Consider the following 55,300-nt stretch of genomic DNA (forward strand, 5'->3'; position numbering starts at 1 on the left):
CCCCCTGGCAGGCGGCCGTCGCGTCGCGGACGTGGTCGCCACGGTCGTGCTGCTGGTGCTGTTGGCAGCGGAGTCGGTGGTCGCCGGTGGCGGGATCGTGTTCCTGTCGCTGGCGTTCAGCTCGTGCGGCGCTCCCGGCAACTCCTGCGACGAGACGCTCGGCGGTGCGGTCGTCTACGTCGGGCCGGTGCTCGTCGCCCTCGTGCTCGTCGCGGCGCTCGTGGTGTGCGTGCTGCGACTGGTTCGCCGGCGGCTCTCGTGGCCGTTCGCCCTCGTCGGCATCGCGGCCGTCGTGGCGGTGTTCTTCGGCGCGATCCTGCTCGTCGACAGCGCGATCACCCACGGCATCTGAGGGTCGTTCCTCCACAGGGCGGCCCTGCGTGGCGGTCGTCCACAGATGAGCGTCTGGTCGCCGAGCGGTGCGGTGGTCTCGGCGACGCTGAGGGCATGCCAGACACCGACATGCTCGACCGCCTCATCCGCACCCCTGCCCGCACTGACGACGACGTGGTGGACCTCGTGACCGCCCTCGTCGAACGCCCGATCACCCGGCAGTGCTGGGTGCTCTTCCTCGACGAACGGGCCGTGCCGGTGTCGTTCGTCATGCCGATCTCCGACCTGCCGTGGCAACCCGACGAACACGTCGAGGACTTCGCCGCGCTGGTCGGGGACGTCCTCGTGCAGGTCGGCGCGGCCGAGGTCGTGCTGGTCTGGGAGCGCCCGGGGGAGTCACGGCTGTTCCCGGTCGACTGGGAGTGGGTCGACGCGTGCGCCTGCGCGTTCGAGGAGCACCACGTCCGGCTCCGTGCGCAGGTGGCGGTGCACACCGGCGGGGTCGCGATCGTGTCGCTCGACGACGTCGAGCCGGTCGAGCCGGTGGACGACGGTCCGCTCCCGCTCGCCTCGTGACGTGCGGGTCAGCCCTGGGGTGCGATGTCGGGGACGGTCTCCCCGGTGAGGCCCTCGACGACGGACTTCGCCTCGGGCCAGAACTTCGCGTAGTGGTCGGGGTCCGAGTTGATCTGGACGGCATGTGCCATCTGGGTCGGGGTCATGGTCTTCCACCCGGGGATCTTCACGAGCTTCGTGTAGAACATCGACGCGGCGGTGTACGGGTCCATCCGCTGCTCGTACGTGCCCCAGGCGCCGTTGTCCCGCTGCTGGAAGAGCCCGCGGCTGTCGGGTCCGGCGGCGTCCCCGTGGTCGAGGTTCACCAGGCTCGACTCCCCGATGGCGGTCATCACGCCGACCGCCTGGGTGTGCGGTCCGATGCCCATGGCCTGTGCGGCGCTGATGACGTACGCGGCGTTGACCAGGCGGTCCTGGCAGAACCCGCCGACGGGGCCCGCGGGGACGACGATGCCGCCGATCGTCCTCGTCGCGACGTCCGGGCAGGTCGGGGTCGGGTCCGCGACGACACCCTTGGCGGCACCCGTCAGCGAGTTCACCGCGATGACGATGACCACCACGACGCCGATGCCGATCGCGACGACGCCCGCGCCGAACACCGACGCGAGGGTGATGCCGACGCGGCGCATGGCGGGTCCTCTCGAGCGGGGCGGGTCAGGCGGAGCACGAAGAGGCTACGTGCGCCGCCTGGGAACCGCACCCGCCCGATCGGGGGTGTCGCAGGACCGGCTCGGTCGTTCGTGGGTCAGACGTCGCGGTGGTCGTGGTCGTGCGTCTGCGCCGGCTCGTTCGGGCGCTGGACCTTCGTCGGTTCGGTGACGAGGCCGGTGGGCGCCTTCTCGGTCTGCTTCCGCCCGTGGGTGAACCACGTCACGATCCACAGCAGGATGCCGAGCGCGAGCAGCGCACCCGCGATCTGGTACTGCTGCGGGTCGCGCCCGGACGAGAAGGGCAGCACGAGCCACAGGCAGGTGACGACACCGATGATCGGCACGATGACACCCGCCCGGAAGTGCTTGTGGTCGACCTTGTCCCGGCGCAGCACCAGCACCGACGCGTTCACGACCGCGAACACCGACAGCAGCAGGAGCGAGGTGGTGCCGCCGAGCACGACGACGATGGGGGAGTCGGGGTCGAGCGAGACCCACCCGATCAGCAGCAGCGAGATGAGCGTCGTGAAGACGATCGCGGTGGACGGGGTGCGGCGGGCCAGCGAGACCTTGCCGAGGAAGCCGGGCAGGACGCCCTGCTTGCTCATGCCGTACAGCAGTCGCGACGCCATCATCATGTTGATCAGCGCGGTGTTGGCCACGGCGAACATCGAGATGAACGGCAGCAGATCGGCGATCGGGAAGTCCGGCGCGGCCGTCTGCACGACGGTGACGAGCGGCGTCTCGTTGCCGGCGAGCTCACCGATCGGCACGACCGCCACGGCGCAGATGGACACGAGCACGTAGATCACGGCCGTGATGCCGAGGCCGGTGAGCATGACCTTCGGGAAGATGCGGGAGGGGTCCTTCGTCTCCTCGGCCATGTTCACCGAGTCCTCGAACCCGACCATGGCGAAGAAGGCCAGCGACGTGGCGGTCGACACCGAGAGCAGGAGCGACTTGTCCTCCGGCGTGTCGAACATGACCACGCGCGAGAAGTCGGCGTTGCCGCCGGCGATCGCCCAGAAGCCGATGAGGATCACCATCACGAGACCGGACAGCTCGACCAGGGTGAGGACGACGTTCGTCTTCACGCTCTCGCTGACGCCCCGGAAGTTGATCGCCATCACCGCGAGCATGAAGCCCATCGCAATGAGCATCACGACCGCGTTCGGCAGCTCCAACCCGAAGCCGGCGCCGAGGTTCGCCGCGAACGCCCGCGAGGCCGTCGACGCCGAGGTGATCCCCGAGCACATCACGATGAACGTCACGATGAAGGTGACGAAGTGGATGCCGAACGCCTTGTGGACGTACAACGCCGCACCGGCCGTCTGCGGGTACTTCGTGACGAGCTCGAGGTACGAGAACGCCGTCAGCAGCGCCACGGCGAACGCGATGAGGAAGGGGAGCCACGCTGCTCCGCCGACCTCTGCCGCGACCTGACCCGTGAGCGCGTAGACGCCCGTGCCGAGGATGTCCCCGACGATGAAGAGCAGGAGGAGTTTGGGACCGATGACCCGCCGGAGCTCTGGCTGCTCCTGTTGCGGGCGCTCTGTGTTGGTGGTGGCCATGCGTCAGCCTGTTCCGCTTCGGGTCATCCTGTCCAGTCTCACAGGCAAATCGCCGCAGATCGCAACATGCTCGTGCTCCGTCGGACACGTGCCACCGCCCCTGGGCGCTCTCGGGTGGCGACGGCTACGCTCCCAGCCATGCACGACGAGACGAACACGACCGAGGAACCCGTGGAGTTCGCCGACTTCAACGCGAAGCTCCTCGTGCTCGACGTGCTCTGCTACGACCTCGACGTCCTCCAGCCCTACGCCGGGGACGACGACGAGAGCGACGAGGACCTCGACGTCGAAGGGCAGGACGACCGTGCGCGCGAGTACTACGACGACCTCGACCTCCTGCCGTCGCAGCTGTCGCTCGTGACGGAGCTGACGGTCGACTCGGACCTCGAGGTCCTGCAGGACGTGCACCCGGGGTGGGACGGCTCGGACGACCGGTACGACCCGCAGAACTGGGACGACGTCCTCGACCTGCCGGCCCTCGGCGCCGTGTACGCCGCGGCACCGCTGCCCGCGTACGTGGTCGAGCGGCTCGCCGCGAAGGGCGTCGAGGTCCGCTCCGCCTGAGCCGCGCCGCGCCCCCGCGAGCCGAGACTCGGCTGCGCGGACACCTTCGTGCGGGATCGTCCGCGAAACTGTCCGCCCAGCCGAGTCTCGCCGCGCGCGCCGCGCTCGCCTGCGCGGCGCGAGCGCGCCGAGCGGCCGCGCAGCGCCGGGCGCCCGCGCCCGCGCCGCGCCGCGCCCGCGCCGCGCCGCGCCCGCGCCGCGCCGCCGCGCTGCGCCTGCCCGCGCCGCGCGGTCAGCGGCGGAGCGCCAGCACCTGCTCCGTGAACTGCGCGGCCCCACCCTGCGCCGGGTGCCGCACCGCCACGGCGTCGATCCCCGCCAGCGCCAACGCGCCCTGCGCCTTCCGACCCACGGCGACGACACGTACGTCATCCCCGCCCGGACCCGCCCGCATCGCATCGAGCAGCGCGAGCGCGACAGGAGCCCCCTCCCGGACCTCGGCCGGCCGCGGCGTCCGGTTCGTCAGCCGGTCCGGGGCCGCGAACGGGTGGTGCGGGAAGATCGCCCACGTCACGGGAGCGCACCGTGCCAGGACGCCAGGGCAGCCTGCACGACACGGGAGGAGGCCTCCCACGGGGCGGTCGGCTCCGGCGGGACGAGGTAGACCAGCCCGAGCTCCCGCATGCTCGTGAACGGCACGCCGGTGTTCGTCATGCCGCGCCACCCCGGGGCCTCGGCGACGAGCACCGTGTCCGCCCGGGCCCCGACGGTCGAGAGGTACCGCTCGAGGTTCGCCCGACGCAGCCGCCCGGCAGCGGTCGACACGTCGTACAGCGCCTCGCTGTCGTCCGTGACCGGCACGGCGTCGAGCGCTGCCCAGAACGCGTCGAACCGCCCGCCCCCGGTCACGCGCGTCCCAGCACCCGGCGGTACACGTCCTCGAGCCCGGCGGCCGAACGCTCCCAGCTGAGGCGCTCCGCGTGCTCCCGGCCGGCCGCGGCCAGCGACGCCGCGTACGACGCGTCCGTCAGGATCCGCTCCGTCTCCGCAGCCCAGACGGCCGGGTCGCGGGACTCGAGCACGACCCCGGTCTCGCCGTCGACCACGGCCTCCCGCAGCCCTCCGGCAGCGGCGGCCACGACGGGCACCCCGGACGCCGAGCCCTCGAGCGCGACGAGGCCGTACGTCTCCGAGTGCGACGGGACCAGCACGGCTGCCGCGCCGCGGAACAGGAACGCCAGGTCGGCCCGCGACTGCGGACCGACGAACGTCACGCGGTCGGCGATCCCGAGGCGGGCCGCGAGCCGACGCAGTTCGTCCACGTAGTCACCCGCCTCGCTCGAGGCGTCCCCGGCGATGACGAGGGTGGGTCGCGCCTCCTGGCTGATGCCGGCGATCGCTTCGATCGCGAGGTCCAGCCCCTTCAACGGCTGCACCCGCGCCGCGGCGACCACGTACGGGACGTCCGCGCGGCGGGCGCCGGCGGCGGACGGACGGAACACCGACCCGTCGACGCCCGGTGGGACGATCCAGATCCGCCCGGTCTCGCCGCCGAGCCGCGTGCGGACGGTGTCCGCCTCGGCCGAGGACACGACGACGACCGCGTCGGATTCGTGCGCGAGCATGCGCTCGCCGGCCATCCGCCCGTCGGACTCCGGACGCTCGCCCTCGGACAGCGGCGTGTCGCTGTCGGCGGCGATCGAGTGGAAGGACTGCACGTGGGGGATGCCCCGCTCACGGGCCACGGGCAGTGCGGCCGCGCCGGAGAACCAGTGGTGCGAGTGGAGCACGTCGAACGGGCCGAGGTGCTCGAGCTCGCGGCGGAACGGCTCGATGAACGCGTCGTGCTCGCCCTTCGGCACCGGCTCGGCCGGCCCTGCCGACAGGAACCGCAGGCAGACGCCCGGGACGAGCGACACCGAGTCCGGTTGCGTCGGCGACGAGCGGCGCGTGATGATGTCGACGTGGTGGCCGCGGTCCGCGAGGGCCTCGGCCTGGTGGCGGACGACGACGTTCATGCCGCCGACCTCGCCGGAGCCGGGTTCGTCGCCGGGGGAGGTGTGCAGCGACACCAACCCGATGCGCAGGGGTTCGGTGGTGGTGCTCACCGCGCAAGCCTATCCGCGCGTCTGGAATCCCCGACGGTCCCGGCGTAGGATTGGAACATGGCAAAGCGAACTCGAACCGTCAGCGGAGCGGAGCGTGCCAAGCGCACGCGTGCCGTCGCTGCGGTCGTGCACTCGGGACGCCTCGAAGGCTTCAAAGACAATCCCGAGTGGATCCAGAACATGGAGCGGTTCGCCAACGGGGAGATCAGCCGCGAGGAACTCCGGGCCATCGCCCATCGCCGGTGAGCCCTCGCCCTGTCGGCGGCTACCATGATGAGCAGTACGTCCTCCGGAACAAGCTCGGTGCGACGACCCGCGAAGAACTCGCGGCGCTCGAAGTCCCCGAGGTCCAAGACCGGGAGCTCGACCTCCTGCTCGGTGAAGTGGACGGACTGTCGGGCCTCCGTCCCTCGCTGCGGGTCCGGTGCATCCACGCGTTCCTCTTCCAGGACGTCTACGAGTGGGCCGGCGAGTACCGCCTGGACGGCATCGCGAAGCACCCGGACGAGCCGTTCCTCCCTCCCGAGCTGATCCCGTCGAGGATGGAGCAGTTCGACGACGTTCTCGGCGACGCGCACGGCATGCGCGCGGATCCTCGGGAGTTCCTGACCCAACAGTTCGCGGTGCTGAACGCCATCCACCCCTTCATGGAGGGCAACGGCCGGACCCAGCGCGAGTTCTGGCGGCAGTTCGCCGAGGAGTACGGCATCGTCCTCGACTGGAGGAACGCGACCACGGCGGAGAACCACCACGCGGCACGCCGGTCCATGCTCGGCGACCTGGGGCCTCTGCGCACGCTGATCGCGAAGGTGATCGTGTCCGACGACTCGTCGGCGACGGACTAGACCGAGCCCGACACGTCCGGCACACCGGATGAAGGCGCCGGCCGCTGCGACGGGCGCGCGGGCGCCACCACGACGGGCCGACGCCCCGCCTCGTCCACGGCGTCGGACGGGAGGCACGGATCGCCTCCCAGGATCTGCACGCGGTCGTCGCCGTGCCGCTCCCAGAACGCGGCCGTCCAGGCGCAGAGGGCCCCGTCGAGCAGGTCCTCCCGGTGCTTGTGCGTCGGCCCGTGGATCCCGGAGGGCTCGGCGAGCGCCCGGGTGAGCGGATGCGTGTCGAGCCGGAGCGGAGGGTTCAGTGGCGTCTCGCGCAGCCGACGCACGAGCTCGTCGAACGCCTCCGCCCGTCGTGCCCGGGCCGTCGCCGGCGGGACGTGCAGGTCGAGACGCTTGTACCGCGGCCGCTTGACGTCGTAGCCGAGCTCCTCGACCCCGACGAGGGTCGTGTACGGGTAGCACTCGAACACCGCCGGACCGGTGCGCTCCCGCATCGCCGCGGTCGACGACACGTACCCGACGCCCAGGGCCGTCAGCCGCTCGAGCAGTCGGGCCCCGGCGCTCGCCGCGGACGCGAGGTTCGTCGGGTTCGCCGCGACCTTCCACCGGCCGTAGCGCTGGCCCACCTGCCGCTCGGCTTCGCGGATGCCGGTCGGGTTCGTCACGACGAGTGAGGCGTCCACGGCGATGAGGGAGCGCTCGCCGAGGTGCCCGGCGATCCAGTCGGTGACGGCGTCGACGCCCCGGGCCCAGCCGGCGTCGGTGACCGTTCCGTCGGTGTCCATCGCGACGAGTCCGGTCTCGTTCGGTGCGCGGGTCGCGGTGCCGAGTCCCCATGCCAGGTCCACCCCGAGGTACGCGTTCACCCGTCCATCGTGCACCCGGCGGCATGGTGTCCCCGCAGCGCGGCGATCCCGTTCTGGGGGTACGGGTGGCGTGTCCCCTTCCCGCAAACTCGGACGTCGGATCGATCGGAGAGGGACTCGAGATGCGTTGGGGAACGATGACGACCAAGGCGAAGGCCACCCTGGTGGTGGCGATCGCTGCAGTCGTGTGGGTGGGCGGGGTGGGTTCCGCCGGAGCGCTGGTGAGCGCGGCGGTGTCGAACGCGCCCGCTGCCGGTCCGTCTGCGACGGCCGAGGCGCAGCGCTTCGTGCAGACGCCCGCGCCGAGCCGCACGACCGAGCCGACCCGGACGCCGACCGCCACCCCGACGCCGGAGACCGTCGTCACCGAGGTCTCCGAACGGACGGACGTCCCGTTCGCGCGGACGACAGTCGAGGACGCGACGCTGCCGAAGGGCGAGTCGCACGTCACGACCGCAGGGGTCATGGGCGCGAAGACCACCGTCTACCGGGTCACGACGGTCGACGGTGTCGAAACGAAGCGGGAGCAGGTTCGCGAAGCACTGAACCGGGCTCCCGTCACCGAGGTCACGACAGTCGGCACGTACGTCGCGCCCGCCCCTGTGACCGCTCCGGTGCCTGCCCAGCAGGCTCCGGCCGCACCAGCACCGTCGACCCAACAGCAGGGCCTGATCACGCCGGGCGCATTGTGCGCCGACGCGCAGAACGGCGCTGTGGCCCAGGCGGCGAACGGGCGGTCGTACCAGTGCGGCGGCAAGGGGCCGGACGCGAACGGCCGCCTGCACTGGAACACGATGTAGCCGGACCTGGCGCGCCCTACCAGCGGCCCGTGTACGGTCCGCTGCATGGCGAGCGAAGCGACGACGCTGACGGTCCCGGGGCCGGACGGCGACCGGGAGGTCCGGATCAGCAGCCCCTCGCGCGTGCTCTGGCCCGAGCCCGGCATCACGAAGCTCGACCTGGCGGAGTACCTCGTCGCCGTCGGTGACGCGTTCGTCCGGGCGAACGGCGACCGCCCGATCTCGCTGCAGCGGTTCCCGGGTGGCGTCGACGGCGAGCAGTTCTTCTCGAAGAACCCGCCGAAGGGCGCGCCCGAGTACGTCCGCGCGGTCACCGTCACGTACCCGAGCGGCCGGCAGCACCCGCAGCTCGTGGTGAACGAGCCGGCCGTCGCGGTGTGGGCGGCGCAGATGAACACCGTCGTGTTCCACCCGTGGGCCTCGCGCGCCGGGGACCCCGACCACCCGGATCAGCTCCGCATCGACCTCGACCCGCAGCCCGGCACCGACTTCCACGACACCGTCCCCGTGGCGCACGAGCTCCGGAAGGTGCTCGACGAGGTCGGGCTGACGGCGTGGATCAAGACGAGCGGGAACCGTGGGCTGCACGTCTTCGCGCCGATCCTGCCCGAGTACGAGTTCCTCGACGTCCGGCACGCGGTGATCGCCGCCGCGCGCGAACTCGAGCGACGGATGCCGGACCGGGTGACGACGGCGTGGTGGAAGGAGGAGCGCGGGGAGCGTGTCTTCGTCGACTTCAACCAGGCGAACCGCGACCGGACGATGGCCGGTGCCTACAGTCCCCGTGCCCTCGCGCACGCGGCCGTGTCGACGCCGATCGCGTGGGACGAACTCGACGACGCCGATCCCACGGCGTTCACGATCCGGTCGGTGCCCGAACGGCTGCGGACCACGGGCGACCCGTGGCAGGCCATGCACGACGAGCCCGCGAGCATCACACCGCTCCTGGCGTGGTGGGAGCGCGACCTGGGCAACGGCGAGGGCGAGCTGCCCTTCCCGCCGGACTTCCCGAAGATGCCGGGGGAGCCGCCGCGCGTGCAGCCGTCACGCGCGAAGAATGCCTGAACGGGTCAGACGGCGGCGCAGTCCTCGGCGCGGCCCTCGGGCTCGGCGACGCGCGTGGTGTGTGTCGGGAGCGAGACGCTCGCCGTGTGCAGGCGCGTCAGTCGGGACCAGGTCCCGCGGTGGGCGTCGCTGATGCCGTCGATGATCATGTCCCGCTCCCGTCTGCTCGATGCGGATGCATCCGCATGGAAGAAGTTACCTAGTTAGCCTAACTACATCAATCGCCGAGCGTCAATCGGACAGCAGCACGGCGTCGAGGTCGTACGCCGCCGGGACCTCGAGCTGGTCGAAGCCGCACGAGGCGGCCTCGCGGTCGGGACGCCACCGCTCGAACTGGACCGTGTGCCGGAACCGGTCGCCCTCCATCTGGTCGTACCGCACCTCCAGGACCAGCGACGGCGTCAGCCGGACGAACGACGTGTCGCGACCCGACGAGAACCGCGAGCGTTCCCCGTCACCGGTGACGGGCCTCCCGTCCGCATCCCGGAGGACCACCCGGTCGAGCTCGTCCACCAACTCGACCCGTCGCTTGTCCGAGAAGGCGGACACGCCGCCCACCTGCCGGAGCTCGCCGTCGTCGCCGTACAAGCCGACGAGCAGCGAGCCGACGCCGGTCCCGCTCTTGTGCACGCGGTACCCGATCGCGACGACGTCGGCCGTCCGGTGGTGCTTGACCTTGAGCATGGTGCGCTTGTTCGGCTCGTACGGCTTCGCCCGGGGCTTCGCGACGACACCGTCGAGCCCGGCGCCCTCGAACGTGGTCAGCCACTCGCGGGCGAGGTCGACGTCGAGTGTGGTCCGCGTGACGAACAGCGGGTCGGACATGTCCTGCGACAGCGCGTCCAGGCGCGACCGACGCTCGTCGAACGGCAGGTCCAGGAGCTCCGTGCCGTCCACCGCGAGCAGGTCGAACGCCACGAACTGCGCGGGGGTCTCGGCGCTGAGCTTCGCGATCCGCGAGGCCGCGGGGTGGATCCGCTGCGACAGCGCCTCCCAGTCGAGCCGTTCCGCGCCGGCGTCCCCGGAGCGCAGGATCACCTCGCCGTCGAGGACCACCGGGTGCTCGCGGCCACCGAACTGTGTGCGGAAGGCCTCGACGAGTTCGGGGAAGTAGCGGGTGAGGGGCTTCGCTCCGCGGCTGCCGATCTCCACGTCGTCGCCGTCGATGGTCACGATGCCGCGGAACCCGTCCCACTTCGGCTCGTACCGGAGTCCTCCGCGCACGCTGTCGGGTTCGGGGACGGTGGGGACGGCCTTGGCGAGCATCGGTGCGATCTCCATGGGTCCTGTCTACTCGGGCGGCCGCGTCCGTCCGGCAGGTGTCGGTCCGTCGTCCGGTGGCCGTGGCCCTGGAGGCGCGGCTCGGCCCGGTCGCGACGGGCACCTCAGTAAGGTGGTCGCGTGACGACCGTGCCCCCGCCGGCAGCGCCGGCACCGGAACCGATCAGCCCCGTGCAGGCCGCCGCGCTCCGCGACGGCCTCCTGCCGCCCGTGGAGGAGGTCCGGTCGGGCATCTGGACCCTCGCCGTGCCGTTCCGCTTCGGGGTGCCCGACGCGACGCTCGTGTACGTCGTCGAGGGCTCCGACGGCTCGCTCGCGCTGATCGACCCCGGGTGGACCGCCGACGACGGTCTCGACGTGCTCCGCGACGCCCTCGCTGCGATCGGGCGGTCGCTCGACGACGTCGGATCGGTCGTCGTGACCCACCTGCACGCGGACCACCTCGGTGCCGCGGCGGCGATCCGACGGGCCACCGGCGCCCGGGTCGCCATGCACCGGCTCGAGGTCGAGGCGCTGCACCGGGAGCGGGCGGACGCCGCGGCGAACGACGCCGACATCGCGACGTGGGGACTGCCGGAGCACCTGCGCGCCGGCGTGGTCGAGGCCTGGGGGAGCGGACGACGGATCGGGCTCGGTCGGACGGCGGAGCCCTTCGCGGACCTCCTGCTCGAGGACGGCGACGTGCTGCCGGTCGCCGGTCGGACGATCCGGACGCTGTGGACCCCTGGGCACACCGCCGGGCACTGCTGCTTCGTCGACGCGGAGGACGGCCTGCTGTTCACCGGCGACCACGTCCTGCCCCGCATCAACTCCGGGATCGGGCTCGGCGGCCGAACCGCCACGAACCCGCTCGGCGACTACCTGGCCTCGCTCGGACGGCTCGACGGGTACCCCGACCTCGAGGTCTGCCCCGGCCACGAGTACCGCTTCCGTGACGTCGTCGGTCGTGCCCGCACCCTGGCGCGGCACCGCGAGGAACGGTCGCGGCACGTCGCCGACGCGCTCGACGCTCTGTCCTCGCCGACGCTCTACGAGGTGGCGTCCCGGGTGCCGTTCAGCGGGGGCATCGAGTCGATGACGGGGTTCCTGCTCGCCAGCGCGCTGACGCAGACGGCGTTCCACGCGGCGCTGCTCGGTCGCGCGGACGAGGTCCGCCCCGCCTGACCCGGCCGGTCGCGGCGGCCTCGGCGCGGTGGTTCGCACCGCCGTCGCACAACGCAAGTGCATCCGCGCCGTGGATCGCCGCGGCGCGGATGCACTTCGGTTGTGCGGGCCGCCGGGGCCGCCGGCGGAGGGCGTCAGCCGAGCGTCGCGGCGAGGCGCTCCAGCGTCGTCTTCGCGTCGGCGAACTCGGCGGCGGCGTGGTCGGCGAGCGGCGCGAGGTCGGGCAGCCGGTCCGCCAGGGTCGCACTCACGGTGATCGGGTACGGCTTCATGCCGAGCGCGGTCCCGAGGATGAGCTGCAGGACCGGTGAGCCGTGGTCCCAGCCCTCCGTCGGCGTCCCGGCGTCGTACGTGGCACCCCGGCTGACGACGGTGACGACCGGACGCCCGGCGAGCGGCTGCACGGCACCGGCGAGGACACCCGGCACGTGGATGCGGTCGATCCACGCCTTGAGCGTCGACGGCACCGTGTAGTTGTACAGCGGCGCGCCGACCACGACGACGTCGGCGCCGAGGAGTTCGTCGATCACCTCCTGCCGGAGCGCGTCGGCCTCGGGGGCCACGACCTCGTCGTCCGTGCGGTCGGCGGTGGCCCAGTGCAGCGCCGAGGTCTCGAGGTGGGGGAGCTGGTCGACGTGCAGGTCGCGGCGGACGACCGTGTACTCCGGGCCACGTGCGCGCCAGGCGTCCGCGAAGGCCGCGGTGAGGGCGCGGGAGCGGGAGTGCGCGAGGTCGGCCGAGGAGTCGATGTGCAGGAGCGTGGGCATGGTCCCCACGCTACCGACCGACACCCGCCGCATGACGGGAACGGCCCCGCCGCGCCGGTGAGGGGCGAGGCGGGGCCGAGGTGGGCCTCCCGTCAGTCACGCGGGCACGCGACTGGCGGGAGGCGTCTGGCGTCAGCGCTGGGCGTGACGGCGGCGCAGCGTGCGCACACCGATCAGACCGGCGCCGGCGAGGACGAGCCCGAGGGCCCAGGGGAGGGCACCCGTCGCGTCGGAACCGGTGTAGGCGAGCTGGCCCTTCGCGGTGGTGGGCGTGACGACGGCCACCGTCGGGGTGGTCGGACGCACGTCGACCGCGAACGAGAGCGGCTGCAGCGCGCCGCTCGCGACCGTGAGGGTGTGGATCGACGCGTGCGGGAACGTGACGCCGAAGACGCCCTGCCCCTCGGCGCCGTTCTCCTCGTAGGGCGCGACCACGTCGGTGGCGACGTCCGAGGTCACCGTCGGGACGAACGTCGGGTTGCCCTCGTCGTCGAAGTCCGACGCGTCGTTGCCGAATCGGTCGACGGGCGAGCCGGACACGATGAGCGTGCCGCCCTGCGCCACGGTGGGACGGCCGGTCGGCGTGAGGGTGAGCTCCTCGGGGAAGCCGTCCTCGTCGGTCGACAGGTCGACGGTGTAGATCGAGCCGTCGGGCTGGATGAGCCAGATGCGCTTGTCCCGCGCGGTGATCGACTTCTCGTCGGTCGTGAACGCGGTGATGCCGAACGCGGCGGCGTGGTCGACGGTCAGCTCGACGTACTGCGTGGTCGAGACGTCACCGCTCGTGGCCGTGACGGCGAAGTCGTAGAACGACGCGAGGGTGGCGGTGCCGCTCAGCTCGCCCGTGGTCGGGTCGAACGTGACGCCCTCGGGGAGCTGGTCGTCGACGGTGAAGTCGTCGTCCTCCTCGAAGCCGTACCCGATGGCGATGGAGTCGGCCTGGGACTTCGACTCGACGATCGAGTCGGCGGAGTCCTCCTCGTCGCCGTAGTACCAGTCCAGCTTGTACGTCGGCGCCGGGTACCCCTGGGCGCGGAACGTGTACGAGAACGGGTCACCAGCGGTGGCCTCGAGGGGCAGCACGTCGACGTCCGCCTCGGTGCCCTCGGTGATGGGCTTGCCGTCTGCGTCGACGAACACCGGGTCCTGCGTGATGACCGCGGAGGGGTCCGAGGTCACGGTCTCCTTGCCGCCGCCCGGCAGGTCGCCGGTCACGGTCACGACGAGCTGCTTGCCCGCCTCGGTCTGGTCGACCGTGAAGGTCTTGGTCTTGGCGATCGTCGTCGGCGTCGGGCCGGCGTCGGCCTCGGTCCAGACGTACTTGAACGAGCCGTCCTCGTCGAACCCGGTCGTGTCCGCCGTGAGCTGCGAGCCCACCTTGGTGTCGCCGGAGACGGTGACGGCGGGGTCGGCGGCCAGTGGCGTGACCGGTGCGTCCGTCGACGCGGCCGACGGCGTCTGGTTCCGTGCGGGAGCGGACGGTGCGGTGGTGCTCGTCGGCGTGCTCGTCGGCGTGCTCGTCGGCGCGTCCGTCGCGGTGTCGGTCGGCGCGTCCGTCGGTGCCGGGTCGGTCGGCGCGTCCGTCGGCGTGGTGTCCGTCGGCGCGTCGGTCGGCGTCGGGTCGGCCGGCGCGGTCTGCGTCGGGACCGACGTGTCGGCGCCCTCGGCGTGTGCTGCCGTCGCGGTCGCGATGCCGAGACCGGTCGTCAGCGCGATGAGCGCGGCGGTGGTCCCGAGCGCGCAGGCGCGTCGGACGGTGGAAGTGCTGCGGCGCACGTGTTCCCCCAGGTGTTCAGGTCCGGTCGGGTGCCGGATCGTAAGAATCTGCCGAGAATCCTCGGCCTGATCGGATCGTAGGGGTACGCGCGCGTGATCGGGAGCACCGAGCACGAAATGTGACCTGGGTTGGGGGTGCGTGCGGGAAACCGCGGGTGGCGTGCTGCTCAGCGCGCCACCCGCGGCTCCCCGTCGTCGACTCAGTGCGCGGCGTGTGCCACCGAGACCGTGAACGACGTGTGCGCGTGCTCCTGGGTCACGGTGAGGCGGTGCGACCACGCACCGCTGATCGTGATCGTGTCCTGGGCGCCGGTCCGGGTGACGTGGTCCGACGTGACGTTGCTCGTGACCGTGGACACGTCGCCGCCCTCGTCGGGAGCCTTGATGACGTTGCCCTCGGCGTCGACCGCGACCCCGGTGACGATGAGCTGCTCGAGCCGGACCGCCGGGACGGTCTTGACGACCGTCGCCTTGCTCGTGGGGGTCAGCCGCTGCCGGATGACACCGTTCGGCGCGATGTACCAGATCGGCGCGGTCGTGTTCGGCTGCGAGACGTACGTCCGCACGCCGACTGCCGCCCCCGGGCGCACGGTGAGCTGCACGTACGCGTGGGCCTCGACGCCGTTGCGGAGGGCGACGACCTGGAAGTCCCAGATACCGCTCTCGACCCCCGTGCCGGACAGGACGCCGGTGTTCGTGTTCACCGAGAAGTGGTCGGACGCGCGCGGCGAGTCCGGCGTCAGCCCGGCCGGCTCGTCCATCGCGTAGGCGACCGACCCCGCCTTCGCGTTGGTGGTGAAGGTGTACGCGAACGCCTTCCCCGCGGTCGCGGTCAGCGCGATCGGGTGGGCGGCGGACGAGCTCTGCGTGAAGGCGAGCGGCGCGGGCGTCGTCGCGGCGTGCTGGCTCGTGACCGCAGTGCTGGCGGATGCGGCGTCGACGCCGAGGACGGCGGTCGAACCGGCTGCGGCGACGGCGACCGCGACGGCGGTGACGAGGGCCGCGCGACGGCGCGACGAAGTGGTGGTGTTCATGAGATCCCCTGGTCGTTCTGTGCAGGGCGGCGATCCGCTCCTGTCAGCGACGACGGTACGACCGCAGGCGTCCCCGGGGCATTCCGGTTCACTCAGGCGGGCCGACGATGACGGGAGGCGCGGTGCCATCTGGCACCGCGCCTCCCGTCCATCAGGTGGTCGCGGCTCAGGCGCGACGGCGACGCAGCCGGTGCACCAGCAGACCGCCGCCGGCGGCGAGCAGTCCGAGCGCCCAGGCGAGGGGACCCGAGGTCTCCGCGCCGGTGTAGGCGAGACGGCCGGAGCCGGTGTTCGTGGTGGCTCCCGCCGTCGCCGCGGTCGGGGTGACGTCGAACCGGATGTCCTGCGTGCGGTTCTGGTACGCGACGGTCACGATGTGCGGCGAGGCGTGCTCGAACGTGACCCAGGTCGCGGCGGTGCTCGGGTCGTAGGTGATCCGGTCACTCGCGACGTCGCTCGTGATGGTCAGGTCGTCGTGGTCGGCGACCGCGTTCCCGTAGGCGTCCACCGGCACCGCGAGCACGAGCATGCGCTGCCCCTGTCGTGCGGGGACCGCGTCGACGACCTCGGAACCGCCGTTCGGGGTGATGTGCGTGATCGTGTCGCCGTCGACCGACCAGGTCTCCGACTCCGGGTCCCGGTCGGACGGCAGGACCGCGACGACGAGCTTCGCGAAGGCCGCGGGCGAGACGGTGACCTCGACGTTCGCGACGGCCTCCTGCCCGCCGCTCGTCGCGACGACCTGGAAGCGGAACGACGTCGCCGCCGTGCCGGTCCCGGTCAGCACGCCCGTGGTCGGGTCGATGGCGAGGTCGAGCCCGTTCCGGGCGTACGTGTCGTCGAAGGGCTCGCCCTGGACCCCGCGGAGCTCGTAGCGGAGGTCCGACGGGTCGGTCGCTCCCGACACGTCGAACGTCCGCGTGAACTGCTCGCCCGCGGTCGGGGCGATGGCGATCGGGGCGTCGGCGGACGACGGGTCGACGAACGCGAACGGCTCGTCGGTGACCACGACCGTGAAGGACGTGGACACGCCGCCCTCGGAGACCGTCACCGTGCGGGTACCCGCCTCGGTGAAGGTCACGAGGTTCGCACCCGCCGGGTCCCACACCGCACGGTCGGACGCCACGGTGCTCGTGACGGTCGACCGGGGGTAGTCGTCGTCCTGGTCGCTCCCGGTCACGCGGTTGCCGTAGGCGTCGACCGCGAGACCAGCCAGGGAGAGGGTCGTCCCGGTCGCGGCGGGGACGTCGGAGACGACGCGGACTCGTCCCTTGCCGACCGCTTCCTCCCAGATCGTGCCGTCCGGCTCGACCTGCCACAGGCCGGAGGACTGCTGCGCGGAGACCGAGAAGGTGACGCCGACCGGGGCGCCGGGCTTCACCGTGAGCTCGACGTACTCGACGGCGGTCTCGGAGCCGCTCGTGGCGATGACCTGGAACGTGTAGGTCCGCAGGGCGTACCGAGGCGACCCGGACAGCGTGCCGGTGGTCCCGTCGAACGAGAAGTCGCTGTTGAAGTCGCCCTGGCCGATCACCGGGCTGCCGTTCGCGCCGCGCACCTTGTACGTCACGGTGCCCGACCCGCCCGTCGCGGTGAACGTCCGGGACACGGTGTCGCCCACCGTCGCGGTGAGGACCAGCGGGGCGTCGGCGCTCGTGCCCTCGGGGAAGGCGAGGGCCGCGGCGGCGGACTGGTCCGGAGCCTCCTCGGCCGGCGCGCTCGCCGCGGGTGCGATGGCGGGAGCGGACGGCTCCGGTGCTGCTGTCGGGTCCGTGGTCGGGTCGGACGTCGGGGCCGGCTCGGGCGACTCGGCGGGGTCGTCGGTGACCACGGGGGGAGTCGTCCCCGTCTCGTCGGCGGTGGCCGACGTCGGGTCGCTCGCCGCGCCTCCCGAGCCGTCGGACGTGCCGGTCGTGACGGTGGTGGCGGGCGTGAGCGGTGTCGGAGCCTCGTCGGCCATCGCGCTCGTCGCGCCGATGCCGAACGCCGAGGAGGCGGTGACGATGGCGACGGCTGCGCCGATGGCGGCGCCGCGTCGGACACTGGCGGTGCAGGACTGCTTCATGGGATCCCCCTGGATGCTGTGCGGGGCACCGGGAGGTGCCCTCATCCTGGAGGTGTCGCGGCGCCGACGATCCTGACGACCCGGTACGTCTCGGTCCGGTAACGACGACGGAGCGACCGGTCGGCCGCCCTCGGGTCGGTCGCGCTCGGGTCGGTCGCCGACCGTCAGTCGCCGACGGTCGGTCGCCGACGGTCAGTCGCCGACGGTCGCGGCAGCGCGCTCAAGGGCCGAGCGGAGGGCGCGGACCGCCGGCGACGAGGACCCGGCCGCTCGGACCACCGTGAAGATCGTCCGCCGCGGGTGCTCCGGCAGCTCCACCAACCGGCACGTCGTCGTCCGCCCCGTCCACATGAGGTCCGGCATGAGGCTCGCGGCGTTGCCGGACTCGACGAGCCGGATCTGCGTCTGCAGGTCGGCGGTCTCGTACCGCACGTCGGGCTCGAAGCCCCAGCGACGGCAGACCTGCTCGGCGAAGTGCCGCGACGCGGTCCCTCGAGGCTCCATCACCCACGGCAGCGCCGCGGCGTCCTCGATCGACGACACCGGCGCGAGGGCCGTCTCGACCGGGGGCAGCGCGAGCCGGACGGCGTCGGTCGTGAGGTCCTCGCGCTGCAGTCCGGGAAGCCGCGGTGCCGCGTGCGCCGGGTACTGCTCGGCGATGACCATGTCGAAGTCCCGGATCCACGTCTCGTGCAGTGCGGTCTCCGGCTCGCGCTGCACCATCTCGATGCGGACGTCCGGGTGCTCGGTCGCCATCGCGTGCAGGGCGTTCGGCATCAGGGCGAGCGCCGCGGACTGGAACACCGCCACCCGGATCCGACCCTGCACGGTCGGCATGGTCTCCTCGACCTCGGACTGCGCCCGCTCGAGGACGTCGAGCACGTGCCCCGCGGCCTGGACGAGCACCTCGGCCTGCGGGGTGAGCTGGAGCCGCCGTCCGGCCTTGCGGAGCAGGGGGACGCCGGCCTCGCGTTCCAGGGCGGAGAGCTGCTGCGAGACGGCCGACGGCGTGAAGTTCACGGCCTCGGCCACGGCGGCGATCGTGCCACGGATCGAGAGCTCCCGGAGGAGGACCAGGCGGCGGACGTCGAGCATGCCGACACTTTAGTGTCGCTGATGGGTATCCGTCACGAAACGTTGCTTCCGCTTCAGCATGGCGGGCTCCACACTGATGCCATGACGACCCTGCACGAGCACCCCGCCACCGACCACGACGCCCTCGCGGACCAGTCCGTCGCGCTCGTGCGACAGTGGCTCGCCGAAGCCGAGACCTACCCGGTCGACGGCTCGGCGAAGCAGCTCGCCGGAGTGCTCGCCGACCCCGCCGGCCTCGACTTCGCCGTCGGCTTCGTCGACGGCGTCGTCCGCCCCGAGGACCTCGGCGTCGCCGCACGCAAGCTCCGCGCGATCGCGCCCGGAGCGCCCGGCTTCCTGCCCGCCGCACTCCGCGGGCTCGTCCGACTCGGCGGCGGGATGGCACCGGCACTGCCCGGCGTCGTCGTCCCGATCGCCCGCCGCGTGCTCCGCGACATGGTCGGCCACCTCATCGTCGACGCGACCGACGCCAAGCTCGGGCCGGCCATCGCGAAGATCAAGCGCGACGGCGTCCGGCTCAACGTCAACCTGCTCGGCGAGGCCGTCCTCGGCGAGGGCGAAGCAGCCCGCCGACTCGAGGGCACGCACAAGCTCCTCGCCCGTGACGACGTCGACTACGTGTCGATCAAGGTCTCCTCCACCGTGCACCCGCACTCCCCGTGGGCGTTCGACCACGCGGTCGAGGACATCATCGAGAAGCTCCGGCCGCTGTTCCGCCGTGCGGCGTCGGCGTCCCCGGCGAAGTTCATCAACCTCGACATGGAGGAGTACAAGGACCTCGACCTCACCATCGCTGTCTTCACGAAGCTCCTCGACGAGCCGGAGTTCCTCGGCCTCGAAGCCGGCATCGTGCTCCAGGCGTACCTGCCCGACGCGCTCGCCGCGATGGAGCACCTGCAGGAGTGGTCCGCCGCTCGCCGTGCCCGCGGCGGAGCCGGCATCAAGGTCCGCCTCGTCAAGGGCGCCAACCTGCCGATGGAGCAGGTCGAGGCCTCGGTGCACGGCTGGCCGCTCGCCACCTGGCACACCAAGCAGGACTCCGACACCAACTACAAGCGCGTGCTCGACTGGGCGCTGACGCCGTCGCGCATCGAGAACGTCCGCATCGGGGTCGCCGGCCACAACCTCTTCGACGTCGCGCACGCCTGGCTGCTCGCCGGGGAGCGCGGGGTCCGGGACGGCATCGAGTTCGAGATGCTGCTCGGCATGGCGCAGGGGCAGGCGTCTGCGGTCAAGAACACCGTCGGATCGCTCCTGCTCTACACGCCCGTCGTGCACCCGCAGGAGTTCGACGTCGCGATCGCCTACCTGATCCGCCGCCTCGAGGAAGGCGCGTCGCAGGAGAACTTCATGTCCGCGGTGTTCTCCCTGGTGTCCTCGCCCGCGCTGTTCGCCCGCGAGGAGGAGCGCTTCCGCACGTCGCTCGCCCCCCTCGCACTGCCCGGTGGGCTCGATGCCCCCACACCCCACCGCGTCGCCGACCGCTACGCAGCCGTCGATCGCCCCGGCCCGGGACACTTCGAGAACACGCCGGACAGCGACCCGTCGGTCGCCGCGGTGCGGTCCTGGGGTGCGGCCATCACGGACCGGGTCGCGTCGTCGACGCTCGGCGTCCGTGCCGTCCAGGAGGCGCGGGTCGACTCCGCCACGGCGCTCGACACCGCGCTCGGTCGCGTCCGGGACGCCGGTGCCGTCTGGGGGACCTGGTCCGGTGCCGCGCGTGGCGCGGTGCTCCACGCCGTCGGCGACGCACTCGAGGCGAACCGCGCAGCCCTGGTCGAGGTGATGGCGTCGGAGACCGGCAAGACCATCGACCAGGCCGACCCCGAGGTGTCCGAGGCGATCGACTTCGCCCACTTCTACGGTTCGCTCGCGTCCGAGCTCGACGATGTCGACGGCGCGTCCTTCACCCCGGCCGCCCTCACGCTCGTCGCGCCGCCGTGGAACTTCCCGGTCGCGATCCCCGCCGGGTCCACCCTCGCCGCGCTCGCCGCCGGGTCCGCCGTCGTGCTGAAGCCCGCGCCGCCCGCCGAGCGCTCCGGTGCCGTGCTCGCGTCGATCATCGAGACCGCGCTCGACGCCATGGGCGCACCGGCCGACGTGCTCGCATTCCTGCAGGTGTCCGAGAAGGACCTCGGGCAGCAGCTCGTCGCGTCGCCGCTCGTCGACCGGGTGATCCTCACCGGGGCGTACGAGACCGCTTCGCTGTTCCGATCCTTCCGGCCGGACCTGCCGCTGCTCGCCGAGACCTCGGGCAAGAACGCGATCATCGTCACCCCGTCCGCCGACCTCGACCTGGCCGTGAAGGACGTCGTCGCCTCGGCCTTCGGGCACGCGGGGCAGAAGTGCTCGGCCGCGTCCCTCGTCGTGCTCGTCGGCTCGGTCGCCACCTCGCGACGCTTCCGCTCGCAGCTCATCGACGCGGTGTCGTCGCTGACCGTCGGCTACCCGACCGACCCCACCACGCAGATGGGGCCGGTCATCGAACCCGCCGCCGGCAAGCTCCTGGACGGCCTGACGACGCTCGGCGCGGGGGAGTCGTGGGCGGTGCAGCCCGCGAAGCTCGATGACTCCGGCACGCTCTGGAGCCCCGGCGTCCGTGACGGTGTCCGCCGCGGGTCGGCGTTCCACCGCACGGAGTACTTCGGGCCGATCCTCGGCATCATGACCGCGCGCACGCTCGACGAGGCGATCGACATCGTCAACGAGGTCGACTACGGCCTCACCTCGGGCCTGCACTCCCTCGACCGCGCCGAGATCGGCACCTGGCTCGGGCGCATCGAGGCGGGCAACCTCTACGTCAACCGTGGCATCACGGGCGCGATCGTCCGACGCCAGCCGTTCGGCGGGTGGAAGAAGTCCGCCGTCGGTGCCGGGACAAAGGCCGGTGGGCTGAACTACCTGCTCGGGCTCGGGTCGTGGGCGCCCGCTCCCGCCGTGTCCGGTTCGTCTCCGTCGTCTGGGGTCGCCGCGTTCGTCCGTGCTGCGGGGGTGGCGTCGCCGTCGCTCGACCGGGCCGTGGCGTCCGACGAGCAGGCGTGGGCGTCGCTGTTCGGCACGGCGACCGACGTGTCCGCGCTGACGGCGGAACGGAACATCGCGCGGTACCTGCCGTACCCGGCGGTGCGGGTGCGTCTGGCTGCCTCGGCCTCCGATGACGGGGTCGCCGATCTGGTCCGCGTCGTCGCGGCGTCCGTCCGCGCCGGCACCACGATCGACGTCTCGACAGCGTCGACCCTGCCGGCCGGTGTTGCATCGGCCGTCCGGGCGCTGCCGAACGTCCGGTCGCTGACGCAGTCGCACTCCGACGCGGCGTTCGCCTCGGCGGTGGCGAGTGGTCCGTCCGGGCGCGTGCGGCTCATCGGTGGCGACACGTCGGCGCTGTACACGGCGATCGGTGGGCGGCCGGACGTGGCCGTGTACGGCGAGCCGGTGACCGAGGCCGGGCGCCTCGAGGTCCTGCCGTTCGTGCGGGAGCAGGCGGTGTCGATCACGGCGCACCGCTTCGGCACCCCGAACCACCTGACCGACGACCTGATCTAGCGCGGCGGCCGCCGCGCTCGGTCGTCGTGCGGGCGATCTCGCTTCGAACCACGAATCCGACATCGAACCAGGGCACTGGCCTGGTTCGACGTCGGGTTCGTGGTTCGACGCGGCGCGCTGTCCGGTCGCCGTGCCGCGGTGCGTCGCGCGCCGCGCGCTGCGTCGGCCCGGCGGCGCGTCGACTGCGGCGCACAACCAAAGCGCTCCCGAACCACGCGAACCCGTGGTTCGGGAGCGCTTTGGTTGTTCGGGGACGATCCGCGCCGGGCGGCGTCAGGCGGTCACGGGCCCCGGTGCAGGAGCAGCTCGATCAGAGTCAGGCCGGGGCCGACGATGAAGAGGCAGCCGATCACCCGGATGAAGCCCGGCGTGATGATCGAGGCCGCCCACCGGTCGCCCTGCAGCTGTTCCAGCTTCCGGCCCCAGCGGGCGAACTGCTTCGGGAACACGAGCAGCACGACGCCGTACGCCATGAGGACGATCGAGATCCAGAACCACGAGCCCACGCGTCGAGCCTACGGCTGTCCGGTCGCCGCACGGTCGGGGCGTCCGGTCAGGTGGGGCGCGTTGCGTCGGGGTGGTGCCGGACCCTGCCGGCCCCCTTCCCTGAGGAGCACTCCCCGTGACCGAACCGTTCGCCCGACCCACCGCACTCGCCCACGTCCGCGTGACCGTGACCGACATCCACCGCAGCAAGGCCTTCTACCAGCAGCTGCTCGGCACCGACCCGGCGATCGACTTCAGCGACCAGGTCGACGAGCCGGGCGTCCGCGAGGACCGGGAGCGCTTCTACGGCGGCAGCGTCTTCCGTCTCGGCGACCAGGTGTTCGGGCTCCGTCCAGTGGCGCCGGCGGGGCAGCGGTTCGACTCGGAGACTGTCGGCCTCGACCACGTGAGTTTCGTCGTCGGGTCGGTGGAGGAACTCCACGAGGCGGCCGCGCGACTCGACGCGGCCGGGGTGGAGCACGGCGAGGTGACCGACCTCGGTGACGCGGGCATGGTCATCCTGTCGGTGCAGGACCCCGACGACATCAACCTCGAGCTGTCGGCGCTGAAGGGCTGACGCGAGCTATCCTCGACGCATGCGCATCGTGCGGGTCATCGGCCGGGGGATCGGCTTCGTGCTGTCGACGGTCGTGAAGGTGATCGGGACGCGCAACGGTCACGATCCGGCCGGAGACGACCTCGCGATCCGGCTGAACAACCCCCGCCGCGAGGACTACCGCCCCTGAGGCTCGTTCGCCGCCATGGTCATCGTGGCGGTGACGAGCTCACGGAGGGACTCCGGCAGGGGGATCGGCCGACGGGCGCCCTCGCGGTCGATGATGACGTGCGCGAACTCCCCGGTCGCGAGCAGCGCGCCGTCGGACTGCCGGAACAGGCCGAACTCCCACGACAGGCTCGTGTTCCCGAGGTGCTTCGACCGCATCCCGACCTCGATGACGTCGGGCCACACCGCCGACTCGACGAACCGGCAGCTCGACGACACGAGCACCGCGATCCACTCGGACGCGAACGGGTCGAGGCCGGCTTCCTCGCGGAACCAGTAGGTGGCCGCGTTGTCCATCGCGCTGTAGTAGATCGTGTTGTTCACGTGCCCGAACATGTCGTTGTCGTTCCACCGGGTGGGGTAGAGCCGGACGAAGGGGTAGTCGGCGATGGTCATCGGGCTCCTGTCATGGTCGGTCGGAGGACGTACTCGAACGTCGCTCGGGCGCGCTCGGGGTCCGGAGTCTCGCCGGAGATGAGGTCGGCGTACGTGAAGGACTCCGAGATCCGGACGAGCAGCCGTGCCAGCTCCTCGGCGGAGAGTGGCGTCGGGTCGAACGCACCGGCGACGCGTTGCTCCTCGACGAGGGCGGTGACCCGGCCGACGAAGCGGCTCTGCACGTCGCTCTCGGAGGTGGTCAGCAGCCGGAGCGCCCGTGCTGGTTCGCGGGTGAGGAACGACCGGAAGTAGGGCGCGTCGATCAGGTCCGCCGTGAACCGGTCGAGGACGTCGACGATGCGCGCCGCTCCGGCGGGAGCAGCCGCTGCGGCGGCGGCGTCGAACGTCGGCACGGCGAGGGACCAGAGGATCTCGGACAGCAAGCGGTCACGGTTGCCCACCCACCGGAACAGCGACGTGCGGTCCACGCCGAGCGAGGTGGCGAGGGCACCCATGTCGATGCGTGAGCCGGCGATGAAGGTGTGTCGCGCCTCCCGGAACGCGCGCAGCGCAGAATCCGATGTGTACACGCGCGCCTCCCTTGCAACGTTTCCCAGAATGATGCACGATCAGTGTATGTCACTGACGACGGCCATCCCCGCGCTCCTCGAGTCCGACTTCTACCGGTTCCAGGAGGGGTTGACCGACCAGGAGCGCGAGTCACTCGGACGGCTGCGCACGTACCTCGAGTCCGACGTGCGCCCGATCGCGGACGAGTACTGGGCGCGCGCCGAGTTCCCGATGCAGGTGATCAAGCCGCTGTCCGAGCTCGGCATGTACGGGCCGGGCATCCCGCTCGTCCGGCAGTTCGAGAACTCGGCTGTGTACCGCGGGTGGGCGGCGCTCGAGCTCGGGCGTGTGGATGCCAGCGTCGCGACGTTCATCGGGGTGCAGTCCGGCCTGGCGATGAACTCGATCGCGGTGGCCGGCAGCGACGAGCAGCAGCAGGAGTGGTTGCCGCGGATGGCCTCCGGCGAGCTCGTCGGGGCGTTCGGGCTGACCGAGCCGCTGTCCGGCAGCGACTCGGCTCGGGGGCTCCGTACGACGGCCCGGCGCGAGGGCGACGCGTGGGTGCTCGACGGCGAGAAGCGCTGGATCGGCAACGCGACCTTCGCGGACGTCGTCGTGATCTGGGCGAAGGACGTCGCCGACGGTCAGGTGAAGGGCTTCCTCGTCACGACGGACACGCCGGGGTTCACGGCGACGAAGATCGAGGACAAGATCGCACTCCGCGGGGTGCAGAACGCCGACATCGTCATGACCGGCGTCCGGGTGCCGGAGTCGCGACGGCTGCAGCACGCCGACTCGTTCCGCGCGACCGCCGAAGTGCTCCGCCTGACCCGCACCGAGGTGGCGTGGCAGGCGATCGGCATCGCGGTCGGCGCCTACGAGGCCGCGCTCGACTACGCCCGTTCCCGCGTGCAGTTCGGCAAGCCGATCGCAGCGCACCAGATGGTGCAGGACCTGCTCGTGAAGTCCCTCGCGAACATCACCGCGTCGATCGCACTGTGCACGCAGGCGTCGGCGATGCAGGACGCCGGCACCGGGGCAGACGAGCACTCGGCGATGGCGAAGGCGTTCGCGACGGCGAAGATGCGCGAGACCGTGGGGTGGTGCCGCGAGGTGCAGGGCGGCAACGGGATCGTGCTCGAGAAGGGTGTCGCCCGGTTCTTCGCGGACGCCGAGGCGATCTACTCGTACGAGGGGACGCGCGAGGTGAACACGCTCATCGTGGGGCGGGCGATCACGGGGCAGGCTGCGTTCGTCTGAGGGGCGGGCCGGGCTGGGCCGCTGCGGAAGCGTTCGGGTGCCGCTGCGGAACGACACGATCGTTGTCGTGCGACAGCGGACGTGTCGCTGGTTGCGTGTGCAACGGTTGCGGGCGCGCGGGTGCGACATCGCCGAGGTCGTACGACAGCGGACGTGTCGCTGGTTGCGTGTGCAACGGTTGCGGGCGCGCGGGGGCGACATCGCCGACGTCGTACGACAGCGACGATGTCGTTCCGGCTCGGCGCCCTCCCACTGACGCCGCGCGCCAGTGCCCCGCTACCCGAGCAACTCCGGCCGACGCCATTCTCCCCCGAGCACGTGCTGCTCGAGGAACGCGAACACCGTCTCGTACCAGACCACCGAGTGCTGCGGCTTGAGCACCCAGTGGTTCTCGTCCGGGAAGTACAGGAACCGGTGCGGCATCGTCCCGTCGGCCGCCGCGTGGTGCTCGGCCAACTCGGACCAGAGACGCAGCCCCTCGCCGATCGGCACCCGGTAGTCCTTGTCGCCGTGGATCACGAGCATCGGTGACGTGATGTCCGCGACGAACCGGTGCGGGTCGTTCTCGTGCAGCCCGGTCTCGTCGAAGATCGACTGCCAGTACTGGGACATGTCCGTCGTGCCGTTGAACTGGTCGAGCGCCCACAGGCTCGCGTGCGTGACGATCGCCCGGAACCGGTCGGTGTGCCCGGCGACCCAGTTCGCCATGTAGCCGCCGAAGGACCCGCCCATCGCAGCCGTCCGGGTCTCGTCGACGTCGTCACGGGCGACGACCGCGTCGGTGATCGCCATGAGGTCGGTGAACGGCGCCTGCCCCCACGCGTTCCAGCCGCGGTTGATGAAGTCGAGTCCGTACCCGGTCGACAGTGCCGGGTCCGGCAGCAGCACGGCGTACCCGCGGGCCGCCGCGAGCTGCGGGTTCCACCGCCAGGACCACTGGTTCCACGAGTTGAGCGGACCGCCGTGGATCCAGAGCAGCAGCGGATGCGGGGCGGTGCCGGCATCGTCGTTCGGCAGGATGAGCCAGCCGCGGACGCGGGAGCCGTCGGCCGCGGTCGTCTCGACCTCTTCGAGGTGGCCGGGCACCTCGGGCAGCGGCGCCGGGGTCGCCAGGGTCGTCACGGTGCCGTCGGCCTCGATCCGGACGGGGTGCAGCGGCGCGGCCCAGGAGGCACGGAGCGCCACCACGGTCCCGCTCGCCGCCGCCACGCGCAGGCTCGAGTACGCCCAGTCGTCGTGGGTGAGCTGCTCGACGGCGCCGCCGTCGAGCGGGAGCCGGAACACGGGCGCGCGACCGTCGTGGTCCGCCGTCGCCAGGAGCGCACCGTCGTCGCGCGCGAACACGAGCTCGTTCGGCCAACGATCCCACTCGACCGCGATCCGCCGTGCGTCGGACAGTGCGGACCCGTCGAGCCGGGCGACCCAGATCTCCTGCTCGGTCGCACCGCGGGGTGTGAACCGCTCGGTCCGGACCCATGCCAGCGTCCGGCCCTCGTGGCTGATCGTCGGCATCTCGTGGTCGACATCGGGGTCGTCGAGCAGCACGGTGCGCGTGCCCGTCGCGACGTCGAACGCGACGATCGTCGAACGGGACCCGCGGGCTTCCTGCACGCCGACCGTGGCGACGACGACCGAGCCGTCCGGCGTGACGACCCCGTCGACGTGTTCGAGTGAGCGCCCCGGAGCGGGGGTGAGGTCGGTGAGCACGGGGAGGTGCGTCGGGTAGGACGGCCCGGCCTCGTCATCGGAAGGATCGGCGGCGGTCGCTGACGGTGTGGTCGCCTGCTCCTGCAGCGTCCGGAGGTCGAGCGTCAGCACGTGCGTCTCGTCGGGGCCGAGGTCGTGGTCCCAGAACCGGACCGGATACGTCTCGTGCAGGATCGCCTGCACCTTCCGGTCCTTCCGGCGTCCGCGCAGCTCGGCGTCGGCGGCGACCACACCGGTCCGGTCTGTGCCGGCACCCGGCAGCAGCCCGGCCGTGACCGCGACCGTGTCCGCGTGCGACGCGGTGCCGAGGACACCACCGACCCCGCCCGCGAGCTTCGTGACCGGTCGTGCCTCACCACCGGCGGCGGGCAGGACCCAGAGCTGTGCGGCGTCGCTGTCCTTGTCGCCGTCGCCGTCGGGGCGGCCGGAGACGAACAGCAGGTCACCGGTGCGCGTGAACGAGACGCCGCCTTCGCCCTTGGCCGAGCGCGTCAGGCGCACCGGAGCGGCCGCAGCGTCCGCCGTTCCGGGGACCGCCCAGACCGACCGTCGGTAGCCCGTGCCGTCGGCGTCGAGCACGCTGACGGTCAGCGCGACCCGGGAGCCGTCCGGACTCACCGCGATCCCGTCCACGCGGGGGAGGGCTGTGTACTGGTCGAGGTCCGAGAACGGCGTCGTCATGCACCCACGCTAGCGGCGCTCCCGGAACCCGACACGGTCACCCGGCGGTCTGTGGAGAACTCACGCCCAGAACGCGGCGATGCCCTCGGCCACGGCAGCGCCCTGCGTCCGTCCGGCATCGGCGGCGGGTGCCTGAGTCGACAGCGAGAGCGAGTTCGTGCCGAACGCCTGCTGCGAGGTGCTGTCCGCGACGACGACCTCGACCGAGCTGCCGGCAGCCCGGAGCCCCTCGACCGCGACGTCGAGCCACGGCCCGAGCGGCGACGGACCCTCGGGACCGCACGCGATCACGAGGACGCGTTCGTACCCGGCGGCGACGTCGGCGTTCGTGGCGGAGCGCATGCCCCCGTCGACGTAGGGACGGCCCTCGATCCCGACCGGTGACCAGACGAGCGGCACCGAGCAGCTCGCGGCGACGGCGCGGGGGAGCGGCACGGCGTCGGCCGCGGTGAGCACGCGGAAGGTGCCGTCGGTCGCGTCGATCGCGGTGAGGGCGAGCGGCTTCGCCGGCCACTCCGTCGACGGGAGGGTCTCGGCGAAGGTGGCCGTGCGCTCGTCGTCGGTCTGCCCGTCGGTGGTGCGCTGGGCGAGGAGGCCCAGTCGGGCGCGGGCGTCCTGGTCGGACGAGGCTCCCTCGAGCACGGCGCCGATGCGCTGCTGGAAGTCCTCGCCGTCGATGGGGACGGGTTCCTCGTAGGTCGTCGGGACGGCTGCGTGCTGCTGGTCGTACGCCTGCTGCACCGCGCCGTACCGGACGAAGGTGCCGACGACGCTGCCGGCGCTGGACCCGACGACGAGGTCCGCGGCGTCGAGGTCCACCCCGGCGTCCTGCAGGGCGGACAGCACCCCGAGTTCCCAGGCGATGCCGGCGACGCCACCACCGCCGAGGACGAGTGCTCTGGTTCCGGGCGCAGGCGTGGAGACGTCGGTCATGCGTCTTGCTTACCAGGTGCAGACGACGCGCAGGGGCGCGCAACGCGACCTGTGGAGAGCGACCGAGCGGGGCACTGGTCGGCACACAGGAGGACGGGAGGCGCGGTGCGGGCCCGCACCGCGCCTCCCGTCCCGTGGTGGGTGCGCTGGGTCAGACGCCCGCGGTCGAGCGGATCCAGCTGGCGGACTGGGTGAGGACGGCGTAGTTCGAGCCGGCGTGGGTGTTCGCGCCGGGGTCGGCCACGTCGCCGGTCGAGCAGACGCCGACGACCTTGCCGTTCACGACGAGCGCGCCGCCGGAGTCGCCGTGGTTGGAGGCGCCGGTCACGCCGGTGACGTGCTGCGCGCGTCCGCCGTACGCGTCCGTGGAGCTCCCCGTGAGGTTGACGGTCGCCTGGTAGAGCCCCGTCGTCGGCACGCTGTTCGCGCGGTTGCCGTAGCCGAGGATCGTGCCGGTGCCGGAGCTCTTCGTGGTGTACGCGAGGTCGAGCTGGGCGTACGAGGAGAGGGTCTTCGGCGTGCTGAGGTGCACGAGCGCGATGTCCCCGGACGGCGCGGAGTAGAGCCGGTCCGCCGCGGTCGCCGCGCCCCGGTTCGTCGTGCTGTTCGAGTGGTAGACGTTCATCGCCGTGGTGCCGTCGACGCAGTGCTCGGCGGTGAGCACCCACGAGGCGTTGAGCTGTTCGCCGGTGCACCCGTACGTGCCGGTGCCGCCCTGCTGGAAGACGAGCTGCACCTCCCACGGGGTGCTCGGTGCCTGCTCGCCGCCGATGACCTGCGGTGAGACGGTGGCGGCGCTCGCCGCGGTCGCGCCGAGGCCACCGCCGAGCAGGGTCATGGCCGCGGCTGCTGCGAGGGCGAGGCCTCTGAGGTTCGTTCGCTGCTTCATGGCCCGATCGTGCTCGCCCCCTGTTCGGGGGTCAAGTCCGCGTTGCAGGGGACAACAATGTCACCCTGTGGACAACTCCGTCAGCGTCGGTGGGGTGTCCTAGCGTCGTCGACATGACAGGGGACCAGGCCACGACGGGTCGTGGGCGACGCCGGGCCGGAGCGGTCGTGTGGCCGATCGTGGTCGCGACTGCGCCGACCGCTGCCTTCCAGCTGCCGAACCTCGTCGTGGCTAGGGGTGAAGGTCTCGCTCGTCGTGTTCGGGCTGGTCGTGCTCGCTGCCGCGGTGGTCGTGCAGGTCGTCCGCGCCCGACGGGCCGAGGCGTCGGTCACGGCTGCGGCGGCGGTGGCGCGGTCGACCGAGCTCGAGCAGGGGACGGCCGTCCGGTACGCGTTCGGGCAGCTCGCCACGCGGCTCGCCCGGTTCGCCGAGCTGCATCGGCGGGACCGCCGGCAGGAGTTGCCGGCGTTCGCGGACCGGGTCGCCGTGGCCCTCGCGTTCTACCTGCTCCCCGGCGTGCCCGACGTCCGTGCGAACGTCTACCAGCTGTCGGAGGACCTGCGGGGCCTCGAACCCATCGGGCACGGGGGTGCCGAGGACACCGCCGGCGTGTTCCGGGCGGGGACCCCGTACGGCGACCGCAACCTCGACTGGGTGTTGGTCGGCGGCGGCCCGCGAGTGGTCGGCGACCGTGCCACCGACGTCGACGCCGACGAGGACCTGCCGGGGTTCGAACCCCGCTACCGCTCGTACGTCTCGGTCGTGATCCGGTCGGAGGAGTACTCGTTCGGCATGCTCACCGTGGACTCGCCGGCGCCGGACGCGTTCACCGACCTCGACGCCAAGTACGTCGCGCTGATGGCCTCGTTCATGGCCATCGCGTTCTCGCTCGCGACCCCGTTCCCGGACCGCGACCGCAACCGCAGGAAAGGCCCGTGATGCGCACACGATTTGTCGGACGCTCGACGTACCATCCCCACATGACCATCGTGACCCCCGAACCGAAGCCCTTCGGTCGGTCCCGGGTGTACACCCCGAACTGGACCGACGACACGACCGACGCCGACTACGAAGACCTCGAGGTCATCGCCGCCAACATCGAGCGGGAGCGGGTCGCTGCCCGCCGCCGTTTCGAGGCACGCCTCGCCGCTGCGCTCGCCCGCTGAACCAGCCCCGCGGCGCCGACCACCGGAGCGCTGCGTCCACCCGGCCCGGGCGGACGCAGCGCTTCGTCACTCCGCGCTGACGTCGATCAGCACCTTGCCGACGGTGTCCTGCTCGACGGCGTCGTGCGCTGCCGCGGTGTCCTCCAGGTCGAACCGCACGAGTGGCAGGCCCGCGTCCTCGCCGACGGGGAGCACGCCGTCGCGCAGCGCCGCGGTGACGTCCTCGGCCGCTGCGGCGAGGGCCTCGTCGCCGATCGTGTACAGCAGCAGGAACTGGTAGCGGGCGTTGACGCTCATGTTCGGGCGGATCGGCAGGGTGGCCTCGTCGCCGCCGTTGTTCGCGTAGATCGACACGACGCCGTGGTTCGCCAGGACCTCGGCGACGAGCCCGGCGTTCTGCGGGATCGAGACCTCGACGACGATGTCCACACCGTCCGGGGCGATCTCGCGGATCCGCGCGGCGGCGTCCTCGTCGCGGTAGTTCACCGTGTGGTGCGCCCCGGCGGCGGTGGCGAGTGCGGCCTTCGCGTCCGAGCTGATGGTGGTGACCACGGTTGCGCCGGCCCAGCGTGCGAGCTGGATCGCCGCGTGTCCCACGGCTCCCGCACCGCCGGCGACGAGCACCGTCTTCCCGTCGAGGGCACCCGGAGCGAGCCGATCCGGACCGTGCTCGTGCGTCGTGAGGGCACGGTGCGCGGTCATCGCCGGCACCCCGAGCGACGCGCCGACGTCGAAGCTCGTGCCCTCCGGCAGCGGGACGGCACGGGCAGCGGGCACGACGGTGTACTCCTGGGCGGTGCCGGTCGGGCGACTCGCAGCCGCCATGTACAGCCAGACGTGGTCGCCGACGGACAGTCCGTCGACACCCTCGCCGACCGCGTCCACGACTCCGGCGCCGTCCTGGTTCGGCGTGATCTCGGGGAACGGCAAGCCGTCGCCGTACGTGCCGCCGGCGCGGGCCTTCCAGTCGGTCGGGTTGACACCAGAGACGACGACACGGACACGCACCTCGCCGGGACCGGGATCCGGGAGCGGACGCTCCTCGAGGGTCAGGACGGACGAGTCACCGGGCTTCGAGTAGACGACTGATCGCATGTCCCCAGGCAACCACGGCGGTCGCGTGGGGATTCCGGGTGCGCTCAGCGAGGCCGGGTGTCGTACTGCTCGCGGGAGACCGCGACGTCGTCCATGTGCGAGGTCGCCCAGTCCTCGAGCGGCTTCAGCACCTCGCGCAGCGACCGGCCGCGATCGGTCAGCTCGTACTCGACGTGCGGCGGGATCTCGGGGAAGACCGTGCGGGTGACGAGTCCGTCGCGCTCGAGCGCCCGGAGCGTCTGCGTGAGCATCTTCTGCGAGACGCCCTGCACGCGGGTGACGATCGCCGAGTAGCGTGCCGGACCGTCGGCGAGGGTGCCGATCGTCAGGACGCTCCACCGGTCGCCGATGCGGTCGAGCAGCTGTCGCGAGGGACACTCGGCGGCGTAGGGGCTGTACTCGAGAGCTGACACGACGACCTCCGTTACGCACCGTGAGGTGCCTACTTACTCAAAGAGAGTAACGCTTGTACGGTGAGTGTCAACGTTCCACGAAAGGACTGCTCCATGACCAGCATCGTCGTCTTCGGTGGCACCGGCTACGCCGGCTCCGCCATCACCCGCGAGGCCCTCTCCCGCGGCATCGCCGTCACCGCCGTCGCCCGCGACACCTCGAAGCTCGAGCCGGCCGAGGGGCTCACCCTCGCGCAGGGTGATGCCTTCGACACCGACTTCGTCGCCGAGGTCACGAAGGGCGCGGACGTCATCGTCGTCGCGCTCCACGCGGTGCAGGCCGACGGCAGCGAGCTCAAGGACAAGTTCCAGCCGTTCGTCGACGCCGCCGCTGCTGCCGGTGCGCGCCTCGGCATCGTCGGCGGAGCCGGTTCGCTGCTCGTCGCCGAGGGTGGCCCGGCGCTGTACGACACGGCCGAGTTCCCCGACGCGTTCAAGGGCGAGGCGAAGAGCCACGGTCAGGTCCTCGAGGCCCTCCGCGCGTCGGACACCGAGGTCGACTGGTTCTACGTGAGCCCGGCCGCTGCCTTCGGTGGCTACAACCCCGGCGAGCGTCGTGGCACCTACCGCACCACCGACGACGTCCTGCTCACCGATGCCGACGGCAACTCGGACATCTCCGGCGAGGACTTCGCGATCGCCTTCGTCGACGAGATCGCTTCGCCGGCACACCACCAGGCGCGCTTCGGGGTCGCGTACTAGGCGGTTCGGTTCGCCTCCGCACAACGGAAGTCACCCGGAACTACGCCTTCGCGCGGTTCCGGGTGACTTTGCTTGTGCGGCGCGCGCGGCGCCACGCGCGCGCCCAGCGCGACCACGCGGCGGACGGGAGGCGCGGCGCCCGCCCGCACCGCGCCTCTCGTCCGACGCGTCAGCGGTGCCCGACGATCGACGGCACCGGCATGTGGTGCCGCATCCGCACCGCCAGGTGAAGCCCGCCGCGGCGGGCGAGCACCAGCCCGACGACGGCCGCTGCCGCGGCCGGCACGCCTCCGGCGACGACCATCCCGACGTGGGCACCGAAGTGGTCGACCACCTGGCCCATGAGGGGGCCGCCGATCGCCTGCCCTCCGAGCAGCACGAGGACGTAGAGCGACATCACCCGGCCTCGGATCGCGACGTTCGAGGACAGCTGCACGAGCGAGTTCGACGCGGTCTGGAAGAGCAGCTGCGACATCCCGACGGCGACGAGCGCGACGGTGAACGGCGCGATGACCGGGATCGAGCCGGAGACCACGAGCAGGATCCCCGTCCAGAACACCCCGCCGACGATGGTGCGGAGCCGGACGGTGGCGCGTCGCGTCGAGAGCAGTGCGCCGGCCAGGGCGCCGATCGCGACCGCGGAGTTGAACACGCCGTAGCCACCAGCGCCGACGTCGTACACCTCGGACGCGAACGCCGACAGCAGCACCGGCATCGTCAGCGCGAACACCGAGAAGAACGCCACGAGGATGACCGGCACGATGATGGTCGGCTTCCGGACGGCGTAGCGGAGGCCCTCGACGAGCTGCCCCTTCCCGCGTGGTGCCGGGGGTGTGCGGTGGAGCTCCGAGACCTTCAGGAACCCGAGCGTCACCACCACGGCGACGCAGGCGATCGCGTTGACGCCGAACGACCAGCCGGCGCCGACCGCGACGAGCAGCGCTCCGGAGAGGGCCGGGCCGATCATGCCGCCGAGCTGGAAGACCGACGAGTTCACGCTGATGGCGTTGCGCAGGTGCTCGTGGCCGACGATCTCGGTGACGAACACCTGTCGCGCTGGGTTGTCGATGACGGTGACCATGCCGACGACGAACGCGATCGCCCAGATGTGCCACGCCTGCACCATCCCGGACAGCGTCAGGACGGCGAGCAGGGCCGACAGCACGGCGAACGAGCCCTGCGTGATCATCATCAGGGCGCGCTTGGAGAACCGGTCGACGAGCACTCCGCCGAGGAGCCCGAACAGCAGCATCGGCGCGAACTGGCACGCGACCGTGATGCCGACCTGCGCGACGGACCCGGTGAGCTGCAGGACGAGCCAGTCCTGCGCGATGCGCTGCATCCAGCCGGCGGTCATCGCGACGAGGTTCGTGGCGGTGAAGAGCCGGAAGTTCGGCACCGACAGGGCGATGAGGGTGTGGCGCCACGGCGGTCTGGTGGCCTGGATCGGCAGCGGTTCGGTGGGCGGGGGGAGGGTCGTCGATGACGCACTCACGAGTGGGGGTCTCCGGAGGTCGAGGTGGAGCAGGCGGGACTGTGCCCACTCGAAACTAACTGCGCGCGGCCCATTCGATACCCCTATGGTGGCTATCACTCCATTGCGAAGTCGAATGGGGTCGTCACGACGAAGGGTGTCCGGTGCTGGATCCGGTTCTGCTGCAGACGTTCCTCGCGGTCGCCGAGACCGGGAGCTTCACCCAGGCCGGCGCCCGGCTCGGCATCAGCCAGCCCACGGTGTCGCAGCACGTGCGGCGGCTCGAGACGGCCGTCTCCCGGACCCTCGTCGCCCGGGACACCCGGGGCGTGGCGCTCACCGACAACGGGGACGCGATGGCCGGGTTCGCGCGGACTATCCTCGCGGCGCACGCCACCGCCGACGCGTACTTCTCGGGAGCCGCGACCCGCGGGCGACTCCGGTTCGGGGCGGCGGACGACCTCGCGATCACGCAGTTGCCCCGGATCCTGCGGGACTTCCGACGGCTGCACCCGCAGGTGAACCTCGAGCTGACGGTGAACCAGTCGTCACCGCTGCTCCGCCGGGTGCACGCGGGGCAGCTCGACCTCGTGTTCATCAAGCAGACCGCGGGGGAGTCCGCCGAAGGCACCCGTGTCGCGACCGACCAGATGGTCTGGATGGCGCAGGACGGCATCGCGCTGGAGCCGGGGGAGCCCGTGCCGCTCATCGCGTACCAGGCGCCGAGCATCAGTCGACAGATGGCGATCGACGCGCTCGAGTCCGCCGGTCGCACGTGGCGGATCACCTGCAACACGCGCGACGTGAACGGGGTGCTCGCGGCCGTCCGGGCGGGGATCGGGGTCGCGGTGTTCCCGCACTCGCTCATCCCGGCGGACCTCGTGAAGGTGTCGCAGCGGTTGGCGTTGCCGGACCTCCCGGCGGTCGACTACGTGCTCATCGCGAACCCGACGGTGCAGCGGGAACCGATCGACGCCCTGACGAACGCGATCCTGTCCCGCGGGGTGGTCCGCGCGGTGTGACGGGCGCGGCGCGCTACGGCGCGAGCGTCGGGACCGTCCCCGTCCCGGTGAGGTCCGGCAGGGTGACGCCGACGAGCGGCAGCACCGCCGAGGCCACGGCCCACAGCAGCACGAGCGTCCCGACCCCGCCGAGCACGGCACCCAGGAGCGCGAGCGGCCGCTGCCACGTCGCCTCGGGCCGCCGCAGCGTCACGATCGAGAGCAGGAGCGCGAGCACGCCGAGCACCAGCCCGACACCGTGCACCGTCGCGGGGGCGGTGAACCACCATGCGCCGAGTCCGAGGGTGGCGAGTCCGGCGAGGGCGCCGAGGACGGCCCCGGGAGTCGTCCCCACCCGCTGCGTCGTCCCGGCTGCCTGGAGGCGCGGCCCGCCCCCGCCACGCACCGTCGCGGCAGCCAGGGTGGTCGCGTCCACCGCCGGGGGCGCGTCGGTCGCGACCCTCGCGGTCGGCTTCCTCGTGCGCGACGGCCGGGCGGGCCTCGCGGCCTTCGGGGCCTTCGCGGGCTTCGTGCCCTTCGGTGTCCGTGGGCTCGTCGACCGGCCGCGTCCCGTGTCCGAGCCGCGGGTCGGCAGGTCGATCAGGGGGAGCGCTTCGGTCGGCGGCAGTGCATCCGCCCGGGCAGCCGGTGTCGAGCCCGGGCCCCCGGGTGCCGGCGGAGCGATGACGGCGTCGAAGGCCGGCGACGCAGCCGGAGCGGCGGTCGCCGGAGCCGCGGCGGCCGGAGCGGCGGGGCGCTGGTGGGCGAACCGGGCCGGGGTGCGGTAGCCGATCGGTCCCGAGGGAGCCGGTTCCGACCCCTCGACGACGACGTGCTCGAGGCCCGGCACGGAGAACCGGGGCTGACCGACGACCGGGACGCTGGGGCCCGCCGGGACGGCCGGCGCGGCGGGAGCGGGTGCGGCCCCCGGCGTGACGGATGCGGCACCGACGGTACCGACGGCGTCGATCGGCGAGACCTGGGCGGGGCCGACCGAGGCCGTGTCGAACGGGACCGTGTGCACCGCGGGCGAGGTCGGGGCCGGGGGCAGGAGGTGCTCCTCCGGCGGGAAGTCGGGCACCACGATGTCGTCGTCGACGAGTGCCGGTGTGGCGGGCGGTGCGGGGAGCGTGCTGCCGGGGCCGGCCGTCTCCGGAGCGGGGGCGGGTGCGACGGGGGCGGGGCGCGCCTCCAGGCCGTCTGCCGCGCCCTCGGGGGGAGCCGTGACCCAGTCGGGGACGGCGCGACGCGGCCGGTCCTCGTCCGGCATGCGATGCGATGCCACTGCGGTGCTCCCTCCGTAGGCTGATCCATCGTCAGTTCTAACGGCAACCCGTGCGGCTGGCGCAGCCCCAGTTCCGGGGTCGCCGGTACGGTCGGGGCATGACCGGAATCGAACACCGTCCACTCGGGCCGTCGGGGCTCGTCGTCTCCACCGTCGGCATCGGCTGCAACAACTTCGGCCGACCCGGCACGCTGACCGAGACGCAGGAGGGCACGGACGCCGTCGTCCACGCGGCCCTCGACGCCGGCGTCACCCTGTTCGACACCGCGGACGTCTACGGCGGCCGGCGCGGGCTGTCCGAGGAGCTCCTCGGCAGGTCCATCGCGGGACGTCGCGACGAGATCGTCCTCGCCACGAAGTTCGGCATGGACATGCAGGGGGTGAACGGGCCGGACTGGGGGGTGCGGGGCTCCCGGCGGTACGTGCGGCTGGCGGTCGAGTCGTCGCTCAAGCGCCTCGGGACGGACTGGATCGACCTCTACCAGATGCACGGCCCGGACGACGTGACCTCGATCGAGGAGACGCTGTCCGTGCTCGACGACCTCGTCCGCGAGGGCAAGATCCGCTACATCGGCCACTCGAACTTCGCGGGGTGGCAGATCGCCGAGGCCGAACTCACCGCCTCCATCGCCGGCACCACGGCGTTCGTGTCCGCGCAGAACGAGTACAGCCCGCTCGCCCGGGGCGTCGAGGACGAGGTGCTGCCGGCCGTCCGTGCGTACGCGCTCGGGTTCCTGCCGTACTTCCCGCTGTACAACGGCCTGCTGACGGGCAAGTACACGAAGGCGGGTGGGCCCTCGGACGGGCGGCTCACCACGGCGAAGCCGCAGCTGCTGCAGGACGCGCCGTGGGGGATCCTCGAGGAGTTCCAGCGGTTCTGCGACGAGCGCGGCGTCACGATGCTGCAGGCGACCTTCGCGTGGTTGCTGGCGCAGCCCGGGCTGTCGAGCGTCATCGCGGGAGCGACGAAGCCGGAGCAGATCCGGCAGAACGCCGAGGCCGGGACGGCGTGGGAGCCGTCCGAGGACGACCTCGCCGAGATGACGCTGGTCTTCGACGGCGCCTGAGCCGGCGGCGCGCCGCGGACGCCGAGTCTCGGCTCGGCGGACAGTTTCGTGGCCGATCGGCCGCGGAACTGTCCATGGGGCCGAGTCTCGCCTCCCAGCTGCGGGCGGGTGGGCGGGCGGGCGGGTGCGGGACGGGACGGGAGGCGCGGTGCCGGACCGACCCGCGCCTCCCGTCCCGCAGGGGTCGCGACCTACATGTCGCGGTACCGCTCCGCGGACGCGAGCGCCTCGCGCAGCTCCGCCGCGGTCAGCCGCGGGCCGTACCCGGGGGTGTCGCGCTGGATGCGCCAGCCCTCGGCGAGGGGCCCGGCGTCCACGACGTCGAACCCGAACTGGTCGATGAGGTCCGACACGACCCGCTTGGCCCCGGCGTCGTCCCCGGCCACCACGAGCGCGCGACGGTCCGGGGTGCCCGCGGCGGAGGCGTGGCCGGTGAGGTCCGCGGCGCCGATGTGGTTGAACGCCTTCACGACCCGGGCGCCGAGCAGGTGGTCCTGCAGGAGCTCCGCGGTCGTGGTGGTCTCGGAGTCGAGCGCCTCGATGTGGCCGTCGCGCTGCGGGTAGTAGTTGTTCGTGTCGATCACGACCTTGCCCTCGAGGGGGCCGACCGGGATGGTCTCGATCGCGGCGAGCGGGGTCGTGACGACGACGATCTCGCCAGCGGCGGCAGCCTCGTCGCGGGTCGCGGCACGGGCGCCCTCGCCGAGCTCCGCGACCAGGTCCGCCAGGGTCTCGGGGCCGCGGGAGTTCGCGATCACCACCTCGTGTCCGTTCCGCACCGCCAGCCGTGCGAGCTGGGATCCGATGTTGCCTGCGCCGATGATGCCGATTGTCGTCATGGTGTCCGAGCAACGCCCGACCCCGACCCGCCCATTCCCGGACGCGTCCCGCGCCCGCGCCGAGGGTGCATGATGGCGGCATGGACCACGAGTTCCGCGACGAAGCCGACCAGGACCGCTACGCGATGTACGTCGGCGGCGAACTCGTGAGCGTCCTCGACTACCGCGAGAACGGCGACGCGATCGCGTTCCCGCACACGTACACGGTGCCGAAGCACCGCGGACACGGGTACGCCGCCGAGCTCGTCGACTTCGCGGTCGCCGACGTCGAGGCGAACTCCACGAGGCGCATCGTCCCGATGTGCTGGTTCGTCGGCAAGTGGTTCGACGAGCACCCCGAGAAGGCAGACCTGCTCAGCCGCGGCGCTGCGGACTGAGCCGAACCGGAAGGCCCCGCCCATGCCGACGATCACCCCGTTCCTCTGGTACGACGACCAGGCCGAGCAGGCGGCGGAGCACTACGTGTCGCTCTTCCCCGACAGCAGCATCGACAGCGTGAGCAAGACCCCGGACGGGCAGACCCTCGTCGTCGAGTTCACGCTCCTCGGCAAGCCCTACCGTGCGATGAACGGCGGTCCGGGGCACGAGCACACCGACGCGGTCTCGTTCCAGGTGGACGTCGACGACCAGGAGGAGCTCGACCGTATCTGGGACGCCCTGCTCGCCGACGGTGGCCGTCCGAGCCGGTGCGGGTGGCTCTTCGACCGCTGGGGTGTGGCGTGGCAGGTCACCCCGTCGATGATGGGCGACCTGATGACCGGCTCGGGCGACCCCGAGGCCAACGCCCGCGTCTTCGAGGCCATGATGCAGATGGTCAAGCTGGACATCCCCGCCCTGCGGGCCGCCGCGGCGGGTCACTGAGCCGGCGCGATCCGTACCCGCCGGTATGGTGGCGGGACCGAACACCGCCGGCAGGTCCCGGCGCAGACAGGCTGGAGTCCGTCCGATGAGCGAACCGAGGCCCGATGTCCGCAACAGCGACATCGGACGCGCGTACACGGAACTCGCCCGCATCACCCGCCGCGCGAGCATCCGGGCACGCGGCTCGGAGGCGATCCTCAGCGTCGTCGACCAGTCCCTCGTCGACTTCGTCGTCCAGCACGAGGGCTGCATGGCGATCGACATCGCCCGGTACCTGCGGCTGAACCGCTCCACGATCTCGCGGCAGCTGTCCGGGCTGCTGGCGGCCGGGCTCATCCGGACGGTCGACGGCGGGACCGGCAACGCCAAGCCCCTCGTGGCCACCGATGCCGGCCGTGCCGCACTCGAACGCTCCGTGCAGCTGCACCGCGACGCGCTCGACGAACGGCTCGCGAGCTGGTCGGACGACGACATCGCGCTCCTCGCCGGGCTCCTCGAACGGCTCGGCGCCGCGGACGAGGCGGGGCTGCCGATGCCCGGACGCACCACGCCGTGACGACCTCGTTCGTCCTGCTCTCGGACACCCACCTGCCGAAGCGGGCGAAGGACCTGCCCGCCGGGCTCTGGGCGGACATCGACGCCGCGGACCTCGTGGTGCACGCCGGTGACTGGGTGGACCTCGCGACGCTCGATGCCGTCCAGGCCCGGTCGGCGCGGTTCGAGGGGGTCCGCGGCAACAACGACGGCCCCGAGTTCGACGACCGCCTGCCGCTCGAGGCCCGCTTCGCCGTCGAGGACCTGCGGTTCGCCCTGGTGCACGAGACGGGTGCCGCGACGGGCCGTGAGCGTCGCATGACGGCCGCGTACCCGGACGTCGACGTGCTCGTCTTCGGCCACTCGCACATCCCGTGGGACACGGTCGCGCCGTCGGGGCTGCGGCTGCTCAACCCGGGTTCGCCGACGGACCGGCGCCGCCAGCCGGACCACACGTGGATGCGCGGTGCGGTCGACGGCCGCGACCTGTCGGTCGAGCTGGTGCGGCTGCCTCCCGCCACCCGCTGACGGCCTGGAGGCGCGGGTCGGCCCCGCACCGCGCCTCCCTTCCGCGACGCCCCGCGTCTCTGGCCGCGCTGCTGCCCGCCCCGCCCGACGCGCCCGCCCCGTCCGCGCGGCCTGCCCGCCCCCGCCCGCCCGCCCGCCCCGCCCGACCCGTCCGCGCGGCCCGCCCCGCCCCGCCCGACCCGTCCCTCCGCCCGCCCCCGCCCGCGAAAGCGACAGGGTGCCGTCGAATCGTGACGGCACCCTGTCGCTTCCGCGTCAGGGACCGCGGCGCTCAGCGGGAGCGTGTCGCTCCGGCGGCACACTCCGGACCCGCCCCCGGGCCCGTCACCGCGGTCGGCATCCGGAAGAACGCGAGCTCCCACGCGGTCGACGCGCGGAACGCGCGCGTCATCGCGCCGCGCTCGGCCGGCGTCGCCGCCGCGGCGAGCCGCTCGACCCGGGCGGTCGCGTCCGCGGAGGCCTCGGCGAACCCCGGGTCGCCGTACGCGCCGATCCAGTCCGCGAACGGGTGGTCCGACCCGACCGTGCCGATCTGCGTCCCGACCCACGCGTACACGCGGAAGCACGGCAGCACCGCCGCGGCGAGGACTCCGACGGACCCGGAGTCGGCAGCGGCCTGCAGGTGGGCGAGGTAGTCGGCGCAGACGGGGTGGACGGGGTCCTCGGCGTGCGTGCCGGCGAGGCGTCGGTGGTGCAGGTCGCGGGCCTCGTCGGCGCAGCCCTGGGCCGACGCCTGCCAGAACGCGGCCTCGGCCCCGGTCGTCCACGAGCCGAGCAGCGCCAGGTGCCGCTCGTACGCGCGGAGGTAGTGGACGTCCTGCGCCAGGTACGCGGCGAACACCTCGGGGTCGAGCGTCCCGGCGCGCATCCCGGTGAGGAAGTCGCACGCGATCGTCTCGTGCAGGACCTCGGCGACGTCGTCCCACCAGCGGTCGGTCCACCTCGGCTCCGGCCGCTCCGCACGCACGAGCGCGCCGTGGTCGACCGGACCGTTCCCGGTGCCGACGTGCAGGGCGTCGGCGCCGCGGAGGGCCGCGGTCAGCCAGCGCTTCGCCGTGCCGACGGCCAGTTCCCAGTCGCCATCGCGGGCCGCGAGCGTCGCGATCGCACTCGACAGCGAGCACCCGGTGCCGTGCGTGTTCGTCGTCCGGACGCGTGGCGCGCTGAACGTCCGGAGCACCCCGTCGGGCCCGACGAGCACGTCGTCCGAGGTGTCGCCGTCGTCGTGGCCGCCCTTCGCGAGCACAAGCACGTCCCAGGTGCGGGCGATGGCGAGCGCCTGGTCCTCCGCGCTGTCCGGGGCCCGTCCGTGCAGGGTGGCCAGCTCGGCGAGCACCGCGAGTTCCGCCCGGTTCGGCGTCACGAGGTCGGCGAGCCCGAGCAGCGTCGTCATCGCCCGCGAGGCGTCCTCGTCGAGCAGCCGGTCCCCGCTCGTCGCGACCATCACGGGGTCGACCACCACGACGGGTGGGCGGTGCTCGCGGAGCCACTCGGTCACGACCCGCACGACCTCGGCGGCGCCGAGCATCCCGACCTTCACGGCGTCGACCACGACGTCGTCCGAGACCGCGTCGAGCTGTTCGCGCAGGAACGCGACGTCCGGCACGTGCACCGAACCCACCCCGTGCGTGTTCTGCGCGACGAGCGCGGTCACGACGCCCATGCCGTAGCCGTCGTGCGCCGCGATGGCCTTGAGGTCCGCCTGCATCCCCGCCCCACCCGTCGGGTCGGTCCCGGCGATGCTCAGGACGCGCGGGACGCTCATGCGTCCGCCCCGTGGTGCGTCACGTCGGACGGGAGGAACGGATCGCCACCACCCGACGGCCGCCCCTCCGCCCCGTGGTCGGGTCCAGGGCCCCACGCGGACACGAACGCCGCCGCGGCGGACCCCGGGTCGGTTGCGGCACAGATGCCCGACACGACCGCCACGCCCGCGGCACCGGCTGCCCGGAGCGGCAGGACGTCGTCGAGCGTCACCCCGCCGATCGCCACGCACGGCACGTCCGTCGCGCGTGCGAGCCGGCCGAACCCGTCGTGGCCCAGGGCCGGCGGGTGGTCCGCCTTCGTCGCGGTCGGGTGCACCACGCCGACCCCGAGCAGGTCGACCGTGCCGCGGGGGAGTGCGGCGACGGTGGCGAGGTGCTCCGGGGTGTTCGCGGTCAGCCCGACGTGCGCGTCCGGTCCGAGCAGAGCGCGGGCAGCGGTGACGGGGACGTCGGATTGACCGAGGTGCACGCCCGCGACCCGGTGCCCGGCGTGCCGCGCGGCCAGGGCGACGTCCAACCGGTCGTCGACCACCACGGTCGCGCGGTCGCCCACGGCGTCGGACACCGCGGCGGTCAGCGCCAGCAGGTCACGGGCCGAGGCGTCCTTGTCGCGCACCTGCACGATCCGCACCCCGCCGTGCACCGCGGCACGGACGACCCCGAGCACGCCGATGCCGTGGCGGTCCGACTGCGCCGGGTCGGTCACGAGGTACACGCCGAACCCACCGGCGCTCACGCGGTCACCGCCGGGGACTCGACGGTGATGCGCGCCGTGCGCACGACGTCCTCGGGGGAGAGCGACGCCAGGCGGTCGAGGAACAGCGGCTGGAACGTGCCCGGTCCGCCGGCCTCGCGCGCCGCGAGCTCGGCCGCGATCGTGTGCACCGCGGTCGCGGCGACGGCGGCCGCGCCCGGGTCCTCGGGGGAGACAGCGGTGAACGCGGCGACGACGGCACCGAGCGCGCAGCCGCCGCCGGTGATCCGCGTGAGCAGCTCCGTGCCGTTCGCGACCCGCACCACGCCGATGCCGGGCGCGACCAGCAGGTCGACCGGACCCGACACGGCCACCGCGGCCACGCGCCTGGCGGCCACCGCGTCGACCGCAGCGGCTCGCGCGTCGTCGGTGCCGACCGTGCTGTCGACGCCACGACCACCGGCCGAGGCACCGAGCACCGCGAGCACCTCGGAGGCGTTGCCCCGCAGCACCGTCGGACCGAGCGCCAGCAGGTCCCGGGCGAGGGCCGTCCGCACCGGCAGGGAGCCGACGGCGACCGGGTCGAGCACCCAGGGCGTGCCGGCGTCGACCGCTGCCGAGGCGGCTTCGAGCGAGGCGGCCCGGGGTTCGGCGTGCGGCGTGCCGGTGTTCACCAGCAGGGCGTCGGCGACCCGGGCGAACGGCCCGGCCTCGGTGACGACGTCGACCATCGCGGCCGAGGCACCGAGCGCGAGCAGCACGTTCGCGGTGACGTTCTGCACCACGGTGTTCGTGATGCAGTGCACCAGGGGACTCCGGGCGCGGACGGCCTCGAGGAGTTCGGCGGTCCGACGGGCCCAGTCGGGGGCGGGCGCAGCAGTCTGCATGGACGATCCCTTCGCGAGTACGAGCTCGAGCAGGTTCGACGGGTGTGATCTCAGCCGCTGGTTGCGGCACCCCGTGTCTCGACCGACACCGTACACGAGCGGCTCCGACGTCTCCGGTCACATGACGGGTCCCGTGTGACAGGGTTGACGGGTGCCAGACACCACGCCTCCCGGGCCGCCTCCCGGCCCCCGCGATCCCGGCGACGCCTGGGCGGTCGGCCCCGACGGCACCAAGGCCTGGGGGCGGTTCGGCGCGGCCGGACTCCTCGTCGACGACGGCTCCGGGCGCGTGCTCCTGCAGCACCGCGTCGAGTGGAGCCACCACGGCGGCACCTGGGGGATCCCGGGCGGAGCACGCCACCTCGGCGAGGACGCCGTGACCGGGGCGCTCCGCGAGTCGGCGGAGGAAGCCGGCGTGCCCGAGGACGGCGTGGACCTCCGCCACACCGCCGTGCTGGACCTCGGGTTCTGGACGTACACGACGGTGGTGGGGCGCGCCTCCAGGGCCTTCGAACCGGTGATCGCGGACCGCGAGAGCCTCGAACTGGCCTGGGTACCCGTCGGCGACGTCGAGGACCTGCCCCTGCACCCCGGGTTCGGGGCGTCGTGGCCGGCGCTGCGGGCACGGATCGAGACGACACCGCACGTCGTGGTGGACGCGGCGAACGTCGTCGGCAGTGTGCCGGACGGGTGGTGGAAGGACCGGGCGGGGGCTGCGTCGCGGCTGCTCGGGTCGGTGGGGGCGCTCGCCGCGGCGGGTGTGCCGGCCGAGGTGCTCGCGCTGCCGTTCGACCGGTGGTGGCCGCGGTGGACCGTGGTGCTCGAGGGAGCGGCGCGGGACGCCGTGGGCGCGGACGACCCGGTGTCCGTCGTGCGTGCGCCGGCGTCGGGGGACGAGGCGATCGTCGAGGCTGCCCGGGCCGCGGTGGACGCCGGGCACACGCCGGTCGTCGTGGTGACCGCCGACCGCGAGCTCCGGGCCCGCGTCGAGGAGCTCGGCGCCGCGGTGCACGGGCCGGCCTGGCTGCGCGACCAGTTCTGACCGCGCGGTCCCAGCTACGCGGGGATGTGCTTCCGCGACGACACCAGGATCGCCACCCAGGACAGCACCCCGAGCCCGACGACCATCCACAGGATCGTCGGCACGGCCACGACGTTCGCCACCGCGGCGATGACCGCCGGCGCCAGGAACCCGGCGTACGCCGCCGCGTAGAACACCCCGGTGAGCCCGGCGAGGTCGCGTGTCCCCGCGATCCGCTGGACCTCGAGCAGGCTCGACACGAGCGCCAGCCCGATGCCGAGGCCGATCACGACGTTCGCCACGAGCCCGATCGCCACGGACTGCAGCTGGACCGACACGACGACCACGGCGATGCCCGCGGTCATGAGCGCCACGGCGGTCAGCAGCCCGCGTGCCGACAGGAGCGAGGTGACCCGCCCGGCGAGGGGCTGCACGGCACTCGACACCCCGAGGGCGACGACGGTGGCGGCGGTGGCGAACACGAGCCCCCACGTGCCGGTCGCCCCGGCGAGCTTCGTCGGCAGGTACCCGTACCCGATCGCGGCGGACCCGAAGATCCACGGCGCGGCGACGAGCACGACACGGGTGAACCGGCGGTGCCCGGCGCTCGGGACGGCGAGCTGCTTCCACCAGGGTCCGGGCAGCCCACCGGAGCGGCTCGTCTCCGGCGTGCGCCAGACGATCACGGCGAAGGGTGCGGCGACGCAGATGTGCACGAGGAAGGGCAGGACCTCGGGGATCGGCCCCCACTGGGCGATGAGCCCGGCGACGAGGGCACCCGACGCCGACCCGAGGGTGAAGGCCAGTGACGCCCGGCGTGCGCCGGACCCGGCGTCGGCCGACGGGTCGAAGCGTCCCTGCGAGAGCTCCTTCACCCAGCTGTTGCCGACCGCCATCGCGATCCCGACGGTGACCCCGGAGAACAGACGTCCGGCCATGAGGAACCCCGCGCCGAGCGGGCCGAACGCCAGCAGCCCGCTGCCGACGACGGCGGAGACGATCCCGGCGAGCATGAGCGGACGGCGGCCGTGCCGATCGGACAGGGACCCGGCGACGAGGAGCGCCGGCGCGAGCCCGAGCACGTACACGCCGAGGAAGACGTTCACGAGCAGCGACGAGTAGTGCGCGCGCCCCTCGTACATGAGCAGCAGGGGCGAGAACTGGTTGCCGCCCCACGAGCACACGAACACCGCGCCCCAGACGGCGACCCACGGCAGGACGCGGGCGTTCGGGACTGCGAGCGAGCCGGTGGTCGGGACGCTGCCGGTGGTGGCGCTCACAGGGCGCCCCGGTGCGACGCGACGTGGGCGCGGAGGACCTCGGCGTAGCGGAGGGCGTCGCCGGCCTCGAGCGCGGCGGCCAGTGCCCGGTGGTCCTCGAGGGACGCCTGCAACTGGGACGGCTGCAGCCGCATCAGGTGGTGCCGCAGTCGCTGCTGCCGGTCGCGGAGGGTCCGGGCGAACATGACGGCGATCGCGTTCCGCGACGCGCCGATGACGGCACCGTGGAACTCCGCGTCGACCTCGATGAACCGGTCGACGTCGCCGGTCGCGACCGCCTGCTCCTGTTCCGCGAGCATCGCCTGGAGGAACGGGGTGACGTCCGCCACGCGCCCGTCGGTGACGACGCGGGTCGCCGCGGTCGACTCTATCGCCTCCCGCATCTCGAGCACGTCGGCCGCCTCGCTCGGGGACATCGGCCGGACGACGGCGCCCTTCCGGGACTCGAGGGTGAGCAGGTCCTCGGCGGCGAGACGCAGGAACGCCTCGTGCACGGGCGTCCGCGACACGCCGATCTCCTGGCAGAGTGCGTTCTCGCTGATCGCCGTGCCGCCGGGCAGGTCGCCGCGGATGATCGCGCGCTTCACGTGGTCGTACGCCCGGTCGGACGCTGCCTGGGCGGTGGTGTTCGTGCTCGGGGTGCTCACGGTCGACGATCCTACCCCTTGCATGCAACGGTGCATGCGGTCGTGTCACGCGCTGTTCACACGTGGACCGCGACACCGTGGCGCACGGGCGGATACGCTGGGCCACCACGTCAACGGAGACGTACAACAGGAGGTTCCGATGGAGCGGATCACCAGGGCCGACGATCGCGTGCACCGCCCGGCAGGGCCGTGGACGCCGACCGTGCACCGGCTGCTCGCCCACCTGCACGAACAGGGGTTCGTCGCAGCACCGGAACCGATCGAGCTCGGGCACACGCTCGAGACCGTCTCGTTCGTCCCCGGCGAAGCGGGGGAGTACCCGTGGACGGCGGACGTCGCGAGCGAGGCCGCCCTCGTCACGACCGCCCGGCTGCTGCGGCACTACCACGACGCCGCCGCCACCTTCACGCGCGACGACGACCGCGACGTCTGGTCCCAGGCGGAGCGGTACCCCGCCGAGACGATCGTGCACGGCGACTTCGCACCGTACAACTGCGTCTACGACGGCATCGCCGCGGTCGGGCTCATCGACTTCGACACCGCGCACCCCGGGCCACGGGTCTGGGACGTGGCCAGTGCCGTGTACCGGTTCGCGCCGTTCACCACCGGCGTCGTCGAGGGGTCGACCGCGCCGTCGCTCGACGAACGGCTCGACCGCGCCGCCGAGTTCTGCCGCGCCTACGAGCTGGACGCCCGGTCGCGCGAGGTCCTCGCCGAGACGATCCTCGGCTCCCTCGTCGCGTTGGTCACGACCATGGAGACCGAGGCCGCGGCCGGGAACCCGAAGTTCGTCAGCGACCTGCAGCACGGGCACGCCGACCTCTACCGGGCCGACGTGGCGTACATCGAGCAGCACGCCGACGAGATCACCGCAGCCGTCGCCTGACCGCGACGGCGATGCTGGTGCCATGACGACCACACCGGCCCAGCTGCGCGCGATGCGCCTCGCGGCCCAGGGGATCGCCGTGCCCGGGCTCGGGCCGACCGCGGTGGTGGAACGCATGCTCGCCGTCCAGGGGCAGGACCTCGGGCAGGTCACCTGGGCCATCGGCGTCCGTGCTCCCGGGTCCACGCGCGACGACGTCCGCGCCGCGTTCGACCGCGGCGAGGTCGTCCGTTCGTGGCCGATGCGCGGCACCCTCCACGCGATGCGCCCCGACGACCTCCGACTGCTGCTCTCCCTCACCGCCGATCGGACGATCCGCTCCATCGCCCGGCGTGCGACCGAGCTCGGCATCGACGACGACGTCCTCCGCACCGCCCGGGACGCCACGGCCGACGCACTGTCCGGCGGTCGGTCGCTCGTGCGCGACGACCTCTTCGACGTCTACCGAGGCGCCGGCATCGACCCGACGCGAGGGCTGGGGTACCACGTGCTGCTCCGCCTCGCGCTCGAGGGGATGGTCGCCTGGGGGCCCACCGCCCGCGTCGGCCAGGGGCTCGTGCTCCTCGACGAGTGGGCACCTGCGGCGGCCGACCTGCCCGACCGCGACGAGGCCCTGCGGCGGGTGTTGATCGGTCACCTGCGCGGGAGGGGCCCGGTGACCGAGGCCGACACCGCCTCGTGGACGAAGTTGCCGCTCGGCGACGTCCGGCGTGCCCGATCAGTGGCCGGCGACGCCGTGGAGGACCTCGGCGACGGACTCCTCGCCCTCGCCGACCGACCCGACCCCGGGGGTGTGCCGACCGGGCACCTCCTGCCCGGGTTCGACGAGTACCTCCTCGGGTACGCCGACCGCTCCGTCCAGCTCGACCCCGTGCACGCCGACCGGGTCGTCCCCGGCGCCAACGGCATGTTCCTGCCGATGGCCGTCGTGCGGGGTCGGGTCGTCGGGACCTGGAGCCGCACCGAGCGCACCCGCGACGTCCGGGTCGCCGTCACGCCCTTCGAGCCGCTCGACGCCGGTGCGGTCCGCGCCCTCGAGGCCGCCGCCGACCGGTACGGATCGTTCCTCGCGGCCCCCGTCGCCTTCGCCCTCGCCTGACCATCCCGGTCCCGCACGCCGTCTCCGACACCGCACCGGTCGATCGACAGGTGCGGTGTCGGAGACCCGGTGCTCACGTACCGGACCCGACCCGCGCCTCTCCCCACCGGCACGGCCGGTCCGCCGCTGGCGCGTCGCCCCGGAACCGGCGGCGTGGGCCCAGGCAGCACCCAGCAGCCACGCGGCGGACTCCGACGCTCCCTCGGGTAATGTCGCAGGGCCATGACCGACAGCCCGGCCGACGCCACCCCGTACGAAGTCCTCGGCGTCCGAGCGACCGCCGACGACGACGAACTCCGCCGCGCCTACCGCCGCGCCGCCCGCGAGTCCCACCCCGACCTCGGCGGCGACGCCCGCCGCTTCCGCCAGGTGCAGATCGCCTGGGAACGCATCGGCACCCCCGCCGCGCGCCGCGCCTACGACGCGGGATCCCAACGCGGCAGCCAGCAGAGCGCGTCCGGCCCGTCCGGTTCCTCCGCCTGGAGGCACGACACCGGCCGCGACGCCTACGCACCCCCGGCAGCGCGTCGCGACGCACGTCCGCGGGCCCGGTCCCACGGACACCCCGGCGGGCGATCGCGCGAGGTGTTCCTGCAGGCCGAGCGCGAGTGGGTCGGCCTCGGGGACCCCATCGAGGACCCCTACGACCCCACGCTCATCCGCTCCGCTCCCCGGCACATCCGACGGCTGCTGGCCGAGGCGCTCGCCGAGGAGGCGACCGCGTCGATCGTCTCCGAGATGGGCATCGGCGTGACGGTCTGGCACGACCTCGACGCGGGGGCCGAGGGCAAGCTCGACCACGCGGTCCTCACCCCGAGCGGCCTGTGGGCCGTCGAGTCGATCGACTGGGGTGCCCCGGTCCGCGTCGAGCACGGCGAGATCACGGGGGAGACCCTGGCTCCAGGGGAGCGCCCCGTGAAGGAGCTCGTCCGGGCCGCCCGCGCCGTGCAGAAGCAGACCCGGGTGCGGTTCACCGGCCGGCTGCTCGTCGTGCCGGACTCCGCGGTGGACGAGGACGTGCAGGTCGTCGGCTCCCCCCGGAAGCCCACGGCGCTCGTCGTCCGGCGCAGTGCGCTCGGCCAGGTGCTGGGCGGCGTGTGGTCGCCCGAGGGGAGCGTCGACGTGTTCGAGGTCCGCGACCGCCTGCAGCAGACCGTCCGCTTCGTCTGATGCCGGGGCGGCGGGGTCAGTAGCCGCGGAGCTTCTCGAGGTCGCGACGCTCCCGCTTGCTCGGACGTCCGGCACCGCGGTCGCGCATCGGGACGAAGCCGGCCTCCTCCTTGGGGAGCCGCGGCGGGGTCTTGTCCTCGAAGTGCTTCGCGGCCTCGGGCGCGCTCGTCCGCTTGAGGATGATCCCCGTGACGACGACGATCCGGTCGAACCCGTTCTGCCGGACCCGGACCTCGTCCCCGGGGCCGATCGGCTGCGCGGGCTTCGCACGCTCCCCGTTGACCCGGACGTGGCCGGCCTTGCACGCGGCGGTCGCGGCGGAGCGGGTCTTCGTGATCCGCACCGCCCAGATCCAGCTGTCCACGCGCGCCTTGGCCATCCCCACACTCTAGGCGCGCCCTACGCTGGGGGTGTGGAGGGCACCGGGCAGGACGCGATCGCCCGGGCACTCGCGCTCGGGGTCCTCCGGGACGCCGCGGTCGGGGACCGCCTGGTCGTGCGGGCGCACCACGGCGGGGGAGCGCAGGACGCGCTCGGGGTCCTCGTCGCCCGGACCTCGTCGTCCGTGACGATCGACACCCGCCGGGGCCCGGTCGAGGTGGCGCTCGCCGACGTCGTCGCCGCGAAGCCGGTCCCGCCGCCGCCCCCACCACGCCCGCGCCGCCCCTGAGTCCGCCGGTCCGACCTCGCGCGCACCGGAAGCGCGCGCGCCCGGCGAGCCGCCACGGCCCCCGCACCGGCCCCGACGTAGCCTCGTGCCATGGCCGTCCCCGTCCCACTCGGCACCGAGGACCGCACCGCCCGCCTGACCCTCCGCCGCCCCGACGCGTGGCGCCGTGAGGACTCGGCCCAGGCGGACCTGCGCGTCACCGGCGACGACGTCGTGCTCACCGTCCGATCCCGTCCGAGCGACCGGACCGTAGCCGAGGAGCACACGAGTCTGCTCGAACGCCTCCCCGGTTCGGTCGAGGGGCTCCGACTCATCGGCTCGGACCCGTGGACGACCGCGGGAGCGCCGGCGCGCCTCGTCGAGTACGTCCGGCCCGACGAGGGCGGCGACGTCGCCGGAGCGCACCTGCTCTTCGTCACCGGGCGGCACCGCGTCGACCTCACCATCGAGCGGCCCCTCGCCCGGATGCTCGCCACCGACGACCTCGTGTTCGCCGTCCTCGACAGCGTCCGCGCCACCGAACCCGCGCCGTCGCGGGTGCAGCGCGACCTCGAGGCACTGCCCGAGCCCGCACCGGCCGCCGACCTCGAGGGCACCCACCTCGGCTCCGAGGCCCTCGCCACCCTGCGCTCGCTCGCCGGCCGTCGCTGGAACCCCACGCTCCTCCGCACGCCCGCCGGACGCGAGCTCATCGAGTCCGGCCTGGTCGGCCGGCTCGGCACCCTGCCCGAGTCGACGCAGGCGCTCCTCGCGCCGTGGGAGGGCGATGCCCAGCCCGTCACCCTGGAACAGCGGCTGCCCGACGGGCGCACCACGCGCCTCCAGGCCTGGTCGGAGACCGTCGTGGACGGGACGGACGAGACGGGCGCGGTGATCGCCCAGCTGCCGGTCGAGCGCGTGGTCGCGCTCGTGGCCGGGAGGCTCGGCATCGGTCCGGCATGGACCTTCCCGTTCCGCACGGGGTCGCTCCGGGCAGACCTGCTCGGGCGTCGGACCTCCGGGGCGGACGCCGCCCCCGACCTGCCGACGGCGATCGCCGAGGCGGACCCGCGGCTCGCGCGCTTCTGGGCGGCTCCGTGGACGGTGTCGTCGCTGCGGCGGCCCGGCAAGCCGAACCCGATCGTCGTCGTGCACGCGGCGGGGCAGGGCTTCGCGCGCGGCGGACGCACGGAAGCCGGGGAGACCGTCTTCACGACGGACTCCCCGGCGAACGTGTACCGGTCGGTGGTGCGGGCGCTGCTGGGCTGAGCCGCTTTCCGCGCTCCGTTCCCGTCCTCCCCGCTACGCGGCGGGGCCGGCGGTCAGGGTGACCGTGACGGTCTTCGCGGCACCGGTGCTGTCGGTGTACCCGACCGTCACCTTGTCCCCGACCGAGTGCGACTGGATCGCCGAGGTCAGCGCGTCCGAGGTCGCCACGGCCGTGCCGTCGATGCTCGTGATCGTGTCGCCGGCGGCGAGACCGGCCGACGCGGCGCCGGAGCCCTCGACCGTGCCGGCGACCGCGACGCCGCCCGTCGAGGCCGTCCCGCTGACCTCGACCCCGAGGAACGCCGGCAGTCCGATGGTGATCGTCGACGACGACTCGCCCGCGAGGATCTTGTCCGCGATCGACTTCGCCGTGGTGATCGGGATCGCGTACCCGGTGACGTCCGCCGTGCCCGAGGACGCCGCGGTGGCCATGCCGACGACCTCGCCCTCGCTGTCGAGCACCGGACCGCCCGAGTCGCCCGAGACGATGTCCGCCGCGACCTCGATGAGTCCCTGCAGCGATTCGGTGCCCGTGCCCGACTCGCTCTGCACCTGGATGTCCTGGTCGGTCGCGGTCACGGTGCCCTCGGCGGCGACGAGGTTGCCGGTGCCCTCGGCGTTGCCGACGTCGGTCACGGTGTCGCCGGTGCTCGGCTCGCCGTCGTCGTCGAGCGTCACCGTGGACAGGCCCGACGCGCCCTCGAGCTTGAGGACCGCGACGTCGTGGGTGGCGTCCGTCCCGACGACGTCCGCCTTGTACTCCTTGCCGGTCGTCTCGTCGGTGACCGTGATGCTCGTCGCGCCCTGGATGACGTGGTTGTTCGTGAGGATCGTGCCGTCCGAGGTGAGGATCATGCCCGTGCCGGCCGCCTGCGACGACTCGTCGTAGTTGAGGACGGTGTTGATCGTCACGACGCCCTTCTTCTGGGCGCTCGTCGCCGCCGTCGCCGCGGACTCGGTGCTCGTGCCGCTGCCGCCGTCGCTCGACCCGCTGCCGGCGCCGTCGCCCGGCACCGTGAAGCCGTTCGTGCCGCTGCCGTCGGAGCCGGTGCCGGAACCCGATCCGGTGTCCGGCAGCGTCGTGCCCTGCGACTGGCTCGAGGTCGTGGTCGTGTGCTGCGAGGACAGTCCGAGCGCGGTCCCGCCCGCCGCACCGACGATCGCCAGGGCCGCGATGCCGGAGCCGATCATCAAGCCCAGTCGCCGGGGCCGCTTCGTGCCGTGGTTGGCTGCGGCGGCGCCGTGCACCCAGCCGTGCTGGAACCCGGGGAGCGACGGGCTGCCGATCAGGAACGGGCCGCGGCCGTCCGGGGTGTAGCCGTAGGGGCCGGAGCCGTCGGGCCCGTAGAGGAACGGGCCGCTGCCGTCGAACGCGTAGGCCGAGCGGAGGGTCGACGGGTCGGCGTGCGGTGCCTCCCACGTCGCCCCGGCCTGCGGCTGCGCGGCGTCGGTGCGGGCGGTGCCGTTCTCGTCGGCGGCGGGGTTCGGGGTCTCGTTCATCAGTGCTCTCCGGTCGTCCCTCGGCTGCCCGGTCGGGCGTCGATGGGTACGAGTACAGGCCCGGTTCCCATGACGAACCTATGAACGGACCCTGCGGCTGCTCACGGCTTGCTCGGGGGTCGCCGTACGACGTCGTCCGTTAGGGTTGCCTTACTTCCCATGCGTTCGCCGTCGCCCACCCCTCCTGCGCCCAGCTCCGTGTCCCGCCTCGTCGGCGCCACCGTGCTGGCGGTGGTCGTCCTCGTCGTGGCGGTGGCGCTCTCGGTGGCCTTCGGCTCCCGTCCGATCCCGCTCGGCACCGTGCTCGACACCGTCCTGCACCCCGGACGGAACGACGAGATCGGCCTGATCGTGCTCGGCAACCGCGTGCCCCGCACCGTCGTCGGACTCCTCGCCGGGTCCGCGCTCGGGGTCGCCGGCGCCGTCATGCAGGGCGTCACCCGGAACCCGCTCGCCGATCCGAGCGTCCTCGGCATCAACTCGGGGGCCGCGCTCGCGGTCGTCGCCGGGATCGCGCTGTTCGGCGTCAGCGGCACCGCTGCCTACCTGCCGTTCGCCTTCCTCGGTGCCGCCCTCGCCGCGCTCCTCGTGTACGGCATCGCCGCCGTGGCCCGTCGGGGGTTGTCGCCCGTCGGACTCGCCTTGTCCGGGGCCGTCGTCGCCGCCGCACTGTCCTCGATCACCACGGCGGTGCTCGTGACGAGCCAGAGCCTCCTCGACCAGCTACGCTTCTGGCAGGTCGGAGCGCTGGCCGGCAAGGACCTCGGCACCGCCGGGGTGATCACGGTCCCGGTGCTCGTCGGACTCGTCATCGCCTTCGCCCTCGGCCGGTCGCTCAACACGCTCGCGCTCGGTGACGAGCTCGCCGCGTCGCTCGGGCAGCGTGTCGTGCTCGTGCGCGCCGTCGGGGGAGTCGTCACCGTGCTCCTCGCCGGGTCGGCCGTCGCGGCGGCCGGGCCGATCGCGTTCATCGGGCTCGCCGTGCCGCACGCCGTCCGTCGGTTGAGCGGGCCGGACCACCGGTGGACGATCCTGCTGTCGGCCATCGTCGCGCCGGCGCTGCTGCTCGTCGCCGACGTGGTCGGCCGCGTCGTGGCGTACCCGGGGGAGCTGCAGGTCGGCATCGTCACGGCACTCATCGGCGCGCCGGTGTTCATCTGGCTCGTGCGGTCGCGGGCGGTGAAGGGCCTGTGACGGCCGTGCGCCGCGAGTGGCTCGTGCTCGGCGCCGTCCTCGTCCTGCTCGTCGCCCTCGTGCTCGTCGGGCTCGGCGTCGGCGAGATCCCGCTCTCACCCGTGCAGGTCGCGAGCGCGCTCGTCGGGCACGGCGACACCGTCTCGGACTTCGTGATCGGGCAGCTCCGTGGCCCACGGGTCGCCGGGGCGATCCTCGTGGGGGCGTCGCTCGGCGTGGCCGGGGGCATCGTGCAGAGCGTCGTCCGGAACCCCATCGCGAGTCCGGACGTCATCGGCATCACCTCGGGTGCGAGCGCCTCGGGCCTGACCGCCATCGTCCTGTTCGGCGCGAGCGGCGGGACCCTGTTCTCGGTCGTGCTCGTCGGTGCCGTCCTCGTCTCCCTCGTCATCGCCGGACTCGCGTGGCGCCGGGGGATCACCGGCAACCGGGTCGTCCTCGTGGGCATCGGCGTCGCGGCGATCTGCCTGAGCATCACCGGGTGGATGCTCACGAGCGGCACGGTC

General features: G+C 72.8%; 60 protein-coding genes and 1 riboswitch (1 of these 61 running past the window's edge). Of the genes, 29 read left to right on the forward strand and 31 right to left on the reverse strand.

Features of this window, described 5'->3' with window-relative positions; translation table 11 throughout:
- The first annotated feature begins 31 nt into the window (after positions 1-31).
- Both J2X60_RS05705 and J2X60_RS05710 read left to right on the forward strand, forming a co-directional pair.
- On the forward strand, positions 32-352 hold the full coding sequence (locus J2X60_RS05705; RefSeq protein ID WP_139219841.1) for a hypothetical protein: 321 nt from the start codon (positions 32-34) through the stop codon (positions 350-352).
- Between the two features lie 95 nt (positions 353-447).
- Positions 448-909 carry a hypothetical protein gene (locus tag J2X60_RS05710; RefSeq protein WP_071296662.1) on the forward strand — a complete coding sequence of 154 codons (462 nt, stop codon included), beginning with the start codon at positions 448-450 and terminating at the stop codon, positions 907-909.
- Positions 910-917: 8 nt separating this feature from the next.
- Here the strand turns inward: J2X60_RS05710 and J2X60_RS05715 are convergent, their stop codons facing one another.
- Both J2X60_RS05715 and J2X60_RS05720 read right to left on the reverse strand, forming a co-directional pair.
- A complete protein-coding gene (locus tag J2X60_RS05715; protein ID WP_309886767.1) occupies positions 918-1,538 on the reverse strand; it encodes a hypothetical protein in 621 nt (206 codons plus the stop codon).
- Between the two features lie 116 nt (positions 1,539-1,654).
- Positions 1,655-3,130, reverse strand: a complete 1,476-nt coding sequence (locus J2X60_RS05720) for an APC family permease (RefSeq protein ID WP_309886768.1) — start codon at positions 3,128-3,130, stop codon at positions 1,655-1,657.
- A 138-nt stretch (positions 3,131-3,268) separates the two neighbouring features.
- Between J2X60_RS05720 and J2X60_RS05725 the strand changes: the two genes are divergently transcribed.
- On the forward strand, positions 3,269-3,694 hold the full coding sequence (locus J2X60_RS05725; protein ID WP_309886769.1) for a DUF6892 domain-containing protein: 426 nt from the start codon (positions 3,269-3,271) through the stop codon (positions 3,692-3,694).
- A gap of 232 nt (positions 3,695-3,926) precedes the next feature.
- Here the strand turns inward: J2X60_RS05725 and J2X60_RS05730 are convergent, their stop codons facing one another.
- The 3 genes from J2X60_RS05730 to J2X60_RS05740 are packed head-to-tail and all read right to left on the reverse strand — an operon-like array spanning position 3,927 to position 5,742.
- Complete coding sequence (locus J2X60_RS05730) at positions 3,927-4,208, reverse strand: hypothetical protein (protein WP_309886770.1); 282 nt, start codon at positions 4,206-4,208, stop codon at positions 3,927-3,929.
- Positions 4,205-4,543, reverse strand: a complete 339-nt coding sequence (locus J2X60_RS05735; protein ID WP_309886771.1) for a hypothetical protein — start codon at positions 4,541-4,543, stop codon at positions 4,205-4,207. The genes J2X60_RS05730 and J2X60_RS05735 overlap by 4 nt, the downstream gene beginning before the upstream one ends.
- Entirely contained in the window at positions 4,540-5,742 is a 1,203-nt protein-coding gene (locus J2X60_RS05740) for a glycosyltransferase (RefSeq protein ID WP_092387708.1), read from the reverse strand. The genes J2X60_RS05735 and J2X60_RS05740 overlap by 4 nt, the downstream gene beginning before the upstream one ends.
- Before the next feature lie 57 nt (positions 5,743-5,799).
- Here J2X60_RS05740 and J2X60_RS05745 point away from each other — a divergent pair, with 57 nt between their 5' ends.
- Together J2X60_RS05745 and J2X60_RS05750 are read left to right on the forward strand one after the other, a co-directional pair.
- Entirely contained in the window at positions 5,800-5,988 is a 189-nt protein-coding gene (locus tag J2X60_RS05745) for an antitoxin VbhA family protein (RefSeq protein WP_309886772.1), read from the forward strand.
- Positions 5,985-6,587, forward strand: a complete 603-nt coding sequence (locus J2X60_RS05750; protein ID WP_309886773.1) for a Fic family protein — start codon at positions 5,985-5,987, stop codon at positions 6,585-6,587. Before J2X60_RS05745 ends, J2X60_RS05750 begins: the two co-directional genes overlap by 4 nt.
- On the opposite strand, the gene J2X60_RS05755 is transcribed toward J2X60_RS05750, so the two are convergent.
- Positions 6,584-7,450 (reverse strand): DUF429 domain-containing protein, encoded by an 867-nt coding sequence (locus tag J2X60_RS05755; RefSeq protein WP_309886774.1) that lies wholly within the window; start codon positions 7,448-7,450, stop codon positions 6,584-6,586. The genes J2X60_RS05750 and J2X60_RS05755 overlap by 4 nt on opposite strands.
- A 122-nt stretch (positions 7,451-7,572) precedes the next feature.
- Here J2X60_RS05755 and J2X60_RS05760 point away from each other — a divergent pair, with 122 nt between their 5' ends.
- Together J2X60_RS05760 and ligD are read left to right on the forward strand one after the other, a co-directional pair.
- Entirely contained in the window at positions 7,573-8,250 is a 678-nt protein-coding gene (locus J2X60_RS05760) for a G5 domain-containing protein (RefSeq protein WP_309779221.1), read from the forward strand.
- Positions 8,251-8,295: 45 nt separating this feature from the next.
- The gene (gene ligD, locus J2X60_RS05765; protein WP_309886775.1) at positions 8,296-9,315 is read left to right on the forward strand and encodes a non-homologous end-joining DNA ligase; all 1,020 of its coding nucleotides are present in this window, start codon (positions 8,296-8,298) and stop codon (positions 9,313-9,315) included.
- Between the two features lie 5 nt (positions 9,316-9,320).
- Here the strand turns inward: ligD and J2X60_RS05770 are convergent, their stop codons facing one another.
- A complete protein-coding gene (locus tag J2X60_RS05770; protein ID WP_175473622.1) occupies positions 9,321-9,464 on the reverse strand; it encodes a hypothetical protein in 144 nt (47 codons plus the stop codon).
- 82 nt (positions 9,465-9,546) lie between these two features.
- Positions 9,547-10,596: an ATP-dependent DNA ligase gene (locus J2X60_RS05775; RefSeq protein ID WP_309886776.1), complete on the reverse strand. Its 1,050-nt coding sequence runs from the start codon at positions 10,594-10,596 to the stop codon at positions 9,547-9,549.
- Between the two features lie 120 nt (positions 10,597-10,716).
- On the opposite strand from J2X60_RS05775, the gene J2X60_RS05780 reads away from it, so the two are divergent.
- Positions 10,717-11,760 (forward strand): MBL fold metallo-hydrolase, encoded by a 1,044-nt coding sequence (locus tag J2X60_RS05780; RefSeq protein ID WP_309886777.1) that lies wholly within the window; start codon positions 10,717-10,719, stop codon positions 11,758-11,760.
- A gap of 134 nt (positions 11,761-11,894) precedes the next feature.
- Here J2X60_RS05780 and J2X60_RS05785 read toward each other — a convergent pair whose 3' ends face one another.
- From J2X60_RS05785 to J2X60_RS05805, 5 genes are all read right to left on the reverse strand, one after another.
- Positions 11,895-12,527 (reverse strand): NAD(P)H-dependent oxidoreductase, encoded by a 633-nt coding sequence (locus tag J2X60_RS05785; RefSeq protein WP_309886778.1) that lies wholly within the window; start codon positions 12,525-12,527, stop codon positions 11,895-11,897.
- Between the two features lie 132 nt (positions 12,528-12,659).
- Entirely contained in the window at positions 12,660-14,303 is a 1,644-nt protein-coding gene (locus J2X60_RS05790) for a putative Ig domain-containing protein (protein WP_309886779.1), read from the reverse strand.
- 200 nt (positions 14,304-14,503) lie between these two features.
- The gene (locus J2X60_RS05795) at positions 14,504-15,337 is read right to left on the reverse strand and encodes a hypothetical protein (RefSeq protein ID WP_309886780.1); all 834 of its coding nucleotides are present in this window, start codon (positions 15,335-15,337) and stop codon (positions 14,504-14,506) included.
- A 166-nt stretch (positions 15,338-15,503) separates the two neighbouring features.
- Complete coding sequence (locus J2X60_RS05800; RefSeq protein ID WP_309886781.1) at positions 15,504-17,402, reverse strand: hypothetical protein; 1,899 nt, start codon at positions 17,400-17,402, stop codon at positions 15,504-15,506.
- A gap of 192 nt (positions 17,403-17,594) precedes the next feature.
- Positions 17,595-18,497 (reverse strand): LysR family transcriptional regulator, encoded by a 903-nt coding sequence (locus tag J2X60_RS05805; protein WP_309886782.1) that lies wholly within the window; start codon positions 18,495-18,497, stop codon positions 17,595-17,597.
- Positions 18,498-18,578: 81 nt separating this feature from the next.
- On the opposite strand from J2X60_RS05805, the gene J2X60_RS05810 reads away from it, so the two are divergent.
- A complete protein-coding gene (locus J2X60_RS05810) occupies positions 18,579-22,040 on the forward strand; it encodes a proline dehydrogenase family protein (protein ID WP_309886783.1) in 3,462 nt (1,153 codons plus the stop codon).
- A gap of 281 nt (positions 22,041-22,321) precedes the next feature.
- On the opposite strand, the gene J2X60_RS05815 is transcribed toward J2X60_RS05810, so the two are convergent.
- Positions 22,322-22,546 (reverse strand): hypothetical protein, encoded by a 225-nt coding sequence (locus J2X60_RS05815; protein WP_229086111.1) that lies wholly within the window; start codon positions 22,544-22,546, stop codon positions 22,322-22,324.
- A 116-nt stretch (positions 22,547-22,662) separates the two neighbouring features.
- On the opposite strand from J2X60_RS05815, the gene J2X60_RS05820 reads away from it, so the two are divergent.
- A complete protein-coding gene (locus J2X60_RS05820) occupies positions 22,663-23,103 on the forward strand; it encodes a VOC family protein (RefSeq protein ID WP_309886784.1) in 441 nt (146 codons plus the stop codon).
- A 19-nt stretch (positions 23,104-23,122) separates the two neighbouring features.
- Entirely contained in the window at positions 23,123-23,272 is a 150-nt protein-coding gene (locus J2X60_RS05825) for a hypothetical protein (protein ID WP_309886785.1), read from the forward strand.
- On the opposite strand, the gene J2X60_RS05830 is transcribed toward J2X60_RS05825, so the two are convergent.
- Together J2X60_RS05830 and J2X60_RS05835 are read right to left on the reverse strand one after the other, a co-directional pair.
- Positions 23,260-23,706, reverse strand: a complete 447-nt coding sequence (locus J2X60_RS05830) for a thioesterase family protein (RefSeq protein WP_309886786.1) — start codon at positions 23,704-23,706, stop codon at positions 23,260-23,262. The genes J2X60_RS05825 and J2X60_RS05830 overlap by 13 nt on opposite strands.
- Positions 23,703-24,278, reverse strand: coding sequence for a QsdR family transcriptional regulator (locus J2X60_RS05835; RefSeq protein ID WP_309886787.1), 576 nt, complete (start codon positions 24,276-24,278; stop codon positions 23,703-23,705). Before J2X60_RS05835 ends, J2X60_RS05830 begins: the two co-directional genes overlap by 4 nt.
- Before the next feature lie 46 nt (positions 24,279-24,324).
- Between J2X60_RS05835 and J2X60_RS05840 the strand changes: the two genes are divergently transcribed.
- A complete protein-coding gene (locus J2X60_RS05840) occupies positions 24,325-25,518 on the forward strand; it encodes an acyl-CoA dehydrogenase family protein (protein ID WP_309886788.1) in 1,194 nt (397 codons plus the stop codon).
- A 276-nt stretch (positions 25,519-25,794) separates the two neighbouring features.
- On the opposite strand, the gene J2X60_RS05845 is transcribed toward J2X60_RS05840, so the two are convergent.
- The 3 genes from J2X60_RS05845 to J2X60_RS05855 all read right to left on the reverse strand — a co-directional run bounded on the left by J2X60_RS05845 (position 25,795) and on the right by J2X60_RS05855 (position 29,728).
- Entirely contained in the window at positions 25,795-27,906 is a 2,112-nt protein-coding gene (locus J2X60_RS05845; protein WP_309886789.1) for an alpha/beta fold hydrolase, read from the reverse strand.
- A 60-nt stretch (positions 27,907-27,966) separates the two neighbouring features.
- Positions 27,967-28,839 (reverse strand): patatin-like phospholipase family protein, encoded by an 873-nt coding sequence (locus J2X60_RS05850; RefSeq protein ID WP_309886790.1) that lies wholly within the window; start codon positions 28,837-28,839, stop codon positions 27,967-27,969.
- Positions 28,840-28,990: 151 nt separating this feature from the next.
- Positions 28,991-29,728 (reverse strand): S1 family peptidase, encoded by a 738-nt coding sequence (locus J2X60_RS05855; RefSeq protein WP_309886791.1) that lies wholly within the window; start codon positions 29,726-29,728, stop codon positions 28,991-28,993.
- 237 nt (positions 29,729-29,965) lie between these two features.
- On the opposite strand from J2X60_RS05855, the gene J2X60_RS05860 reads away from it, so the two are divergent.
- Positions 29,966-30,667: a GAF domain-containing protein gene (locus J2X60_RS05860; RefSeq protein WP_309886792.1), complete on the forward strand. Its 702-nt coding sequence runs from the start codon at positions 29,966-29,968 to the stop codon at positions 30,665-30,667.
- Between the two features lie 41 nt (positions 30,668-30,708).
- On the forward strand, positions 30,709-30,894 hold the full coding sequence (locus J2X60_RS05865; protein WP_022907754.1) for a hypothetical protein: 186 nt from the start codon (positions 30,709-30,711) through the stop codon (positions 30,892-30,894).
- Positions 30,895-30,960: 66 nt separating this feature from the next.
- Here the strand turns inward: J2X60_RS05865 and J2X60_RS05870 are convergent, their stop codons facing one another.
- Positions 30,961-31,989 carry an NADPH:quinone reductase gene (locus tag J2X60_RS05870; protein WP_309886793.1) on the reverse strand — a complete coding sequence of 343 codons (1,029 nt, stop codon included), beginning with the start codon at positions 31,987-31,989 and terminating at the stop codon, positions 30,961-30,963.
- 44 nt (positions 31,990-32,033) lie between these two features.
- Positions 32,034-32,402 carry a helix-turn-helix domain-containing protein gene (locus J2X60_RS05875; RefSeq protein ID WP_309886794.1) on the reverse strand — a complete coding sequence of 123 codons (369 nt, stop codon included), beginning with the start codon at positions 32,400-32,402 and terminating at the stop codon, positions 32,034-32,036.
- Positions 32,403-32,495: 93 nt separating this feature from the next.
- Between J2X60_RS05875 and J2X60_RS05880 the strand changes: the two genes are divergently transcribed.
- Positions 32,496-33,143 (forward strand): NAD(P)H-binding protein, encoded by a 648-nt coding sequence (locus J2X60_RS05880; protein WP_309779241.1) that lies wholly within the window; start codon positions 32,496-32,498, stop codon positions 33,141-33,143.
- 169 nt (positions 33,144-33,312) lie between these two features.
- On the opposite strand, the gene J2X60_RS05885 is transcribed toward J2X60_RS05880, so the two are convergent.
- Entirely contained in the window at positions 33,313-34,638 is a 1,326-nt protein-coding gene (locus tag J2X60_RS05885; protein ID WP_309886795.1) for an MFS transporter, read from the reverse strand.
- A gap of 143 nt (positions 34,639-34,781) precedes the next feature.
- On the opposite strand from J2X60_RS05885, the gene J2X60_RS05890 reads away from it, so the two are divergent.
- Positions 34,782-35,639: a LysR substrate-binding domain-containing protein gene (locus J2X60_RS05890; protein WP_070418614.1), complete on the forward strand. Its 858-nt coding sequence runs from the start codon at positions 34,782-34,784 to the stop codon at positions 35,637-35,639.
- Positions 35,640-35,652: 13 nt separating this feature from the next.
- Here the strand turns inward: J2X60_RS05890 and J2X60_RS05895 are convergent, their stop codons facing one another.
- Complete coding sequence (locus J2X60_RS05895; protein ID WP_309886796.1) at positions 35,653-36,903, reverse strand: hypothetical protein; 1,251 nt, start codon at positions 36,901-36,903, stop codon at positions 35,653-35,655.
- 98 nt (positions 36,904-37,001) lie between these two features.
- Between J2X60_RS05895 and J2X60_RS05900 the strand changes: the two genes are divergently transcribed.
- Positions 37,002-37,970, forward strand: coding sequence for an aldo/keto reductase (locus J2X60_RS05900; protein ID WP_309886797.1), 969 nt, complete (start codon positions 37,002-37,004; stop codon positions 37,968-37,970).
- Between the two features lie 191 nt (positions 37,971-38,161).
- On the opposite strand, the gene J2X60_RS05905 is transcribed toward J2X60_RS05900, so the two are convergent.
- Positions 38,162-38,809 carry an NAD(P)-binding domain-containing protein gene (locus J2X60_RS05905; protein WP_309886798.1) on the reverse strand — a complete coding sequence of 216 codons (648 nt, stop codon included), beginning with the start codon at positions 38,807-38,809 and terminating at the stop codon, positions 38,162-38,164.
- Between the two features lie 80 nt (positions 38,810-38,889).
- Between J2X60_RS05905 and J2X60_RS05910 the strand changes: the two genes are divergently transcribed.
- The 4 genes from J2X60_RS05910 to J2X60_RS05925 all read left to right on the forward strand — a co-directional run bounded on the left by J2X60_RS05910 (position 38,890) and on the right by J2X60_RS05925 (position 40,732).
- Positions 38,890-39,186: a GNAT family N-acetyltransferase gene (locus J2X60_RS05910; protein ID WP_070418618.1), complete on the forward strand. Its 297-nt coding sequence runs from the start codon at positions 38,890-38,892 to the stop codon at positions 39,184-39,186.
- Between the two features lie 22 nt (positions 39,187-39,208).
- Complete coding sequence (locus tag J2X60_RS05915; protein WP_070418619.1) at positions 39,209-39,670, forward strand: VOC family protein; 462 nt, start codon at positions 39,209-39,211, stop codon at positions 39,668-39,670.
- Between the two features lie 85 nt (positions 39,671-39,755).
- The gene (locus J2X60_RS05920) at positions 39,756-40,226 is read left to right on the forward strand and encodes a MarR family winged helix-turn-helix transcriptional regulator (protein WP_070418620.1); all 471 of its coding nucleotides are present in this window, start codon (positions 39,756-39,758) and stop codon (positions 40,224-40,226) included.
- On the forward strand, positions 40,223-40,732 hold the full coding sequence (locus J2X60_RS05925) for a YfcE family phosphodiesterase (protein WP_309779246.1): 510 nt from the start codon (positions 40,223-40,225) through the stop codon (positions 40,730-40,732). The genes J2X60_RS05920 and J2X60_RS05925 overlap by 4 nt, the downstream gene beginning before the upstream one ends.
- Positions 40,733-41,003: 271 nt before the next feature.
- On the opposite strand, the gene thiD is transcribed toward J2X60_RS05925, so the two are convergent.
- From thiD to thiM, 3 genes are all read right to left on the reverse strand, one after another.
- Positions 41,004-42,497 (reverse strand): bifunctional hydroxymethylpyrimidine kinase/phosphomethylpyrimidine kinase, encoded by a 1,494-nt coding sequence (thiD, locus tag J2X60_RS05930; RefSeq protein WP_309886799.1) that lies wholly within the window; start codon positions 42,495-42,497, stop codon positions 41,004-41,006.
- On the reverse strand, positions 42,494-43,234 hold the full coding sequence (gene thiE, locus J2X60_RS05935; protein ID WP_309886800.1) for a thiamine phosphate synthase: 741 nt from the start codon (positions 43,232-43,234) through the stop codon (positions 42,494-42,496). Before thiE ends, thiD begins: the two co-directional genes overlap by 4 nt.
- Positions 43,231-44,079: a hydroxyethylthiazole kinase gene (thiM, locus tag J2X60_RS05940; protein ID WP_309886801.1), complete on the reverse strand. Its 849-nt coding sequence runs from the start codon at positions 44,077-44,079 to the stop codon at positions 43,231-43,233. Before thiM ends, thiE begins: the two co-directional genes overlap by 4 nt.
- Positions 44,068-44,163: riboswitch (TPP riboswitch) on the reverse strand. It overlaps the preceding gene by 12 nt.
- A gap of 67 nt (positions 44,164-44,230) precedes the next feature.
- Between thiM and J2X60_RS05945 the strand changes: the two genes are divergently transcribed.
- Complete coding sequence (locus J2X60_RS05945) at positions 44,231-45,121, forward strand: NUDIX domain-containing protein (RefSeq protein ID WP_309886802.1); 891 nt, start codon at positions 44,231-44,233, stop codon at positions 45,119-45,121.
- Positions 45,122-45,135: 14 nt separating this feature from the next.
- Here J2X60_RS05945 and J2X60_RS05950 read toward each other — a convergent pair whose 3' ends face one another.
- A complete protein-coding gene (locus J2X60_RS05950; RefSeq protein ID WP_309886803.1) occupies positions 45,136-46,380 on the reverse strand; it encodes an MFS transporter in 1,245 nt (414 codons plus the stop codon).
- The gene (locus J2X60_RS05955; RefSeq protein WP_217637344.1) at positions 46,377-47,027 is read right to left on the reverse strand and encodes a GntR family transcriptional regulator; all 651 of its coding nucleotides are present in this window, start codon (positions 47,025-47,027) and stop codon (positions 46,377-46,379) included. Before J2X60_RS05955 ends, J2X60_RS05950 begins: the two co-directional genes overlap by 4 nt.
- Before the next feature lie 139 nt (positions 47,028-47,166).
- Between J2X60_RS05955 and J2X60_RS05960 the strand changes: the two genes are divergently transcribed.
- From J2X60_RS05960 to J2X60_RS05970, 3 genes are all read left to right on the forward strand, one after another.
- Positions 47,167-47,913, forward strand: a complete 747-nt coding sequence (locus J2X60_RS05960) for a phosphotransferase enzyme family protein (RefSeq protein WP_070418627.1) — start codon at positions 47,167-47,169, stop codon at positions 47,911-47,913.
- Positions 47,914-47,935: 22 nt separating this feature from the next.
- A complete protein-coding gene (locus J2X60_RS05965; RefSeq protein ID WP_309886804.1) occupies positions 47,936-49,012 on the forward strand; it encodes a winged helix DNA-binding domain-containing protein in 1,077 nt (358 codons plus the stop codon).
- Between the two features lie 222 nt (positions 49,013-49,234).
- Positions 49,235-50,182: a DnaJ domain-containing protein gene (locus tag J2X60_RS05970; protein WP_309886805.1), complete on the forward strand. Its 948-nt coding sequence runs from the start codon at positions 49,235-49,237 to the stop codon at positions 50,180-50,182.
- A 16-nt stretch (positions 50,183-50,198) separates the two neighbouring features.
- On the opposite strand, the gene J2X60_RS05975 is transcribed toward J2X60_RS05970, so the two are convergent.
- Positions 50,199-50,561, reverse strand: coding sequence for an RNA-binding S4 domain-containing protein (locus J2X60_RS05975; RefSeq protein ID WP_070418630.1), 363 nt, complete (start codon positions 50,559-50,561; stop codon positions 50,199-50,201).
- A 33-nt stretch (positions 50,562-50,594) separates the two neighbouring features.
- Here J2X60_RS05975 and J2X60_RS05980 point away from each other — a divergent pair, with 33 nt between their 5' ends.
- Together J2X60_RS05980 and J2X60_RS05985 are read left to right on the forward strand one after the other, a co-directional pair.
- Complete coding sequence (locus tag J2X60_RS05980) at positions 50,595-50,852, forward strand: hypothetical protein (RefSeq protein WP_309886806.1); 258 nt, start codon at positions 50,595-50,597, stop codon at positions 50,850-50,852.
- 90 nt (positions 50,853-50,942) lie between these two features.
- On the forward strand, positions 50,943-52,100 hold the full coding sequence (locus J2X60_RS05985; protein WP_309886807.1) for a hypothetical protein: 1,158 nt from the start codon (positions 50,943-50,945) through the stop codon (positions 52,098-52,100).
- A gap of 33 nt (positions 52,101-52,133) precedes the next feature.
- On the opposite strand, the gene J2X60_RS05990 is transcribed toward J2X60_RS05985, so the two are convergent.
- Positions 52,134-53,600: a trypsin-like peptidase domain-containing protein gene (locus J2X60_RS05990; RefSeq protein ID WP_309886808.1), complete on the reverse strand. Its 1,467-nt coding sequence runs from the start codon at positions 53,598-53,600 to the stop codon at positions 52,134-52,136.
- Positions 53,601-53,798: 198 nt separating this feature from the next.
- Here J2X60_RS05990 and J2X60_RS05995 point away from each other — a divergent pair, with 198 nt between their 5' ends.
- Together J2X60_RS05995 and J2X60_RS06000 are read left to right on the forward strand one after the other, a co-directional pair.
- Positions 53,799-54,794 (forward strand): iron chelate uptake ABC transporter family permease subunit, encoded by a 996-nt coding sequence (locus tag J2X60_RS05995; RefSeq protein WP_309886809.1) that lies wholly within the window; start codon positions 53,799-53,801, stop codon positions 54,792-54,794.
- Positions 54,791-55,300 carry the 5' portion of an iron chelate uptake ABC transporter family permease subunit gene (locus J2X60_RS06000; RefSeq protein WP_309886810.1) on the forward strand. Its footprint extends 471 nt past the window's final position, so only the first 510 of its 981 coding nucleotides appear in the window; it begins with the start codon at positions 54,791-54,793; the stop codon falls past the right edge of the window. Before J2X60_RS05995 ends, J2X60_RS06000 begins: the two co-directional genes overlap by 4 nt.

The organism is Curtobacterium sp. 320, assembly GCF_031455235.1.
Taxonomy (GTDB): Bacteria; Actinomycetota; Actinomycetes; order Actinomycetales; family Microbacteriaceae; genus Curtobacterium.

Coding starts and splice junctions, on each gene's coding strand:
- J2X60_RS05990 (WP_309886808.1), bottom strand. CDS start 53,600: ATGAACGAGACCCCGAACCCCGCCGCCGACGAGAACGGCACCGCCCGC.
- J2X60_RS05985 (WP_309886807.1), top strand. CDS start 50,943: ATGGCCGTCCCCGTCCCACTCGGCACCGAGGACCGCACCGCCCGCCTG.
- J2X60_RS05825 (WP_309886785.1), top strand. CDS start 23,123: ATGCGCATCGTGCGGGTCATCGGCCGGGGGATCGGCTTCGTGCTGTCG.
- J2X60_RS05865 (WP_022907754.1), top strand. CDS start 30,709: ATGACCATCGTGACCCCCGAACCGAAGCCCTTCGGTCGGTCCCGGGTG.
- J2X60_RS05745 (WP_309886772.1), top strand. CDS start 5,800: ATGGCAAAGCGAACTCGAACCGTCAGCGGAGCGGAGCGTGCCAAGCGC.
- J2X60_RS05805 (WP_309886782.1), bottom strand. CDS start 18,497: ATGCTCGACGTCCGCCGCCTGGTCCTCCTCCGGGAGCTCTCGATCCGT.
- J2X60_RS05855 (WP_309886791.1), bottom strand. CDS start 29,728: ATGAAGCAGCGAACGAACCTCAGAGGCCTCGCCCTCGCAGCAGCCGCG.
- J2X60_RS05785 (WP_309886778.1), bottom strand. CDS start 12,527: ATGCCCACGCTCCTGCACATCGACTCCTCGGCCGACCTCGCGCACTCC.
- J2X60_RS05775 (WP_309886776.1), bottom strand. CDS start 10,596: ATGGAGATCGCACCGATGCTCGCCAAGGCCGTCCCCACCGTCCCCGAA.
- J2X60_RS05760 (WP_309779221.1), top strand. CDS start 7,573: ATGCGTTGGGGAACGATGACGACCAAGGCGAAGGCCACCCTGGTGGTG.
- J2X60_RS05920 (WP_070418620.1), top strand. CDS start 39,756: ATGAGCGAACCGAGGCCCGATGTCCGCAACAGCGACATCGGACGCGCG.
- thiM (WP_309886801.1), bottom strand. CDS start 44,079: ATGCAGACTGCTGCGCCCGCCCCCGACTGGGCCCGTCGGACCGCCGAA.
- J2X60_RS05800 (WP_309886781.1), bottom strand. CDS start 17,402: ATGAAGCAGTCCTGCACCGCCAGTGTCCGACGCGGCGCCGCCATCGGC.
- J2X60_RS05715 (WP_309886767.1), bottom strand. CDS start 1,538: ATGCGCCGCGTCGGCATCACCCTCGCGTCGGTGTTCGGCGCGGGCGTC.
- J2X60_RS05970 (WP_309886805.1), top strand. CDS start 49,235: ATGACCGACAGCCCGGCCGACGCCACCCCGTACGAAGTCCTCGGCGTC.
- ligD (WP_309886775.1), top strand. CDS start 8,296: ATGGCGAGCGAAGCGACGACGCTGACGGTCCCGGGGCCGGACGGCGAC.
- J2X60_RS05880 (WP_309779241.1), top strand. CDS start 32,496: ATGACCAGCATCGTCGTCTTCGGTGGCACCGGCTACGCCGGCTCCGCC.
- J2X60_RS05850 (WP_309886790.1), bottom strand. CDS start 28,839: ATGACCGACGTCTCCACGCCTGCGCCCGGAACCAGAGCACTCGTCCTC.
- J2X60_RS05910 (WP_070418618.1), top strand. CDS start 38,890: ATGGACCACGAGTTCCGCGACGAAGCCGACCAGGACCGCTACGCGATG.
- J2X60_RS05830 (WP_309886786.1), bottom strand. CDS start 23,706: ATGACCATCGCCGACTACCCCTTCGTCCGGCTCTACCCCACCCGGTGG.
- J2X60_RS05770 (WP_175473622.1), bottom strand. CDS start 9,464: ATGATCATCGACGGCATCAGCGACGCCCACCGCGGGACCTGGTCCCGA.
- J2X60_RS05810 (WP_309886783.1), top strand. CDS start 18,579: ATGACGACCCTGCACGAGCACCCCGCCACCGACCACGACGCCCTCGCG.
- J2X60_RS05870 (WP_309886793.1), bottom strand. CDS start 31,989: ATGCGATCAGTCGTCTACTCGAAGCCCGGTGACTCGTCCGTCCTGACC.
- J2X60_RS05975 (WP_070418630.1), bottom strand. CDS start 50,561: ATGGCCAAGGCGCGCGTGGACAGCTGGATCTGGGCGGTGCGGATCACG.
- J2X60_RS05720 (WP_309886768.1), bottom strand. CDS start 3,130: ATGGCCACCACCAACACAGAGCGCCCGCAACAGGAGCAGCCAGAGCTC.
- J2X60_RS05965 (WP_309886804.1), top strand. CDS start 47,936: ATGACGACCACACCGGCCCAGCTGCGCGCGATGCGCCTCGCGGCCCAG.
- J2X60_RS05845 (WP_309886789.1), bottom strand. CDS start 27,906: ATGACGACGCCGTTCTCGGACCTCGACCAGTACACAGCCCTCCCCCGC.
- J2X60_RS05900 (WP_309886797.1), top strand. CDS start 37,002: ATGACCGGAATCGAACACCGTCCACTCGGGCCGTCGGGGCTCGTCGTC.
- thiD (WP_309886799.1), bottom strand. CDS start 42,497: ATGAGCGTCCCGCGCGTCCTGAGCATCGCCGGGACCGACCCGACGGGT.
- J2X60_RS05710 (WP_071296662.1), top strand. CDS start 448: ATGCCAGACACCGACATGCTCGACCGCCTCATCCGCACCCCTGCCCGC.
- J2X60_RS05840 (WP_309886788.1), top strand. CDS start 24,325: ATGTCACTGACGACGGCCATCCCCGCGCTCCTCGAGTCCGACTTCTAC.
- J2X60_RS05915 (WP_070418619.1), top strand. CDS start 39,209: ATGCCGACGATCACCCCGTTCCTCTGGTACGACGACCAGGCCGAGCAG.
- J2X60_RS05960 (WP_070418627.1), top strand. CDS start 47,167: ATGGAGCGGATCACCAGGGCCGACGATCGCGTGCACCGCCCGGCAGGG.
- J2X60_RS05725 (WP_309886769.1), top strand. CDS start 3,269: ATGCACGACGAGACGAACACGACCGAGGAACCCGTGGAGTTCGCCGAC.
- J2X60_RS05795 (WP_309886780.1), bottom strand. CDS start 15,337: ATGAACACCACCACTTCGTCGCGCCGTCGCGCGGCCCTCGTCACCGCC.
- J2X60_RS05905 (WP_309886798.1), bottom strand. CDS start 38,809: ATGACGACAATCGGCATCATCGGCGCAGGCAACATCGGATCCCAGCTC.